Source organism: Niastella soli (assembly GCF_017742245.1).
Classification (GTDB): domain Bacteria; phylum Bacteroidota; class Bacteroidia; order Chitinophagales; family Chitinophagaceae; genus Niastella; species Niastella soli.
Genome location: NZ_JAGHKO010000001.1, coordinates 1,558,819 through 1,616,489, shown reverse-complemented (window position 1 = coordinate 1,616,489; position 57,671 = coordinate 1,558,819). Strand labels below are relative to the sequence as shown.

Genomic DNA, 57,671 nt, shown 5'->3' with positions numbered 1-57,671 from the left:
AATGGCAGGCAGGGTGCTTAAGATGCCCTCTGGTTCAAAGGGTACCACCTCACCGTGGTTCATATGGGCAGGGCCCAACAGCCACAGGTCTAGTTTTGTTACCGCATTACCAATCATACTTAATTCATGACCGGGTTCGCCAAACCAGAACAAGATGCCCTGGTAGGCAACTAACAGGAATATAGAAACTATTATTGCGCCCTTAGGTTTTAGGTAATAGATCAATAAAGAAGCAATGCCATAACACAGCGCAATTCGCTGTAATACCCCCATTATTCTGGTCCCGGCAAAGGATTTAAAGACCATATGCCCCTGGGTATTGGTTTCAAAAAACGGGAACCAATACATCAGATAACCTAATATAAAAAGTACCAGCGTGCGCCTTCCTATTTTGGCCAGCACCTGGGTCTGCGTTATTGTTTTCCATTTCTGCATGGAAAAGAACATAGCATTACCAACGGCAAACAGGAAAGAGGGAAATACAAGGTCGGCCAGGGTAAAACCATTCCAGTTAGCATGTTCAAGCGGTGCAAAGGTAGCATCGTGACTACCAGGTGTGTTGACAAGGATCATTAAACAAATGATCAGGCCACGAAATACATCCAGGGAAATGAACCGGTTATTTGGGGTCATATACGCAATTAATAGGCAGGGGAAATCTGTTTGGGGCTTTTCTTTAGGAAGGAAAGTACAAAGAAATTAAAAATTTATCAACTATATATAACCATTGCCCGATTTTGTTCGGCCAGCTGGTTCTTAAATCGTATAACATACCGGTAGCAATTAACCGCTTCGTGTTTTACAGGAACCTGCGAATGATACTAAGCAGAACCGTTATAATAACACTGGCCACAATCATGGTGGTGATGGGAAAGTAAAAGCGAAAATTCTCCTTTTCTATTCGGATATCGCCCGGCAAATGACCGATCCAGTGAAGTTTGTCGTGGAAGAAATAGATGACCAGCCCTATTACCACCACCGCACCGCCAATTAGCATCAAATACTTGCCAGTATCTGAATTCATAAAAAAATGATTTTAATTATACCCCAATGCTTTTACAGTATATAAAAAGCCGTTAATTTCAGCACCAAATTTACGATATGCGCGTAATAAAATGGATCCTGCTGGTTGTAGTAATACTAGCCATTGCCTACCTGTTAGGACCCCACCCTTCTACCCCGGTTTATTCCAATGCTATGCCGGCTGTTCCGGCCGAACCTGCAGCACTGGTGAATTATATTCAACAACAGGAAGCAGGTCATAAAATTAAACCCGATAACGAAGCACGGGTTGTTTGGGCCAATGATTCACTGAAGAACAAAACTGAATATGCGCTGGTATATCTGCATGGCTTTACCGCCTCGCAGGGCGAAGGTGATCCTGTTCACCGCGATCTGGCCAAAAAATTCGGTTGCAACTTATATCTATCCCGTTTGGCTGAACATGGTATTGATACCACCGAACCCATGGTCAATTTAACAGCCGATAATTATTGGGAAACCGCCAAAGAGGCTCTGGCCATTGGCAAACAACTGGGTAATAAAGTTATTCTGGTCGGTACCTCAACCGGTGGCACGATGGCCCTGAAACTGGCCGCAGAATATCCCGATGTGTACGCCCTGATATTAATGTCGCCCAATATCGAGATCAATGATGGCACCGCCTGGATCCTTAACAACCCCTGGGGTTTACAGGTGGCCAGAATGGTAAAAGGTTCAAAATACCTCGACTCCGATGATCACCGCGAGGCGTATCGCAAATACTGGACATACCACTACCGTATAGAGGCGGCAGTAAACCTGGAAGAATTACTGGAAACAACCATGAAAAAAGAAACCTTTGAAAAGGTTAAGCAGCCTACCCTCACCCTTTATTACTATAAAGATGCTGTTCACCAGGACAGCACCGTGAAAGTAAGCGCCATTAAATCCATGTTTGCGCAACTGGGTACCCCCAGCGATAAAAAGCGGGAGGTAGCTATGCCTAATGCTGGCGACCACGTAATTGGTTCATGGATCAGATCGAACGATGTGCCGGGTGTTGAAAGAGAAACTGAACGCTTCATGACTGAAGTGCTGGGCATAAAGGCATTATAAAGATGATCAGTTGATCGGTTGACAAGGCAGAGGGCAAAGAACCCACCCCTACCTCCCGCAAAGCGGGAGAATTCCTTACAACAATCATTAACTAAACGACGTTGATTGCCGATTAACAACTATCCAAATAAAAAGAGGCTGTCCCACGGGACAGCCTCTTTTTATTGCTTATTCACCCTAATTAGTGTCTTCCGTAATTGTTGTTGTTATTTCTATTATCGTGGTCGTTGTATCCTTTGTTGTCATTATAATGATCGTTACGATCGTTTCTGTCGAATGGCGAGTTAACGTTGCTAGCAGTTTTAACTACTACCTGACCATTACGATTAATGTCGATATTGACCATTTGACCAGGAGCTACTGACATAGTGCTGTTGTAGATGGTCTTTTGTATTTTTCTAAACCCAAATTTTTCCAATTGAATAATACTGATGGTGTGGTTACCTGAACGAATGTTATCCATTACAAAAGTATTATTCAGGTTATAAGTCACGCCGTCAATCCTCACCTGGGTTTCAGTACGGTTACTGTTTGATATTGAAATTTTAGAAGTTTTAGGACCAGGAGCAGCAAAAGTGCTAATACTAAACAATACAGCGATAAAGGTAAAAATCTGTTTCATATACTGTTTCCTCCAATTGTTTGTTTGTATAATAGATGGTTTTGAATACCCGTCGTTTACAAAAGGAATGTTAAAGGGTTTACTGTTCTTTGTTCTCTGTTCTTACTTAGCGTTCACCGTTTGTTTACTATAAAAGAAAAAGCCCCCGACATGTCGGGGGCCGTTATATATCTGGTTATAGTGTTTAGTGTCTGTCGTGATCGTCGCGATCGTTATACACGTGACCACGGTCACGGCCATAATCTCTGTCATTGCCACGGCTGTCGTATCCACCACCATTATGTCCTCCCCGGTAGTCGTCGCGATCTAAACGGGTTTGAACATTTACACATTCATAACGATCGATGTTGATGTTCAGCATTTCCCAGGGTTTAACAAAGGTCACATTACTGTATACTCTTTGTGGACGTCTCCTGAATCGGCCGTAATTATCAATTTTATATACTTCTATCTGGTGACGACCAGACCTGATGTTATCAAAGGCAAACCCGTTTTGATTGACATTATATTGTCTACCGTCAATAAACACCTGTATATAAGCGTTGCTATTACTGCGGATGGCTACTTTGCTATCATTAGGACCAGGAGCTGCAAAGGTTGTAATGCTGAACAGGATGGCTGCGAGTGTAAAAATCTTTTTCATAATCTGTTTCCTCCATTTTGTTTTTATACTGTAATAGATGGAAAACAGAATACGTCGTTTACAAAGGGTATGTTAAAGCCCAAAACCTGTATTGAATCTGCATTAACAATGCTTTAGCAGTTGTACACGCTTATTTCCCTTTTTTAAATTCTTCCATTACTTCCATTTCGCCCTGACATAATCTTACTTTTTTCCATTCGGTATCGCCTTGCAGATTTACAATGTAAACATCAGGATGACCGGGGACCTCAATTTCCTGAATAACATAGATCTTGTAATCATAGTAAGTGCTTTTTACCTGAGCGCGTATATTGCGTGGCATGCGATTTTCCTCATAATACTTCATAATGTAACTTAAATCGCCGCGCTGCGTATATATAACGCGATGCTGTATACTATCGCTGGAAAACACCGCAACAAAACTATTATTACTTCTATGCCATGCAACATCAGTAACATCGCCAAACCGGTCTACAAAATGACGCATGGCACGCACATTAATATCATTCAGATAGTGGTCTTTCGACTTATAGTCATTTACGTTGGCGGCTGCCAATGAATGTGTTGTTTGTTGGGAGTATGCACACCCTGTTAGCGCCACAACAGCAAGGCTGGTGGCCATAATTAATTTTTTCATCGCTATACTTTATTTGGGTTAAACAATCCAATGCAATTTATTTGCTTACATAAGCAGTTGTTTTAAAATGGTATTGTTGCCCTGCACATGATAAGCTAGCTTTTTACCCTTGAATAGTTTAAATGTTAATACGACAAGGTTCATCGCCGGAGAACCGCTCCTGCACAGTATTTGCGAAATGTTTCACCGGGTTACTTATTTGCGGTTAAGGTTATGTTAATTGGGAATTATGGAAAAGCAATGGGCACCTATAAAATATGTAATCAAAACACTTACTACATTGAATGGCACCATTGATCATACTATTTGGCAATAGGACGCTGCAGCGAAGAAGTATGTTACAGCTTTCTTTCAAAAACATACATTATATCAAGGATTCTCTTCTCCTCGTCAAACATATGCTGTACCTCCGGCTATATTGGCTTGCTTTGATATAAGAAAATAAGGCAACAATTAATTAACCTAAAAATTTTCATCTTATGCTTCGCCAATTATTTAAACCCGCATGGGCAGTGGTTCTTATAATTATCATTTTATTGCTGCAGGCTTTCACTTCAAAAGCAGGCGGGGAAGTTTTCGAGATCTATCTCAATAACAAACTGATACTACAACAGGCAGTTTATAAACCGTTTACCTTACAAAGCTTACAACTCGATAAAAGCAACATCAATGATGAGCTGGTTATTTATTATCATCATTGCGGACAACCCGGGAAGGGAAGATCAATAGCTATTAAAGATGAGAAAGGAACTATAATAAGGGAATGGAAATTTGCCGATGGAGATGGCCGTGCGGGAATGCGGATACCAGTAAAGGAGTTATTACAACTGGATAAGAATTATGCCCATGCCAACCTCAGCATTTTTTATATGTCGCAACAATTACCGAAAGGGCGTGCGCTGTCTGCATTACAATTGAATGGTAGAAGCACTACCTGGAATTCAGAACGGGACTACTGGCCAGCCTGGGCGGTAAGATTTAGTTAAGTGAGGACACAAAACAAGAAGCCCCTACGGTTCCGTTGGGGCTTCTGCCTATAGATAACTGATCCCTACACTCTTCTGCCTATTCGATCAGAGCGTGCTTTTTATATATTCTGCCATTATTTCCATTTCCTTTTCACTTACGCGAACGTTCATAAAGGTAGTGGCATCTTCCAGGTGCACCACATACACAAGCGGTTTTCGTGTTTCCTCAATTTGTTCTACCAGGGTAATGGCATAGTCATAATACACGCTTTTTACCATTCCCCTGATGTCACGCGGCAGTTTATTTTCATAATACTGCCTGATTGTATAAACAAAATCCCCTCTGTTGTTGTATACTGTTCTGCAATTACTATTGTTCGCATCGGTATACTTTGCTACATAGCCGGTCTCAACAATCATCCAATCAACATTAGCAACTGTTTTATCGCGTTTTAAGAAATCGCGCATGGCCCGTACATGCACTTTGCTGACGTTACGGGTATTCATTTGCAACGATTGCATCCCTTCTGCTACTATAGGGCGATTTACTTGTTGGGCGGTTGCAGACCCGATTATCAGGACCACCGCGATGCTGGTTGTTACAAGAACATTTTTCATGACTATATTATTTGTTATAAGATTGGCGTTCTACATAACAAAGCAACTTATTTATTGACCATGTATTTTTTAAATTAGATGAACCTGGCAGCTTTTCGGCAAGCGTTTGAAAAAAGGCAATTGCGGCGTTTGGCTGGTAAAACGGCTGTTTGTCGAAAATGGAGGTTTGTCAGCAAAAAGAAGAAAGTTAACCTATCATGAACATCAGGGCTATTATCTTTGCCCTTTGTAACCCGATAACATGCAGCGAAAGATCATATATCTTATTAACCCAATTTCCGGTACCAAAGGAAAATCTTCTTTAAAAGAGTTGATTGCCCGAGAAACCCAAAAACGTCAGATACCATTTGAAATACTGCCCACAACGGCCGATGCCAACTATGATTTTGTGCAACAAAAAATAGAAAAGGAGCAGGTTACTGATGTGGTTATTTGTGGGGGCGATGGAACAGTGAACCAGGTAGTGAAAGCATTGGCGCACACCAATGTACAGTTTGGTATTATTCCCATGGGCTCAGGCAATGGGCTGGCCCTGGCGGCTGGCATTCCCAAGGCCAGCGCAAAAGCCCTGGAGATCGTTTTTACCGGTAAGGCTATTTTAACCGATGGGTTTATGGTAAACGAGCATTTCGCCTGTATGCTGTGCGGTCTGGGGTTTGATGCCCAGGTAGCGCACGAATTTGCCGACCAGCCTAAAAGAGGTTTGGGCACTTATGTATTATTAACTACCCGCCATTTTTTCAGCGCCAAGCCATATCCCTTCCGGATAAATGTCAATAAACTGGAATTCAGTACAGAAGCCTTCTTTCTGAGTATTGCCAACAGCAATCAGTTTGGCAATAACTTCACTATAGCACCTCAGGCTGTTTTGAGCGATGGTTTGCTGGATGTAGTGATAGTAAAGAAAATAGCCAAGCCTTTTTTGTTGTTAGCAGTTATGCGGCAGGTACTTACAGGCCGGATAAGACGGATAGAAAACTCCATGAACTCGCCTGTGATCTATTTTCAAACCGATGAATTGGTTATCAGCAACCCGGCGGAAGCCCCCATACATATTGACGGGGAACCGTGGGAATGCCAGCGGCATTTGCATATAAAAGTGTTACCGCGCTTTTTTAAATTGATACACGCGGCTACTGTATAGTAAGCGAATGGGCTGTTTGTAGCAGCTGGTTGAACCGGATGAAGGCCTGTTGGTTGCCGGGACTGCTTAACGCGCTGGCGATGTCCTTTTTTTCACTTTTGGTAAGATGGAAATTCAAAGCGGCCCGTGCTTCACTTTTTTCAGGCACGTAAACAAAAGTGACATTGTAAAAATAATTCCCCATCATTGACTGGGCCAGTCCCATTAGATCATTCTGGCTATACTCCTGCATTTTGTACCAGTTGTATTCCAGCAACAACATGGGTTTGGTGGCCAGTTCTGTAATATTGGTGGCTTCATACGGATGCTCCCAGCCCCCGGTTTGGCGGTCACGAATATGAATGAGCACCACACCAGACGTATTTTCCCGTATCCATTGCTGAAATACGTGAATAAAGCGCAGGGCAGTTTCCTGGCCATAATTATCGCGAATGCCGGCATCCATTACATCCACTACCGGGTCGCTGGGCAACCAGACATTGGGCAGTACATAAGGGAATGTGGCATTCATGCGCAGGGCGGTGAGCATGCGCAGGTTCAATGGGTCCTGCTTGGCAAATAACGCCTGATAGTCTACCGCATCGGGGTCTGCATCTGTCATATGGCTGGTGTCATACGCCGGGCGCATTAAAAAGCTCATGGGCTGGGTGCTAATGATCATTTTACGACCATCGCGCGTAACCACCGAGTTAAACAACATCAATGGTATCCGGGCATTCTTTTCATCTTCGTACCAGTCCACCAATTGCTTGTTCAGCATGCCCCTTGTATTGGCATTCAGCTTTTGCTCAAAAGCGTAACCCCGGTCTTTAATATACTCATACGGACCAACCTTGAAACGCTGTGCAGGCGCCGCCAGGTCGCGGGCCACGAAAGAAGTGAATAACGGGTTCAGCAGGTCGTTTGAAATATCGTTGAGGTACATTTTATTCTGCACATTGATGGGCTTTCCGGCTGCCCTGGCCCTGCATAACTCACGGAAATAAGTAGCGCCCAGCATACCACCTGATGCACCGGTAATGAGTACGGTCTTATTCATCAATTGCCCATGGGTCATGCTGTCCAGGTGCTGCAACACGTTCATGGTATAGGTGGCACTGCGATTTCCACCACCACTGGTGGTGATCACAAACATCAGGGGTTTTGCTTCCGGTTGTTTCTTTTTCCAGTTCTCCAGGATAGAGATAAACTGCTGTTTATCCTGCTGCATCTTTTGCGGTGTGCACAGCGACAACAGGTTCTCGGAATTGTATAAGGGCCGCTGGTCCTTGTTTTTATAATTCAACCCATAGGCCTTATTACTGGGGTCAATTATTTCGTAACGGTATAATACGTTCGTTATAATAAACAGCATTACTAAAAAAGGAATGCTCCAGCTTTGCAAAAAATAAGAGAAGGCGCCAGACACCGCTATCAAAATGGCAAAGAAAAGGGTAATGCCTGAGGCTGCGGGTAATTGGAACAAGGGACTGTCGAGCCAAAAGCCCAGGATAATAAGACCGATAAAAGCGATGAAAATGGATACTACCGCCGCAAAGTGGTGCCGGCTGAAGATGGTTTCAATAAATTCCCGGCTATAGTGTGATACGTCGCGCACTTTTTTGGGCCTGAGCATGGCATTCAGGTAGGTTTCCACTTTGATCAACCGGCTTTTGTTGAGCTTCATTTCGTCCTTCTTGAACTGGGCTTTGAATAACTGGGGATTACTGATCACCGGGGTAAGCCGCCGGATGATGTTTTTATCGGCCCTGAAAAAATAGAAGAGAGAAATAACCACTATCAGGATCAAACCGCTTAAAAATCCCAGTACGAGCAACGTAATTTCCCCATACGTCATTAACTCTTTGTTTCGCTCGAAGGCTACTGCCCTGAAAAAATAAAAAAGCAGAAATACCAGGGGTATGATCACGTTGTTGATGCAATACTTTAAAAAGGGATTGCTGGTGGTGGCCAGAAACCGGAAATGACGGCTGAACAAAATAAAAGTGGTAATATTCCAGCTCATTATAAATACGCCAATGGCGAGCCCAACAAACAGCGCAGCCAGCATGCTCACATTTCCCAGGTACTCGGGCGCCAGGTACAGGGAATCGGCGCCGAATGATTTCATAAAAGTACCATTCACCGTACTGAATAAAACGAACCAGAAGATCAGCAACACCTGAAATTTCTTAAAGTGCAGCATCACCAGCTGTACAGGAAAAGAGTGATATATCCCTTTCAAAAAAAGTTTCATACTAACCCGAGCATTAAATTAGTCTTAAACGTAAGCGGCCGGGTTAAACCGGCTGCATTCCCAATATACTATTAAAACGAAAAGACAGTGCCAAGATTATGAAGGTTGCTTAAAGAATGATTGCCGGGTGAGAAATAACAGGGCAACCATGCTCAGCAGTAATAACATTCCCGTAATCTGGTGTAACTGTGCCAGCCACTCAAACGTTCCCCAGTGATTGGGTATTATGCGGGTACTGGTTAACAGGGACAGAATACCTAATAATACCTGTAGTGTTACCAGTATCAGGGGTATACGACGCGCCCGGGTGAAAATTTCACTGTTGGATTGTATACGGAAAACTTTTGCAGAATAAATTATGATCAAAATTAATAACGCGTATGCCAGCCCCCGGTGCACAAAATGGATGGTGATCTTGTTCTCAAAAAAATTAAGGGCTACCGGCTCTTCTTTAAACATACCGGAAGGCACCCAGCTGCCGTTGATGGTTGGCCAGGTAGGCGCTGCGGTGGCGGCTTTATGACCTGCCATTAAGGCACCAAAGATCAATTGCACGAATAATATAATTATCAGCGCCCACGACCATTTGCGCATAGCAGGCAAATTGGTGCGTTTACTGGCCGGGACCTTTAACTGCAGACCCTGCCAGAATGCGTAACAAATTAAGGCAAGGGCAAAAATAAAGTGCATGGCCAGTTTTGTTGGGCGTACATACACCGCATCGCCGGTCAATCCGCTGGCCACCATGATCCAGCCTATTGCGCCCTGAAAAGCGCCAAATACAAAAAGGATCAACAACGGCTTCACCATATCCTTTGTTATGTACTTTTTTGCCAGCAGGTATACAAAACCCACTACAAATGCCACGGCTATCAGCCGGGCCCAAAGCCGGTGGAACCATTCCCAGAAAAAGATGAATTTGAAATCGGAGAGGGTAAAATCGGAGTTTAATAACCGGTATTGCGGGGATTGCTGGTATTTGGCAAACTTTTCCAGCCATTGGGGTTCATTCAGCGGAGGCAGGGCGCCGGTAACTACGTCCCATTCGGTAATTGATAAACCTGAACCGGTCAGGCGGGTAACGCCCCCCAAAACTACCTGCACCAATAACATGATCACCCCTAAAAATATCCAGTTGGATACTGCCCGGTTGGCCCGTTGTTCATTAGATATGGTATTCATTGCGGCGCAAAAATAAGGCAGAACCGGTTAACCGGTATCAGTTACCGGTTACGAGCTGCCTTTTGCTATGCCAGGTGCGGTTTCAGGTTGCCCCGCCTCAGCGGGGTTGCCGGCCGCCGGATATCAGTTACCACGATTTTTGCTTTGTAAGGGACGGTTACAGGTTTTATGGCATGCAAGGGTTTTCCGGGTAACTTGTAACCGGCAACCTGTAACTAAATTACAACTGCCTCTTAACCATCAATAACCAGCTATCTGTTTATTGAGCTACTTTTATATACCCCCACCCTTCATGCTGTTTGGTAACAATTTCATAAATGGCATCAGGCACTACATCCACTCCGGGTAACAACTGGCTTTTATCAATGTTGTTCCGTTTCATGGTAGCGGCACAAACTTTAAAACTTGCTTTTTTATTACTGGTCAATTCCTGAACGGCATCGGCAATGATCGATTTGTCTTTCATGGCCATTCCCAGCGCATCGCCATAAATGGCCACTTCCAGTTGGGCGTCTGGCCGCGATTGTGATATACCGCGCATTTGCCTGATCACTGCTTTTTGAGCAGCCGAATCGCTACTCGTAATATCAAATATCACTTTGTAAGGTACCGTCTGCGCCATGGTAAGTGCAGGCACCAGTGCCAGTACAACAACCAACAATTTATTGCTAAACATACAGGTTGATTTATAGAATTAATAAGAAGGCTTACTTTTTACTGACAGCCCGTTGAATAGGATCGAACGGACCATACTTATGTTGATGCATTGAAAAAGTATCTGTATATGGACCAAAGGGATAATCAACTGGCTTGGTATTGTTCTGTGGCCAGTCTTTCGACAGGTCTTTATGCGGATGCGGCTGTGAATTAATAAACGCCGCCACATCCCATGCCTGTTCATCCGTTAACTGCCCATTGCCGTGTGAGGCCCCAAACGGCATATTGTCTTTTACATAACCCGCCATTCGTGATAAGCGATATAAACCGGCCCCAATATTATAACTTCCGGGCCCCCATAAAGGTGGGTACACATAACCGGTACCCAATGTGGTATCGCGTATACCTGCACCATTGGCCCCATGGCAAAGCTGGCATTTTTCAATAAACACCAGTTTCCCTTTTTCAGGGTCTGCCGGACGGTCTAAATTTTTTAAAGAATTAATACCCGAACCCAATGGCTTTTTGCCTTTTGCCACGCCTGCACCCAACCAGTGCATATAAGCCACTATGGCGCGCATTTCCCGGCTGTTGCTGTCAAGCGCCTTACCATTAAGACTTCTTTCCAAACAGTCGTTCACTCTTTTTTCAATAGATTCCATGGAACCGCTGCGTTCGCGGTATTTGGGATAGGTGGATGCTACGGCGCTATAATTATTCCCCCATGGTTTGGTGCCGGCTGACAGGTGACAATTCTGACAGTTCATTCCATTGGAGATATGCGCCACCCTTCCTTTGGGGCCCAGGTACCAGGATGTATGGACAATTAAATCGCGGCCATAACGTATCTGATCACCTGCTTCTGAATTGGGAATGGTATTACTATCAGGTGATCGCCAGGGCAATTCCGGCGCATCAGAAGCCAACAGGATCGCTTTGGGTTTTACGCCATCTGGAGTGCGGTATTTAACATTCAACCAAACGGCAACAGGCAATCCTATCACCAAAATTCCAATTAACAAATTCCGATTCATTGATATAGCAGGCAGATCGTACTAACAGGCGGTGTTGCATACCGGATATTGACCCGGCATGCAACTTATAACCTGTATAATAAACGGGGTTAAGAAAAGGGGACATTCAATTCATTCTAACAAATACCTAACCGGCAAAGCAATAGGTGCAACCATGCTCCTGTGCCCGGCCTAATGCCCATACGCCTGACGGCACTATCTGGATATTTGGCAACACAGCACCCAGCCATTCCTTTTTCACGGCTGTAACATCTGCTTTCATCATATCTGCTGCTACAGCGCTATATACGGTTATAGCCATTTCGCAAGCGCAGAACATAACCCCACTATCCTGAAGTTCATTAATACCAATAGCTACATTGCCAAGACCGGGCACTTTAAAATCACCTTCTTTTGGTTTCCAGAATGGATTCCGCGTAGCAGGTGCTTTTGTGAGCGGATCATTGGCTTTGAACAGTTCGCCCAGTTTGTACTTTTCCCACATTTCGTTTTGCAAAGCATAGCCAACTGCATCGTGGCGCAGTACAACTACCACACTGCAATCCTTTTCAGGTGTACCGGTAGCTGCATTTGTTAATAAAAAAACTTTTGGCCAGGCAAATGGCATCATTTCATGCGGTTGTGTAGCATCAAACACAATGCGGTGTTTTCCTTTTATTTTATTAAACCATTCTTCAGCACCGGAATATTCATGCTCGTCATGATCAGTTAACCCAGGCAGGGCTTGTGCCTGAAAGGGAGCCAGGGAAACTGTTCCCAGCGCAGCTGCGCCCGCAGCGAGTTTTCCTAAGAAGTCGCGGCGTGATTCAGCATTCGAATTGTTGGTTTGCATATACAGTAGAATTTTATTGTTGATAAGGAGGACTGAAATACATATGTTAAACCCGCCCTGATCACTGTAGTATATACAGATAAAACAGGTACAGGCCAGTTAAAGGCCGGCGGGTCAACTCATTCATGGAGTAGGCACAATGCTTCGCAACTTCCTGGTTGGTACAATTAATTCCACGGTGTTATTAATCCCTTCAGTGGTTATTCAGAAGAATGGTGACGGCTGGGTTCTAAAGGGAATGCTTATTATTTAAAATAATAGAGAGGATGAGGTTCACCAAAGAAGACCGGTGTAAGAAAGGAATCTCCGTTCAAATAGTTTGGAAAATCAGTCACATTAAATCCATATTAAAGATACTCATATTACATATTAGCCACCAAATTAATGTGGCAATTTTTCGCGCATGCGGCCGTACACCCAAGTACCGGCAATGGCACTTAATAAGGTAACAATGATCACGGTAGCACCTGTGCCGATCAATGCGTACAATGGGCCAGGACAAGCACCTGTTAATGCCCAGCCAGCGCCAAATAAAAGACCGCCATATATCTGCCCTTTATTGAATTGCTTGGGATGCAGTTCAATAGGTTCGCCATATATTGTTTTAACCTTGAATTTTTTAATGATCCATATTGAAATGATGCCCGTTACTACAGCAGCTCCAATTACTCCATACATATGAAAACTTTGCAGACGGAACATTTCCTGAATCCGGAACCAGGAGATCACTTCTGCTTTAACCAGCAGAATACCAAACAATAACCCGGCAATTAAATATTTTATCGAATGCCACCATGAGTGTTCCATACGCGACTCGTTGACGCAAATGGTATCGAGCGAGCGCACCTCAAAATCAGTATTGGTTTCTTTTGCTATAACAGGCTGTGCAATTATATCTTTCGTTTCCATAGTCAATGCTTTACAGGTTTAAGATCACAGGTAAGATCAGATTGGCGGTAATAAACCCTCCGATCATAAAACAACAAGTTGCTACCAACGAAGGCCATTGCAGGTTCGAAAGCCCCATAATGGCATGGCCCGACGTACAACCGCCGGCATACCGGGTACCAAACCCTACTAAAAAGCCCCCTACAACCAGTAAGATAAATCCACGCGCTGTTAACAAAGAAGGCCAGTTAAACAGCTCCACAGGAACTATTGAAGAATAATTATGAATATTATACTGCTGCAAGTCGTTCGCCAGTTTTGGATTGACCGCAATGGGCTGGCCGTTATTTAACCACTGGGTGGCAATGAAGGCTCCAAGCAAAATACCAGCCACAAAAAACAGGTTCCAGGTTTCTTTTCGCCAGTTGTATTTGAAAAATGGGATATCAGCCGGTATACAAGCTGCACAAATGTGCCGCAAGGAAGAAGATACACCGAATGATTTATTACCCATGATCAACAGCAGCGGCACTACCAGCCCAATCAACGGACCTGCCACATACCAGGGCCAGGGCTGCTTAATCCATTCCAGGAATTGCATGATGACTAATTTTTTGTAAATATGGTGGATTCATAAAAAAAGCTGTGCGACATAAATCACACAGCTATAAGTTAATGAAATTTTGCGAGATGCGGTTACAACATAGTGTTTGGACAAACAAAATCCGTTATCGCAAATTTTCCTGTTTCTTTAAGTGCTTTGAATCCACCTTTTATATCTATCAGGTTATCGAAACCTCGGGCTTTTAAGATTGAAATAAAGATCATTGACCGGTAGCCGCCGGCACAATGCACATACCATGTGTTGTTTTTATCAACCTGCTGCATACTGTCATTAATATAATCAAGACTGGCATTTACTGCCCCTTTTATATGCTCGGCTTCATATTCGCTTTGCTTACGTACATCCAACACGTTTATATTGGCATCAGCTTCCTGTATAGCGGCCAGTTCGGTTGCTGTTATGGATTTAATAGTATCAATTTCCTTACCTGCTTTTTTCCAGGCGTCAATACCGCCTTTCAAATATCCGATGGCGTAATCGTACCCCACCCTGGCCAGGCGGGTAACCACTTCTTCCTGGCGACCTTCTTCTGCCACAATCAGGATGGTTTGTTTAATGTCAGGAATAAGCGCTCCAACCCAGGGTGCAAAATTGCCATCGATGCCAATATTGATGGAATTGGGAATAAACCCTTTTGCAAATGTTTGCGGGTCTCTGGTATCGAGTATAAGCGCATCGGTTTCATTAGCGGCTGCTTCAAAAGCTTCAACACCCAACGGATGCGTGCCTTTCTTCAACACTTCATTGATGCTTTCATAACCTTGTTTGTTCAATTGCACATTCAGCGGAAAGTATTGTGGGGGAGCAGTTAAACCTTCCGTAACTTCTTTTATAAATTCCTGCTTGCTCATATCGGCACGCAAAGCATAGTTTGTTTGTTTCTGATGACCAAAGGTATCAGTTGTTTCTTTACTCATGTTCTTGCCACAGGCACTGCCAGCGCCGTGAGCGGGATAAACTATCAAAGTATCGGGCAAAGGCATGATCTTGCTGCGAAGGGAATCGTATAATAATCCAGCCAGATCTTCCTGTGTTATATGATCTGCTTTTTGCGCCAGGTCGGGCCGGCCAACATCACCAATAAATAAAGTATCACCGCTGAATAAACCAAGTTCCTTGCCCTGTTCATCTTTTAACAGGTAACAGGTGCTTTCCAAAGTATGGCCTGGCGTGTGCAAGGCTGTAATAGTTACCTTACCTATTTTAAATATTTCCCCATCGGTAGCAATGTGTGCCTCGAACGATGGCGCAGCAGTAGGGCCATACACAATGGTAGCGCCTGTTGCTTTTGCCAGATCGAGATGCCCCGAAACAAAATCAGCATGAAAATGCGTTTCAAAAACATATTTTATAATGGCGCCATTACGGGCAGCTTTCTGAACATATGGATCTATTTCACGCAGCGGGTCAATAACAACCGCTTCTCCTTCGCTTTCGATGTAATATGCTCCCTGTGCCAGGCAACCGGTATAAATTTGTTCTATCTTCATAACAATGCTGTTTAAATAATCAACGCAATTTGAGTAATATGGTTTTAATAGAATATGACTTTTATCACAGAGCCGTTTAATGGCCATCAGTTAGCTAAAAAAGCACAACTCCCGCACCAGGATAAACAGGCCGATTGCCAATACAAACCATCCAAATCCTTTTTTTAATGCCTGACCGGGTATTTTATCAGAAAAAGCGGTCCCTACAAAAATTCCGAGTACGGCGATGGCGGTAAATAACAATAACTGCGACCAGTTTATTGTATAATGCGCCAGAGTGCTGAAAAAACCAAAAAAAGAACTAATGGCCATAATGGTGAGCGAGGTTCCTACTGCTATTTTCATTGGCAACCGGCTTATCAGTACCAAAGAGGGGATGATCAAAAAACCACCACCCGCCCCCAGTAAACCGGTAACTGCGCCCACTAATAACCCCTGTACCAACAACCCGCTTTTTCTCTTTTTATGAACAACAGATGAATTTGACTGGCGGCCTGCGTTTATCATAGAAATGGCCGCCGCAAGCATCAATAAAGCAAACAGCACCATTAGAAAAACACCTTTATCAACTACCAGTTCGCCAAGAGTAAACAAATGATCGGGGATCTCCGGCAATAAAAACCGCCGCACAACAAATACCGATAACAGCGAAGGCAGGCCGAAATACAGCACTACCTGAAAATCGATCAGTTTCTTATAATAGGAACGTACACTGCCTACCAGGCTACAACTGCCAACCACAAAAAGCGAATACGTGGTGGCCAATACCGGATGCACATGCAACAGGTACACAAACACTGGCACTGTAAGGATAGACCCTCCACCACCAATCAAACCTAATGATACGCCAATTAATACGGCTGCTAAATAACCGGCTATTTCCATTTAAATAAATAATTCGGTAAAACAACAACAGACAGGTTTTAAATGATCATGGAACAGTGTACCGGGCATTGGTATACTGAGCGCATGCAATCATTGGGTGAAGATGCGGGAAATTAAAAGCCCGATAAGTGACGAAGGTCACAATAAGGATGATGTTTGTCAAATATGTTATTGCTTTATAAAGAAGGCTTTTTACAAAAACAGATTTATAGAAAATGTTTTCTAATGAATGAAGGCAAACGTTTAAAGCTCTTTAATATATTCTAATTACAATTGAATAATTTCAATAGCATTACGATGCAGCTTTACCTTGCCAAACTGTTCCATTTTTTTCAGCAGCCGTGAAATAACTTCCCGGGATGAATTGACCTCGTTGGCAATTTCCTGGTGATTGAGCGGAATGATGTTGGTACCCAGGGTTTCCTGGTGCTTTTTTAAATAGAATTCCAGGCGTTCATCCATGCCCCGAAAGGCAATATGATCAATAGTGCTTAATAATTCTTCAAAGCGTGAGCGATATGTAGTGATCACAAATTGGCTCCAGCCTTTGTATTTTCCCATCCACTCCTCCATATACTCTAAAGGGATGGCAATAATTTCTGTATCCTTCACCGCTTTTGCCATAATGGCGCTCTTTTTATGCTCTGCCGCACAAACCATTGACAAAGCGCATGCCTGCCCTGGTTGTAGGTAGTACATAAAAAACTCATTTCCATCGTCATCTTCCCGGTAAATTTTCACCAGCCCGTTCAATATCAGCATGGTCGACCGGAAATACTGGCCGGTACGCATCAATTGTTCATCCGTTTTGAAAAAGCGGATCTCGCCCTGCTCCTGTATTTCCTGTTGCAATTCCTTTTCAAAAGCGGGGAACATCAGGGGTATTGTGCTTAATTCCATATTGGGAATGTGATGTGTAAAAAAACAAAGTTGATAAATAATATTTAAATAAAGGCATGCCTTATTTTTGGGCTCAAATAAATCACTTGCTAAAACTCTTCTACCAAACTGAACTCGTTGAAGCTGGCTGCGATGAAGCAGGCCGTGGATGTTTGGCAGGACCGGTATTTGCCGCCGCGGTTATTTTACCGGAAGGTTTTTACCACGAAAAGCTGAACGACAGCAAACAAGTGAACGAGGAAGACCGGTATGAATTGAGGGGTTTTATCGAAAAAAATGCCATCAGCTACCGGGTTGCCATGGTGGACCATGAAGAAATTGACCGCATAAATATTCTGAATGCTTCTTTTAAAGCCATGCACCTGGCCATTGAAAAATTAAGCAAGAAAGCCAAATTCCTGATCATCGACGGAAATCGGTTCACTAAATACAAACGCGTTCCCCACCAGTGTATTATAAAAGGAGATTCGGAGTATGCATCCATTGCGGCTGCCAGCATTCTGGCCAAAACCTACCGCGACGATTATATGCGTAAGCTGCATCCTGATTTTCCTCAGTATAAATGGATCACCAATAAAGGTTATGGCACTGCTGAACACCGCAAAGCCATTGAGGAATTTGGGCTCACTCCCTATCATCGCCGCTCCTTCTCTTTAACATCCAACCAGCTGGAGCTCGGCATGGATATCTAATGCTCCTATTTTTACGATAATTAAACTTTAGTCGCCCCTAAGAGTCTATTTGCTGCCCGACAAAAAAATAAGGCATTGCCGTCATGAACAAAAAGGCTGCCCTTGTCGTTTTTGTTTTTGACCTTCCCGCTTTTGTATATATAGCAGTTTTGAACAGTTAACAGATGATTTTAAATTGTGATGATATTAATCCCGTCCCGATTAGGGCGGGATTAATTTTTATAAACAGGTTTTGGCTTATAACATTTCCGGGAAAAAGCTCATCTTCCGTTCTTCCCATTCATTTCTGATGATGGAGAAATAAATGGAGTCCCGCCGGCGGTTATCGTGCATGAGCATATGGCTGCGTAAAATTCCTTCCGGCTTCATACCCACTTTTAACAGGGCTGCTTTGGCGCGTTCGTTCAGGTTATCGGTTTTTACTTCAACCCGCTCCATTTTCATTACGTCGAACGCGAAAGACAGAAGCGCAAACTTTGCCTGACGGTTTATACCTGTTCCCATAAACGAAGTACCCAGCCAGGTGCTGCCTATCTCCAGGCGTTTGTCATAAAAAGAAATATTTAAATAACTGGTACAGCCTACAATTTCGTTGGAATGTTTGTCAATAACGGTAAAAGGCATTCTAACACCTGCTTCTCTTTCGCTAAACAACTTCTGCATCCAGGTTGAGAGTTCCTTTTCATTGCTGAGGTCTTGTGGGAAATATCGCCAGATGTCTTTGTCTTTGATAAGGGGCAAAAATGCCTCATAATCGGCAGGCGTCATTAACCGTAATAACACCCGGGGTGTTTCGAGGGTAAAATGATCCGGGAAGAATTTTTGGTATTCAGTATTCATATTAATATAAGCATCGCTTTTTATAGAAGGATTATGCGGTAATGAAAATACGAAGTAGGAAGTACGACGCCCATGTCTTACTTCCTATTTCAGCATCAGTTTGCGTCGAAATCTGTTATTAAAAAAAAGCTTTACCCTACGTCTGCCGTATCCCACTCACCGGCGCCCTGGCGTATCAAGACCGGTTCATCGCCGGTGCAATCAATAACGGTGGAGGGTACCATGCCGCCGATTCCACCATCGGCCACTACATCAACCAGTTTTTCGAAATTATCGTGCATCAGTTCGGGATCGGTATATTCTTCCACCATAGTTCCGGGCAACGTAGTACTTAATATTGGATGCCCCAGCTCTTTTACAATGGTACGGGCGATCAGGTTATCGGGGATTCGCAACCCGATGGTATTCTTTTTGCTTTGCAGAATTTTAGGGACTTCCTTACTGGCTGGTAAAATAAACGTATATGGCCCCGGCAGATAATGCTTTAACAAGCGATACATGGGGGTGCTGATACTTTTTGTATACCGGCTCAAATCGCTCAGATCGTAACATACAAACGAAAGCTGCGCTTTTTGCGGGTCTATATTTTTGATACGACATATGCGATCAATAGCTTTGTGCTGAAAGATATCACAGCCCAATCCGTAGATCGTGTCGGTTGGATATATAATAATCCCTCCTTCCGATAAAACTTTCACGATAGTGGAAATGTTACGCGGTTGTGGGTTTTCTGGATGAAGATGTAATAACATAACGGCAAATTATACTTTTTAACTAAAGTCTCATAATGATACAGGCAAATTATGCGCCCCGGTTACACATGTCATTATTTATGTAAATGTTAAAGCCGTACATGTTTTCAGCACCACTTCATGCGCCGAAAATGAATTTAATATTAAATTTGAGCAAACTTATTTCATGCAATTACAACCTGTTGACCGCGTTGATACCATCAGCGCCGACGACTTTCAGCAGCGTTACTATCTGCCATTGAAACCAGTTGTTATTACCAAACTGGCCAAAGACTGGCCCGCCTTAACGAAATGGAACTGGGCTTATTTTAAAGAAATAGTAGGTAGTAAAAGAGTTGGACTGTACAACAACATTAAGAGCGACGCTTTCACCCCCATTAACACAGCAGACGATTACAAAACTTTTGGCGAGTATGTGGATATGGTGAGTAAGGGACCCGCCGCCTGGCGTATTTTTCTCTTCAATATTTTTGATCATGCGCCCCAGTTAACGGAAGATTTTACCTGGCCGGAAGATTTAATGAAGGGATTTGTTAAAAAATACCCCATGCTATTTGTTGGCGGGGCCACCAGCATTACCCATATGCACTTCGACATTGACATGTCGCACATCCTGCATACCCAGTTCTCAGGCCGTAAACGTGTGCTGTTATTCCCCTTCGAGGAGCAACATAAGTTATACCGCAAACCTTTTGAGGTATTGAGCCTGGCCGATTTTTCGAACTATTATGAAAATGGCAATCCTGATTATACCCAGTTTCCCGCATTGAAGCTGGCCAGGGGGTATGAGGTGATCCTGAATCATGGCGATACCCTGTTCATGCCCGCCGGTTACTGGCATCATATGGAATACCTAGACAGCGGTTTTGCAATGAGTTTGAGAGCTTTACAATCTTCTATCAGTGGCAAACTCAGAGGCGCCTGGAACTTGATCGGTATGCGCAATATTGATACATTGATGAAAAAAACCGCCCCCAAATGGTGGTATTCTTATAAAAAAACAAGCCTGTTAAAGGCCGCTGAAAAGGAATTGGAAGCTTCAGATGTGAGATACTAAAATTGCTCGTTTTTTTAAATCCAATTTGATCCAACTTAAGAAAGTAAGCTGGCCGAGCAGACATTAAAAAATTTTAAGAAAAATATTGATTTTATAGAAAACAGTCTTTATTTTTACCGGGCTATGTGCTGAATTAATATTCTCACCGGCAAACCACTCAACGAACTAATCCAATCTCCCGATTTTAACCCTCCAATTTCCATTTAATTTTTAAAACTATTTTATAAGTACGGATATTCACTTGTTCGTACCATAAATTGTCCGCCACCCTTTTTAATTATTATCTCTGTTTACCTGTATACGTGCTGCAGATCATTTGTGTTCCTGAAATTGCAAAAAAAAGATTGTACCAGTAACTGAAACTAACTGCTCTTACTCCTGTATTGGCAGCAAGCTTTTAATTTACTAACCGTAGAAGGGGGTTAATCCCTGACATGCAAACAGCATTTATGCCCGCATGTACCGATGCATCACCTTCTTTTTTTATATGCCCATTCTGTCCATCATCCATTGAACCCCACCTTCAATAAAATTATTGTATCACAACATATTGCTTAACTTCTTTCTTTTTGTGGTTTCAGAGGTAAGCACAGGCCGGCGATATCCATCGCTGGCTCCTTTTTTTATAATAGTCTATTAGGATTTCTTTGCGAGGAATTTCTTACTAACTGTTACCAATGGCCTTTCTATATATACGTAAATAATGTAGCCCGAGATTGCCGTAACCACAAATAATATGAGAGCAAACAAATAGGGATTCGAAGTCAAATGCAACCACTTTAAGCTAAGAGCCGTTGCACTCAGGCTAAAAGGATGAAACAGGTATAATGAATAGGAAGAATTGCCCGCCTGGAGCAACAATTTCTTTAACCGGGAAGCGCTTCCCTTTATAAATCCTTCCAAACACAAAAACCCGGTAAATACCATCAGCATGGGTATGCCCCATAACCAACCGCGGCCATCTTCCTGATTGGGCACTTTTCCAATTGCTTCGGCAGCCAGCAACAACACGCCTAACGAACATAAACACATGCCCAATGTTGTATTGGGTTTGATGATCTTCTTATTGAACAGATAAAAGCATCCCATACCATAAATAAACTCCAGATACAGGTTACTGGTAGTAAAACCAAAAATATCGCTGTTACCAGAAAATAATAACACCACCCCTACCATTGCCAGTAATACGACCGAAGATAATTGCATGGCCCTGTAGGTGCCTTTATGGATAAGCATGCCAAACAGGATATAAAACAGGAACTCAAAGCTGAGCGTCCATCCATTGGAGTTAAGGTACCTTTGCCCCGTAGGTATTAGTGTGTAAGAAGCCCAGATTCCCGTTTCACCACCTGAAGTATTTACAATTTCAGGTTTAACCAAAAATATTATCAATCCAATTGTGGTGCTAAGCCAGTAAAGAGGAATTATTCTTCTTATGCGGTGTAGCATGAACTGGCTAAAATTCAGATCGCGGTTAATAGTGGATACACACATGATGTAACCGGAAATGATAAAGAAGAGGTCTACCCCTGCCCCGCCAATAGTAAATCCGTGAAGCGCATTGTTTCCATACTGCTCGCCTTTGATAGAAATATGCAACAATACCACCAGTATGGCAGCAATACCCCGCATTATCTGAATTGATTCAATATTGGTATCGTTCTTCTGTAAAGGCAATAGTACTGGATTTTCCATAGAAAGGAAGGATAGGAAAAAATAAGCCCGCTTGGTTTAAAACGGGCTTATAAAAAGTTAATGTATCTGGGAGAAATGATCGTTGTACGTTATGGATTAAGCAATAGACCAGGTTTCTTTACCCCGTAACAATTTATCGAGGTTGGCCGGACCTTTTGCCATTACTTCTTCGAGCTGCATTTGCATTACATCTTCGTAACAGGGGCGGTCTGTTTCATAAAATACGCCGAACGGACGAGGTAAATGACCTTCAATACGAGGGTCATCGAACATCCTTACCAGTATTTGTGCTTTATAGAAATCGCCTTCGTCATGTACCCACAGATCATCGGCAGACGCACCCTCATTCAGGTCGACTATTATGGGTTTAAAACCATCGAGCTTTATCCCTTTATTGCATTGAGCGCCAAAAATAAGCGGCTTGCCTTGCTCCAGGAACAGGGTATTATCGAGCTTGGTCGATTTCTCGGTAAACATTTCAAAAGCGCCATCATTGAAGATGTTACAGTTTTGATAGATCTCGAGGAAAGAAGCTCCTTTATGTTTATGACTTCTTACCAGTAACTCCTGTAAGTGCTTGGGGTCACGGTCCATTGAACGGGCAATAAATGTCGCATCGGCACCCATTGCTAAAGCCAGCGGGTTGAACGGATGATCGATACTGCCGTATGGGGTTGACTTGGTTACCTTATTTTTTTCTGATGTAGGTGAATACTGTCCTTTTGTTAACCCATAGATCTGGTTATTGAAAAGCATCACATTTACATCGAAATTTCGGCGCAGCAAGTGAATGGTGTGGTTACCACCAATACTCAATCCATCTCCATCACCGGTAACGATCCAAACACTTAATTCGGGCCGGGCAGCTTTCAATCCACTGGCAATGGCGGTAGCCCGGCCATGGATCGAGTGCATACCATAGGTATTCATATAATAAGGGAACCGGCTGCTGCAGCCGATGCCGGAAATGATCACAATGTTCTCTTTTGGAACTCCTAAACCCGGCATGATCTTCTGCACTTGTGCCAAAATGGAGTAGTCTCCACATCCAGGACACCAACGTACCTCCTGATCGGTGGCAAAGTCTTTTGGTGTCAGAGCAGGCGTTGTAGTTTCACTCATAGATATATAATTACGACAAAATTATCGCAATATGCGACAATGAACAAGCTTAATTCATTGCTCATATTGTTAATATATAAACGGTAGCGCCAAATATTCATGAATTGCTACTTTCAGCCCTCAAACTCCTTATCATGCAAAGACTTATGATGTGCGTCTGCCTGCTCATTTCCGTAAAAATGCTGGCTCAAAACAAACAAAACGTTGCTGTTACAGATATGCTCAAAATACAATCCATCAGCGATGTAACCCTTTCACCCGATGGTAGTAAGGCGGCTTTTGTTGTAACCGCTATTGAAAATGATGGCACCACCAAGCTGGAGTATAAGTATGTAAACCAGATCTGGATAGTGAATACCGATGGGCTCGACACACCCCGGCAGTTAACGGCTAAAGAAAACGCCAGTCAACCCGCCTGGAGCCCCGATGGCAAACAGCTGGCCTTTGTTAGAACAGTGGACAGTAAACCTCAGATCTTTTTGCTTTCATTCAATGGTGGCGAAGCCATTCAGTTAACGAAGTTTAAATACGGCGCCACTACTCCTAAATGGCGCCCTGACGGCAAACAAATCCTTTTTACGGCTAATATTCCACTTACAGATCTGTTGAAAGACTCAGTTCTGAACGCCGATAATGCAATTCCTGCCTGGTCGTTGGAAAAACCAGGCTTCACTCATAATGAACAATTAAAGGCTTCCCACGCCAAAGCCGATCCCGATGGCACCCTGGAAGAAGTAAGGGCCTACCTCGATAACAATGTTACCGATAAAAAAGCCCGGGTGATGAATAAACTCAATTTCCAGGACGAACGCAACATAAACGGCGATATGGGGTTCAATCATTATTTTGTTACCGGTACATCCCCAGACGACGTTGCCACTGCGGTAACACATGGCTTTTTTTCGTTTTCCAGGGTTGATTTCACCCCAGACGGAAAACAGCTTATTCTGGCAGGCGATGTCGATTCCATTCAACACCCCAACCGGTCACAGGAGAATGAGATCTTTTTAGCAAATGCTGACGGAAGTCAGCTTCATAAAATTCTGGGCGAAGAAGGAAAACAATTTACCACGCCCACCCTCTCCCCTTCCGGTAAATGGCTTGCCTTTCAGTTTTCAGGCATAAACCAGGTTAAAATTCCGCAGCTTGCCATAATGCCCATAAATGGTACCGCAAAAGATATGGTCCTGCTTCCCTTTGATCGAACAAAGGAAGACCTGCTATGGAGCGACGATGAAAAATACCTGTACTTCACTTCGCCCAGCAATGGTGGCTTTCCATTGTACCAGTTAAATATTAACACCAAAAAAGTTGAGCAGCTAACCGATTATAATAGCGGCATCAGCAGTTTTGATCTGATCAATAATAAGCTGGTATTTGTAAAAACCGAAGTAACCAATCCCTTTGAATTGTACCTGGCAGATGCCAATGGGAAACAATCACAACGCATCAGTAATTTTAATGCAGCCTGGTTACAGGGCAAACAGCTTTCCCTCCCCGAAAAGAAAACCTTTACCAATAATAAGGGAATGACCATAGAATATTGGGTAATGAAACCGGCCAATTATGAACCGGGGAAAAAATACCCCTTATTGCTGGAAATACACGGCGGCCCCACTGCTATGTGGGGACCGGGAGAAAATACCATGTGGCACGAATACCAGTTCTTTTGCAGCAAAGGCTATGGCGTTGTATACTGCAACCCACGGGGCAGTGGTGGCTATGGTGAAAACTTTCTTCGGGCTAATATCAACGACTGGGGCAAAGGACCATCCAGCGATGTGTTGACTGCTTTAGATAAAACCATTAGTGAAGGCTGGGCCGACACGTCCAAACTGGTAGTTACCGGCGGGTCATATGCAGGCTATCTGGTGGCATGGATCATTGCCCACGATCATCGATTTAAAGCGGCCTGTTCGCAACGGGGCGTATACGATCTGGGTACGTTCTTTGGCGAAGGAAATGCCTGGCGGCTGGTACCCCTCTATTTCGGTGGTTATCCCTGGGAAACAACTGCCAAAGCAAATCTGCAACGGGAATCACCTATTACTTATATACAGAACATTACTACCCCTTATATTATTTTTCATGGTGATAATGATCGCCGCACCGGTTTTGTTGAAAGCGAAATGATGTACCGAAGTCTAAAGGTATTGGGCCGCCCGGTTGAATATATACGGCATCCTAATGCTACACATGAAATAACCCGCAGCGGCGATAACCGGCAACGTATTGATCAAATGTTACGCACCTGGGAGTTTTTTGAACGCTGGATCAATTAAGGAAATTAAAAAAGGGAGCCTTATGAATGATTACTTCATAAAGCTCCCTTTCTTTATAAATTTACTTCAGCTTAATAGCAATGCCTAACTCACCTACACGGTTGTAATGGTCGCGGTTACCTAAAAGCGCGTTGTTGTTTTTCGAAATATCAGCAATACCGGCATTGTACCGGGCATAGAAACCCAACATGGACGTAGCCTGAATACCTGCACCAAAGCAAATAGCCCCATCTACTTTTTTAAACCATTCATCAATTTCAGCTTTATCATCATTGTTCTTACTATTTGCAGATAATAAGAATCCTATTTGCGGGCCAAACTCCACATAAAACTGCCTTACAGGATAAAACTGGAACATGAGTGGGACCTGGATATAACTAAGCGCGAGGGTCGCATCGTCTCTTAGGCTCACAGGAAATTGCTGTCCCTGCCCCGAATACAATATTTCAGGTTGAAAGCTCCACCTGGCGTTTATGCGGCTATTTAAAAAAAGGCCCACATGGCCACTCAATCTATTGTCACCATTGAATCCGGTAACATCTGTAATATTAAGACCGCCTTTTATACCGGGTGTCATTTTTTGAGCTTGAGAACTGTACGCAAGAAGGCAAAACAAAACCAGTGGAAAAAAATACTTATTCATGTTTGAAGGTGTTTGCCCACACAGTTTCCAAAGCGTATGCCAGTTTGCAGACTATTGATCAACCAGCCTGTTAATCAATTCTATAAATTAATTCATGGAAAGACTTTGCACGGCACCAACGTTTACAGTATTCAGTTGTTGCTGTTGCTTCAATACATATTCACCAAAGCGGGTCATTACTGAATCTGGTAATGGCACTGAAGGCGGGAAGGTCTGTTGTAGTGGGTTCACCTGTTTTCCACTCTTCCAGAAACGATAGCAAACGTGTGGGCCTGTAGCAAGCCCTGTGCTGCCTACATAACCAATAACCTGCCCCTGGCGTACACTTTGTCCGGCGCGCACTGCCTGCTTGGTCATATGCAAGTACTGGGTAGTGTAAGTATCGTCGTGTTTTATTTTTACAAAGTTGCCGTTGTTATTGTTGTACTCAGATTCTATTACAACGCCATCCCCGGTGGCAATGATGGGTGTGCCTTCCGGTGCCGCATAATCAGTGCCCAGGTGCGTCTTCCATCTTTTTTGTACCGGATGAAAACGCCTTAATGAATACCCTGAGGTGATGTGGCTGAATTTAAGGGGTGCCTTTAAAAATAATGTCCGTAAACTTTTACCTTTCTCGTCATAATAGTCACCGGCATCTGTTGAATCGGATCTATAATAGAAAGCATAAAACTTCTCGCCGTTATGGGAGAACACAGCAGATTGAATGGCGCCTGTTTCAACAGGTTCATCTTTTATGTAGCGCTGCTCATACAACACCTTAAAATAATCGCCATCATGAATGGAATAAAAATCTACTGTATAAGCATACAGGTCAGCCAGTTTCATAGCCAGTGCGGGATCCGTGCCTGATTTCTGAAAGGTTTCATACAACGACCCATTGATGATGCCCGAAGCAGTTTCTAACCGCGCAGTAACCTGTCTTTTACCAGTTACTACTTTTACTGAATCGGTAAGATCATACAGAACGTAATCAATGGCGTTAGGCTGGTAAACAAAATAACAAACCTTATGTAAAGTATCTTTTGTAGAGAACACCGTGTACTGCGAACCAGCTTTCATCTTACGTACATCATATACGTACTTGGATTTTGATTGCAGGCTCTTGATAGTATTACTGTCAACGTTATACAATTCCAGGATGGAATTCAGGTATTCATTTTTTTGAATAATGCTTTCTGTTACATTAAATGAATCGAGGGCCAAACCAAACCGGCGAGGAACTATAATTACAGTAGTATCCTTTTTTGCCTGGGGTGCTTTTTCGCCGGGTAAAGAAAGGTTTAAACTGCTTAATACAATTACCGCCACAATTAATATGGCCATAAGTGAAAAAGCAATACCCCAATCTCTGTGTGTAAACATATATGTTTATTTGCCGGTTTTCCAGGCGGCCATTTTTAGCGCAAAAACAGTGCCCGGCCCTATTTAGTCGTATGACTTTTTTGTTTCATCTTAAAGTCAGACAGTTATAAACACTAATTAAGCACGATATATGACTGAATAGTAAAAATACGTAACCCTGAATGCGGCCCATTCCTTACATGAAAAACGAAATGTGGACTCGTTTGATTACAGATCAATGGTTATTTAGAAATGAATTAACACGGAAACTAACTAACTACATCCCTGCTAAATGGCAACAGGGATAGTTCCATTAACTTCAAATGCTGACGGCCAAAAGGAATTCCAATGATGGTGATATAAAAAATTGCGGCAAAAACCAGGTGTACCAATGCCGTATACAAGCCACCGCATAAAAGCCAGATAATATTACACAAAAGTGCTAAGCAACCGGTGGAGCCCTGCTTGGGCACAATCCTTTTTCCAAAGGGCCATAACACCACGCCGGCCAGTTTAAAACATTGCAAGCCCCAGGGTATGCCGATTATTGAAATACATAATGCGAAACCGCCTAAGATATACCCCAGTGCAGCGGCCAGGCCGCCAAACACCAGCCAGATAATGTTACCAAGAATATTCATGATGATGCCGGTATTATATGTTTTTCTTTATATAAAAAACGATACGCCATAATTGCGCTTACTAACATCAACACAGCCCCCAGGAAAAAAGAGGACCCCGGAAAATGGAATGGCGCCGAATCCTCTGTAAAATAATTAAAAAGATTGTTCATTATCAAGGGGCCAAAAAAAGACGTAACACTTTGTAAACCGCCCAGTATTCCCTGCAACTCACCCTGCGCATTGGCCGGCACATGACCGGCAATGATAGATTGCAACGCCGGCCCTGCAATTCCACCCAAACAATAAGGCACCAGAAAGGCAAACATCATCCAGCTTTGATTGGCAAATGCAAACAGGAACATGCCCAGCGAATACAAGGCTAAACCAATATATATACTGCGCTCGTTTCCCAATACCGGATTCAATTTACGCATTATCACGGTTTGTACCAACGCAACCAGTACGCCAACAAGCGCCAATGAATAACCGATGGTTGATTCACTCCATTTAAAGCGATATGCTGTAAAATAACTCCAGTTGCTTTGTACGGCATGGGCTGCCAAATAAACTATTGTCAATGCCATCACTAACCCGCCAATTGCGGGATATTTCTTTAACTGCATCAATGAGCCAAAGGGATTGGCGCGTTTCCAATCAAATGCACGGCGATGCTCTTTATCGAGCGACTCTGGTAAAATAAAATATCCATATAACCAGTTCAACAAACACAAGATGGCAGCAGCATAAAAAGGCGCTCGTAAACCCAACTTACTCAATGGCCCCCCAATAGCAGGACCAATTATAAATCCTAACCCAAAGGCGGCGCCTACCATGCCAAAATTCTTTGCCCTGTTTTCGTTGGTACTAATGTCTGCTATATAGGCGTAAGCGGTACTAAAACTTGCGCCTGTAATACCCGATACAACACGGCCCAGGAATAGCCAGCCGTAATTGGGCGCCATTGCCATGAATAAATAATCTATGCCAAAACCAAATAAAGAAAATAACAAGACTGGTCTACGACCGTATTTATCACTCAGGCTTCCCAGTATTGGCCCGCAGATAAATTGCATTAATGCATATACCCCCACCAGCCAGCTACCATATTTACTTGCTTCGTTTACCTGTATATGTTTTAACCCCGCAATCAATGTTGGCATCACCGGTATTATCAATCCCCAGCCAATTACATCAATAAGAACGGTAATGAAAATGAATTTTATAGCAGCAGAGCGAACTGGTTTCATACTTAAAAAGTTGATGCAAAGTACTGGGTTTTTTGAACCTTGTGGTATAAAATTTTAAGTATTATGAAAACAAGACCGTACAGGTTGTAAGGGTTTAACGGCAAGTTGACCATTTTCCCTGAAACCTGAAACATGTATCAAATGTCTTTCCCGCAATGGCATATAGGTTGTTCAGGCTTTCATTATAAAGAATGGAAGGAGCTTTTTTACCCTAAAGGGTTGCCGCAACGTTTATGTGCAGTATCAGTCATCCTGATCTACCAAACGAAGTAATTACGAACACCAACATGGTGTATTATCGCTTTCACGGTGTGCCGCACTTGTATTATTCTGCCTATGACCAACTGTTCCTGGAACAGACTGCAACTGCTATAAAAAATGCTAAACATATTAATAAGGCATTTTTATACTTCAATAATACAGCACAAACAGCAGCCATACAAAATGCACAATACATACAGCAGTTTATAGAAAAATAGGATTGCAGTTATTTGCTTGTGGTATAGGTAAATCATTCTCCCCAATACTCGATAAAACAGTAAAAATCAGCATTACATGAAACCATGTATGTTGTTCCTTGATTTATGCTAAGAATTTCCGAAGAAGATATCCTCAAATGTCTTTTTCACATTTTTAGTTCGTTAATTTGCTGCGCATTTTTTTATACGAAGTCCTGGTTAAGGCTCTGAAAACTTATGATCCGTACTCTTATTATCACTTTTTATTGTACCCTGTGGAGAATTTTAAAGATCAACTAAAGTCCCTTTGTATGAAAAACCCTGTTCACTACACATATCCTGTACCACCTACTCAAACTGTGGCAACCGAGCCAGTTCCTCTTCATAGACTGATAGATCAAATTATGGTAGGCCTTTTACCATTGGTCACTGGTAAAAAAAGTTTTGTGATCAACGATGTTGATCACACATTCCACCTTCAGGCAGATGAGAATTTGCTGGCCTATGTACTGGGCAATCTGTTAAGCGGCGCAATTAATGGTTCTGAGAATGTGTGTATAAGGGTTGAAGCCGTTTGTAATAAGGATGGAGTGCATGTTCGTGTTCGTAACAATGGCACTTATTTCTACAGTACTGTGTCAAACGGTTTTTCCAATGTGGTTCAGGCTGCCAGGCAATTAGGCGGCAATATCAGCATCTACAATCAACACAACGAAGGGACCACACTCACCTTCTCTATGGCAGCGCCCGTTCAAACTATTTGTTAAATAAAGAATATTTCAATCCCTACACCCTGTTAAACAAGCTACCACTGTTAAATAAAAAACCCCGACGATAACGTCGGGGTTACATATTTTAACCTAACAGGATTAATAACGATTGTTATAGCTGTTGTTACGGCTAAATGAACGTCTTTCACCGCCACCGCCGCCGCCATTGTTGCTACGCTCTTCACGAGGACGAGCTTCTGCAACTTTGATCTCTCTGCCTTCTACGCGACCACCATCCAATTCAGTGATTGCTTTTCTGGCAGCTTCATCATTTGGCATTTCAACAAATCCAAATCCACGGCTTTTGCCTGTGAATTTATCAGTAATTACACGAGCAGAAGCTACTTCACCATATTCAGCAAAGAAACCTTCCAAATCATCATCTGTTACGTTGAAACTTAAATTAGAAACATAAATGTTCATACTACTAACTAAAATTGGTTAAAAATTATTAATGGATCTGAGGTAAAGCAGGGAGTAAAGGAAGACTAACAACTATTAGCAGAAATGCGTAGCGAGATATATCGTTCACTTACCGAATGCTATTATCACTCAAAACTCACCACAAAGATACTTTATTCGCATTGAATAACAATGATTCTGATCGTTGTCGGCAAGTTAATTTATCTTAATACAGATTAAATTTAAGTATTGTCATCAAAATGAAAATTGCATTAAAATAAAACAGATCATTTGCACCTTATTAACAATAACCATGATAAAAAGTTTACCGGTTATCACAATAATTTCAAGCCGTGAAACATGTTTCTTGTCTTGTGACATGAATCCTGTATCTTGTATCTCAAGTTTTTAACCCATTTCAATAGCTAAAACTCAACCTGCTATGTTTTTTAAAAAGAAAATTACGGTTGCCGGAACTTTAGTTGCATTGGTAGTATTGGGCATTGCCGCCAGCGCTCCTGCCGATCCCATATTCAAAAACCTGAAGGTGCTGCCAAAAAACACCACACATGAACAACTGGACAGTGTTATGCATATGTTCAATAGTTCATTGGGGGTAAAATGTGGTTTCTGTCATGCCGCTCAAAAAGACAATCCCAAAAAACTGGATTTCGCCAGCGATGAAAAGGGGGAAAAAAATGCAGCCCGCGATATGATGCGGATGACGGAACGCATTAATAAGAAGTTTTTCCATTATAAAAAGGATGAAGGGCACCCCATTCCACCGGTAGGCTGTTTTAGCTGTCACCATGGCAACCCACACCCTGAAGCCAGCGCACCTAAAGAAGAAAAAAAGGCGCCCCCACCACCGCCTACGCAGCCAGCTCAATCAGCCCAACCACCAGCTAATAACTAAGAATTTTATTCCACATTTATACGGATTTGAGGAAATTGACCTGTCAGTAGCACCTTAACAAAGGCACACCTGACAGGTCTGTTCTTTTGTAGACTATTTATTTTTACGGAAACGATTCCGTTAGATAATGCCAAAGGATTATCGCCCTAATGCTTTTCACTTACGTCACCGCCTACCGTGAGTCGCCAATAATTTGAAAATTTTCAATTTTACCAATCCCATGCCGCCTATTTGCAATTTGCCTACTTTTGCACTCTTATCTATTAGCAATGAGTGCACAACAATTTGATTTCGGTATGATTGGCCTCGGCGTTATGGGCAGAAACTTCCTGCTTAACATGGCTGATCACGGTTTTAAAGTTATCGGGTTCGATAAAGACAATCAGAAAACTTCAGCGCTGGAATCAGCCGCTACAGCAGGTACTACTGTTAAAGGAGTAAGCTCGCTGCAAGACATGGTGAACCAGCTGGCAGTTCCCCGAAAGATCATGATGCTTGTTCCTGCCGGTAAACCGGTAGATGATGTAATTGAAAGCCTGCTGCCCCTGGTGCAAAAAGGCGATATCATCATCGACGGTGGCAATAGCCACTTTACCGATACATTAAGACGTGTTACCTATTTACAGGCTAAGGGCATTCATTTTATGGGTATGGGTGTTTCGGGTGGCGAACAAGGCGCCCGTACAGGCCCCAGCATTATGCCTGGTGGCGATCAGGAAGCCTACCCTCATGTACGCCCCATGCTGGAAGCCGTAGCGGCAAAAGTAGATGGCGTTCCCTGTGTAGCCCACCTGGGTAAAGGCGCTGCCGGCCACTACGTTAAAATGGTGCACAATGGCATTGAATATGCCATCATGCAATTGATATGTGAGGCATATGATCTGCTGCATCGCGGCGCCGGTCTCACCAACGACGAATTACATACCGTTTTTGATATCTGGAACAAAGGTGATCTGCGATCTTTTCTTATTGAAATTACTGCCGACATCTTTTTACAACCCGACGATAAAACGCCTAACCGCCTTGTTGACATGATCCTCGACAAAGCCGGCGCAAAAGGCACCGGTAAATGGACCTCACAGGACGCTATGGACCTGGGCGTTCCCATTCCCACCATAGATATGGCCGTGGCCATGCGTAACTTATCGGCTTTAAAAGCCGAACGGGTACAGGCTTCCGCATTATATCCTCAAACTACCAGTTTAGTTGGCACCCCCAAAGAACAATTCATTCAACAGGTACACGATGCCCTGTTGTTTGCTACCATTATATGTTATGCCCAGGGGTTGGCACAATTACACCGGGCCGGTATTGACCTCGACATGCAAATTCCCATGCCGCAGGTAGTAAGTGTTTGGCGCGGTGGCTGTATCATTCGCTCAGTATTGCTGCCCACGTTCGCTAATGCCTTTAAAGCGAACCCTGAGCTGTCGAATTTGTTATTAGATGCTGAGGTAGCCAAAATATTAAATGCAAACGCTACCGGCACCCGTGCAGTTGCTGCCATGGCCATACAGCACGGAATACCAGCCGCAGCCTTATTGAGCAGCCTGAGCTATTTCGACACCTATCGCAACAAGCAATTACCTATTAACCTGTTGCAGGCACAACGCGATTATTTTGGCGCTCATACCTATCAACGCATCGATCAGGAAGGAACTTTCCATACTGAATGGGCTAAGAAATAATTATAATTGATACTTCAAATAAGAATATGACAAATCATACATGTCCGCCAGCTACTGTGCTATTTATTTTTGGTGGTAGTGGCGATTTAAACCAGCGTAAACTTTCTCCCGCTTTATATAATCTGTTTATCGATGGGTGGATGCCTGAAAAGTTCAGCATTGTAGGAATTGGCAGAACCGCTTATACCGATGAAAAGTTCAGGAAACACCTGTACGATGGCATTCAACAGTTCTCCCGCCGTAAAGATGATAAGAACGGTAAATGGGAAACGTTCTCAAAATATATTACATACCTGCAAATGGATGCCGGCAATGATGCCGATTATCAGAAAATTGCCGAGATCGTAAAACAAAAAGAACAGGAGTTTGGCGAGCACCCCAACGTTATTTTCTACATGTCGGTAGCTCCGCACCTGGTACCTCAAATTGCCAGCAAACTGGGCCCGCTGAACATTTGCCACGATACTAAATGCACCCGTATAGTGGTGGAAAAACCATTCGGTCATGACCTTAAAAGCGCGCATGAACTGAATGAGCTGTTAAGGTCCATGTTCGATGAGACCCAGATCTACCGCATAGATCACTACCTGGGTAAAGAGACCGTTCAAAACATTCTGGCCTTGCGCTTTGCCAATGCCCTGTTTGAACCGATCTGGAACAGAAATTACATCGACCATATTCAGATCACCGCTGCAGAAACCGTTGGTTTGGAAAATCGCGGCGATTATTATGAACGCTCTGGCGCCCTGCGCGATATGGTGCAGAACCATATTCTGCAATTGTTGTGTATGGTGGCTATGGAAGCCCCCGTATCTTTCGATGCCAATGAGATCCGTAATAAAAAGGTAGATGTATTAAACGCCCTGCGCAAATACAACAAAGAAGAAGTGCACAAGTACGCCGTTAGAGGCCAGTACTCCGATGGCTGGTTGCAGGGTAAAAAAGTACCAGGTTATCGCAATGAAGATAAAATAAATCCCACGTCACCTACCGATACTTTTGCAGCGGTAAAATTCTATATTGATAACTGGCGCTGGCAGGATGTGCCATTTTATGTTCGTACCGGTAAACGGTTACATGAAAAATCAACCATCATCACCATTCAATTCAAACAGGCGCCTCATTTTGCATTTCCTCCCGAAGCAGCATTAACCTGGCGTCCAAACAGACTTACCATCAGCATTCAGCCGCAAATGGATATCCGGTTACGCTTCCAGGCTAAACGCCCGGGACAAACCGTTTCGTTGAACCCGGTTGATATGACCTTTAATTATAAAGATGCTTATGGCGATAATGATCCTGAAGCATATGAAACCCTGTTGCTCGACGTAATGGAAGGCAATGCCACCCTGTTTATGCGCAGCGACCAGGTTGAAGCTGCCTGGAAAGTGGTAATGCCAATTCAGGAAGCATGGGAAACCAGACCACCAGTTGATTTTCCCAACTATGCACCCGATAGCTGGGGCCCCGAAGATGCAGAAGCGCTCATTGCCCGCGATGGCCGCAACTGGATCACCCTGCCCCAATCGCACCAGGGTGTGCAAACAGGCAGTTAAAACTAATTAATAAATGACCTGTAAGATTCGTCATTGGATTGAGTATTATCAGTGTAATGAATGGAATCTGACAGGTCATTTTTCAAACAGCCAATCGGTAAAGATCAGCTAACTCTATAAAAAAAGCTCCATGTTACACATTTACAAAACACCCGACGAAGTAAGCCACGCCCTGGCTGAATGGATCACTTCCAACATAGAAACGACCCTGCAAAAACAGGAGCGGTTTACCTGGGTGGTAACAGGCGGCAATTCGCCCAAACAGCTGTATGAACTGCTGGCTGCTCCACCCTATCGGGACCGTATTGACTGGAGCAAACTGCATATTTTCTGGGGCGATGAGCGTGCAGTACCTTATGCTGACAGCCGCAACAATGCAAAAATGACGGTTGAGCATTTGCTTGATAAAGTGCCCGTTGTTAGGGAACAGGTCCATATAATGGACACCTCTTTATCGCCCGAAGATTCTGCCAAAGCCTATGAAGCCATTCTGCACCAGTATTTTAACAATGAAGGCTTCTCCTTCGACCTGGTACTTAATGGAATGGGCGATGATGGCCATACCCTCTCCCTTTTCCCCCATACCCCCGTTATTCATGAGCAAAAAGCCTGGGTAACCTCTTTTTACCTTGATGCCCAGCAAATGTACCGGATCACCTTAACGGCCCCCATTGTAAACCGGGCCAGCAAAGTAGCTTTTCTAACCTTTGGCGCTAATAAAGCCAACGCGCTGTATGAGGTATTGAAAGGGGAACCCAATATAGATCAATATCCCTCGCAGATCATTCAACCCCTCAGTGGCCAGTTACACTGGTTTGTGGATGAAGCCGCCGCCAGCAAGTTAAAGTCCTAATATTCAAGTCAAAATATCCTGCTGATTTTCAACATTTCAGGAATTAGTAATATTTTTCACAGATTTGGATAAGTTTTTGTCATTGGGTATAGGGGAAACAGCAAAAATGCTGTTTTCCCTGTAGTTATTTAGATGTTAACACCCAATCGAAAAGCACCAGACAATTGCCCGAACGAAAACTTGCCAGAACCATTCTTGCAAGTCAATGCTGCTATTGCATCTCAAGGTACTCACTGGAACCATGTCTCCTCTCTTCCAACAAGTTGGTTTTCAATCGCAAACCTGATTATTTACCATAAAAAAACAATGACAGTATGACTAAACTGGTATCTATCATTGTTCCGGTACATAATGAAAGGGAAAATGTGACTGCAATGGCGAAAGCCATCAAACGCACATTTGCCGATCTGCCTTACCGCTATAACCTACTGTTTGTTGATGATGGCAGCAGTGACCTGACTTTACATGAAATAAAAAAACTCGCCCTCCAGGACGAGCACATCCGGTACCTCTCCTTTTCCCGCAATTTTGGCCACCAGGCTGCAATAAAAGCCGGTTTGGATAAAGCCGATGGCGATTGTGTGATCACCATGGATGGTGATATGCAGCACCCGCCACAGCTGATACCCTCCTTGCTCGAAAAATGGGAAGAAGGCTATGATGTGGTATACACTGTTCGTAAAGAAGATAAAAAGCTGCCCTTATTAAAAAGGATCACCTCCAACCTATTTTACAAGGTCTTAAACTGGCTGAGTGATATCAAAATTGAAAAGGGTACAGCCGATTTCCGTTTAATGAACCGTAATGTGGTAGATGTATTACGCGGATTGGCTGAATTTGAACCTTTCTTCAGAGGGCTGGTAAAATGGGCCGGCTTTAAGCAGGTCCCTGTAGAATATGAACCTAACCAGCGTAAATCAGGCACGACAAAATATACTTCCAAAAAAATGATCAGGTTCGCCTTACAGGGCATAACCTCATTTAGTATCAGGCCATTATATGCAGCCACATATATTGGTTTCACTTTTGCTGCCTTATCAACGCTTTATATACCTTATGCCTTATATAGTTACTATTTCGGATATACCATTTCCGGTTGGAGTTCATTAATTGTGACCGTTGTATTTTTTGGCGGATTGCAATTAATGATACTTGGTATCATTGGTATTTATCTGGGAAAACTATTCATGCAAAACAAACACCGACCTGTTTACATTGTAAAAGAATCTAACATCCATGAGTCGTCAGCAATACATATTGATGAGTTTTGATGTAGAAGAGTTTGACATGCCCCTGGAATATAAACAACAGCTTTCCATTGAAGAACAAATGGAAACCGGTTACAGGGGTCTGCAAGCCACCATATCGATCATAAATGGCACCGATGCTGCCTGTACTTTTTTTACTACCGCCAATTTTGCCAATTGGCATCCCGACAGCATTCGCCAGATAGCGCGAAAACATGAAATTGCTTCGCATACCTATTATCATACCGGGTATAAAACTGAAGACCTTTTACGAAGCCGGCTCGAACTGGAAGATATTTCCAATCAGCCCGTATATGGGTTAAGGATGCCACGACTGAAAAAAGTACCTATGGCCGATGTTATTGCCGCGGGTTATAGTTACGACTCCTCAGTAAACCCTACCTGGATCCCCGGCCGGTACAATGATCTTCACCTGCCCCGTACCATATACACCGATCAAAATATGCTGCGAGTTCCGGCATCTGTGAGTCCGCGCCTGCGCATACCTCTGTTTTGGCTTGCCTTTAAAAACATGCCTTACAATGTTTTTAAAAACCTGGCTATTAAAACATTACGCAATGACGGCTACCTGTGTTTATATTTTCATCCCTGGGAGTTTACCGACATCTGGGAGTTTGAAATGCCGGGTTATGCTAAAAGATGGTCTGGTGAAAAACTGCAACAACGCCTGTACCGTCTAATCAAAGACCTGAAAGCAGAAGGTGATTTCACCACAATGTGGCAAATGCTTTCCACCACCAGGTCACTGGAATCCCGACAACTTAATAGACCAGCAGCAGATCCCCTGAGGGCCCCGCTGGTGGCGTCATTGGCAAATAAAGCCTAACCATTTACTTATTTAAACAGGGCCGCTACCATTTCATTGGTGAGCGCTCTTTCTCCTTTTGTCCAGAAATCATTGGGGGGTGGAAATTCATTCCGGCAGTACCCGCCCTGATTTTTGAAATCGAATATGGCGTGACAATAATTGTTGATCACCAGCGCACAACATTGCCAGTCTTTCGACCATATGATCCTGATAATGCCCTTTCGCTGTTCCACCGGCACCTCCTCGATATTGTAAATATGCAACGCATCTAATACCAATTGCCTTCCTTCAGCATCCAGTGCATACGCATAAAAATACCCTGTGTCGGTATCGTCCTCAAACACGACGGCAAACTTGTTTATATCGTTGGTACAATCAATAAAGGTTGCTTCACCCGCAATATAGACCTGCTCCCTCAGTAAGTATCCGTTCATGGGTGCCTGTTATTTAGCATCTACAGAATCATATACAGTAACCTTGCTCCATAAGTGTGAATAGTCTTCAACGAATTTCAGGTGAATCGGATCTACCTGGTAGCTTGCCTGGTCAGCTGCATTATCAAACATAGTAAACCACGAAATGGCATAGGACCGGTCAATTACATCGCGGTTGGTATCAGCAGGCTGGCCAATATGAAAGGTCTTTATCGTTTTCACTTTCGACAGCTTTTGAAGCCCTTCAATGAGTTTGGCGCGATCTTCCTTACTGCCGGCATTCTTTAACCAGAAATAAACGTGATGGATGAATTTGTTTTCTATCATAACGGGATCCCCATTTTCTGCTAAGGTAACCAATCCACCGGCAATCATCGCTTTTCCGGTATTTCCAATAAATTCACGGCGTGTTGACATGTTTTAAGCTTTTAGTAAAGCTATGAAAAGGCCCTTAGCCTGTATAAGTTTTATTTAATTAATTATTGAATTCTGCAAGAATATTATACTTTTGGTTCATACCTGGACTAACGCCCATGAAACCCTTCAACGCTGTTATCTGCCTGATTTTATGCTTTTGCATTAGTAACGCTTTTTCCCAAAGTCTTACTTATTATAATTCCCCCCAAGACGATGCCAATAAATATAAAGAATGGATAGACGCTACTGACAAAAGGTATAAAAGCGATGTGTTGGCCCATAGCGGAAAGAACAAAAAATACTTCGAAGATATATTTAAGAGCCGTTATGAGAACATTAAGAAGATGTACGACAGAAAAGAGCTCATAACGGAAACTGTCGCCAATGGCTATCTGCAGGGTCTGCTACAGGAAATTATAAAATCCAACCAAACACTTGGTTCTTTGGAAACACGGGTAGCATTTTCACGCGCCTGGTGGCCAAATGCAAGCAGTTTGGGCGAAGGCACCATCCTGTTCAATATAGGCCTTTTTTATAAGCTACAGAATGAAAGCCAGGCAGCATTTGTATTGTGTCATGAGCTGGCACATTTGTATTTGAACCACGGTAACAATGCTATTGACCGGTATGTAAATACAGTGTATTCCGACGAATTTCAGAAAGAACTTAAAAAGATCAATGAAAGTCAATATCAAAAAAACCAACAACTGGAAAAACTGGCCAGAACAATAACGTTTGACAGCCGCCAGCATAGCCGCGAACATGAAGCGCAGGCCGATTCCATGGCGGTTGAATGGCTGAAAAATACCTCTTTTGATATCCGGGAATCACTTACCTGTCTGGCATTATTAGACAGCATTGACGTTGATAAATACAATATAACACCTGCCCTGAACCGTATATTCAATTTTCAGGAATACCCCTTCCAGGCAAGATGGACACAAGAGGAAAGATCATTGTTCAATACTCTGGCAGCCAGCACTGAACAGGAAAGCCAAAAAGAACGGGACTCCTTAAAAACGCACCCCGATTGCAGCAAACGCATCAGTTTGTTAAAGGATAAAGTAGGGCAATATTACAAACCCAATAGCCGGGTGTTTGTAGTGAATGAAAAAGAGTTCAAACAACTGAGGCGTGATTTCGACTATGAGATCATAGACTACCTGTACAGGTCAGAAGACATCACCCGCAGCCTGCATTTTACTTTACAAATGCTGGAAACCCAGCCCGCCAATCCTTATCTGATCATCAATACAGGCAGGTGCATCAATAAACTATTTACCGCACAAAAGAACCATACGCTCAACAAGGTGGCAGATATGCCTTCGCCTTTTAACGATAAAGATTATAATGCTTTACTGGAGTTTTTACAACGGGTGCGATTGACCGACCTGGGGGCGTTTAGCTATTATTTTTTGCTGCATAATCAAAACACGCTCATGTCGAATGAAGATTTTATGGCGGCACTAATTGATAGCAAAGCGAATTTCAATAAGCCAGATGAAAAACAGGCTTTGATCGACATGTACAAAAAACAATTCCCTTCCGGAAAATATCATTTCTAATTTGTTTCCAAAACCTTTAAATCACATTTCTAATAATCATGAAAAAACAAGTAATCCTTGCGCTGCTGATTGCACTATCGTTGCTTCAGCAAATCAGTTATGGCCAATCCAAACTAAGTATTGATAACATTAAATCGGTATTCCTACGTAATTCCGGCCCCATTATCGCTGCCGAAGAAATTAAAGGGTATTTTTTATTTTATCAATCAGACAAGATCGATAAAAACACCAATGAATATACCCTGCAGATCATGGATGAAAATGTGAATAAGGTGAAAAGCATCAAATTCACCGATTCAAAGAACATTCAGTTGATTGAATCCTCGTACAATGGGTCTGAGATCATGTTCATGTTCTATGACTCAGATCAGAAGCTGCTCGATTACCGCACTTATGGTGTTGATGGTAAACAAAAGAACAGCTATCAACAACCAATCGATAAAAAGTCAAGGAACTACATCGATAAGGTGCTTCAAACCAATACGGAGGAAACACAAAACAAAAGCATCTATGGTATAGGCGACAAAGGTTTTGTAACCTATATACCGCTCCGCGAAGGAAAACAATATACGTATGAAGTGCACTATTATGAATCAGAGAAAAAGAAACAATGGACGTACAATCCTGAAGATCCCGAGAGAATGGCCTCGCCACAATTCCTGGGTTACACCGACAGTGTAGTGGTATTCCAGGTTATGAAAAAAGACAGATTGCTGTCGAATAAAATGGAAGCCTGGCTGTTAGGCATTTACCTGCACAATGGCAAAAAAGCCTTTGAATTCGAAACCAACATCGAAAAGTATAATTTCTTCCCCATGAATGTTGCTTCTTTGCGCAACACAGACAATTTTATGCTCATGGGGCCTTATTTCGACAAAGAAGACAATGTAATAAAGGATAAAAGCAAGGGCTTGGGTGTATGGGTTTTGAATAACCAGGGTAAGATCACCAATGCCAAGTACAACTCATGGGAAGGTGATATCAGCAAACATTTAAAGATAGACTCCCGCGGCCGCGTAGATGACCTGGGATACATCTACTTCCATAGAATTATACAAACAAATGATGGTAAAATATTTGCCATCGGCGAAGGCTATAAAAGAGTAGCCAGCGCATTGGGTATTGGCCTTACGGTATTACAAGCAGCGGCAGGCGGATACAACAGCGCCAATAGCACCACCAAAATCAAAGTAACCGACATGGTGATGATGCAGTTCGACAATAAGTTTGATATAACGAACGCTCAGATCTTTGATAAGAACAGTAACAGTATTGAAATGATGAGCGCTGATTTCTACAGTGCACAATTACTGGCCTATCAGATCAAATATGTATACAACGGTTTTGATTACGCCTTTTCACAAACCGATAAAGCACACAGTACGTTTGTGGTAGGTTATACTGACTATGTTCGCTCAAAAGATTACAAAGGGTTGACCTTTAACTCAATCAGCTATTATAACAACAACCTTACTACAGATAAGATAAATCTTAAAACGTCTTCAAGCAACATGCGCATTTTACCAGCCAAAACCGGCTCTGTAATGCTCCTTGAATATTTCAAAAAGGACAAGCGCATAGATATGCACCTTGAAAAAGTAAACTAACTGGAAACTACTATTAACAAAGGGGCTGTCATGTTTTTGACAGCCCCTTTGTTTTAAACTTTATGATGTAAGAGGTAAGAAGTATGAAATTCGCGAAATTCGTATCAGCTACTTCTTACTTCCTACCTCCCTATCTTATCTGAGGGAATGCAATCCCGGTTATCTTCCGGTATACGTCTACAGCAAACAGATCCGTCATGCCGGCAATAAAGTCAACCACCGCCTGAATATCGTTGTAAAGTTTGTCGCGTTCGCCGGTAATTACAAATTGTTGCGAGATCAGTTGAAGCAACTTCTGTGATTTGGCCGATTTGGGATTAATTACCGCACCAAACAATTCTTTTAGCAACCCACCTATTACATTATAACCGGCAATCTCAATTTCCACAACGGACCGGTGGTTATAAATGTGTTCAATGGAAAATTTGTCGATGGTCTTGATCAGTTGCAATTCAGCTTCGGGCAAATAATCGATCAATGATTTTTGTAAGGTCCCTTCCAGCAGTTCGGTTTCCTTCTCCATAAACACGGTAGTAACCCGGTTGATGAGCAGGTTAATGAGTTTGGCGCGTAAAAACTGCACACGCTGGTTGTGGTCGTTAATGTCGTTGAATATTTGTTCAACCCGGTCACGGGCATCGTACCCTGATTCGTTTTCAAAAAACTGCAGGAATAGATCTTTAATGGTGTCGATGGAAATAATATTCAGTCGATGTGCATCCTCAAAATCAATGATGCGGTAACAGATATCATCCGCCGCCTCTACCAGGTAAACAAAGGGATGGCGGGCATATATGTTCTTTGACTCATAGAGCCGGGGTATGCCCAGCTCTTTGGCAATGTATGTATAGGTCTCAATTTCTGAATCGAAGAAACCTGATTTTTTTGTTACCAGCTGATGTTTATTAAAACCGCTGAGTGAATCGGAAGGATATTTTACAATAGAGGCCAACGTAGCATAAGTTAGCCGGAAACCACCAGCTGATTTTTCGTTAAAACTATGCGTAAGGGTTCTAAAGGCATTGGCGTTCCCTTCAAAAAAAAGAAAATCGCGTTGCTGGTTCTCGCTTAACAGGTCTGAGAACTGGCTCTTTTCCGCCCCGGCCAAATCCCGGAAAAAAGTACGGATAGCTTCTTCACCCGAATGCCCAAACGGCGGGTTGCCTATATCATGTGCCAGACAACCTGCTGCAATTACCGAGGGCAGCTCGTATTTATAGAACTCACGGAAGTAGTCATTTTCCTGGGGATATTTTTGCGCTATGGCGTCGCCCACCGCTTTACCCAGCGACCGGCCTACGGAGGCTACCTCCAGGCTATGTGTTAACCTGTTATGCACAAACACCCCGGGCCCGGGTAAGGGGAATACCTGGGTTTTGTTTTGCAGCCGTCTGAAGGCGCTCGAAAATATAAGGCGATCATAATCCCGTACAAAGGAAGTACGCACCGCATCGGTGTACGCCGTTCTGTTTTCAGACCCACTCCGTTTGCTGCTATTGAGTTGTTGCCAGTTCATGGCGACAAAAATAACCGAAAAACAGTGAGAGAGTAAAATACCGGTCAGCTTTCGCAAAACCTTGTGCCTGAGCAGGTACCTGTTACATTTTAGATTGGGAAATTGCGATCTCACAGGTGCAAACCCCTAGAATTTGAGCAAAACCCAATTGATTTTTGCCAAAAGTTAGAATAATTGCAAGTCAGATATTATATTCAAACTGAATTTCGTGCTTCAAAACCCTAACCGTATGCGTATCGTACCCTTTGTCAATAGCTTATTAGTAGTTTGTTTTCTGGCTGTAATAGCATCCATGACCATTATGCTCACCAGTACAGGTTACAATGATAAAGTCTCACATTCCTGTTTTATTCTTCATGCCGCAGCCGGCTTTTTATTGCTGGCCCGTGCTGCATTTAAACAAGATGAGGAGGGGGAAAGTGAAGAAGGAGAACAAGTGCAATAAAAAAGCCCTTTTGCGTTACAAAAGGGCTGTGAATTACCGTCCTGATATAAAAAGTTTATAATGGATACCTGTTATCGGCAATCAGCTTCGCTGCAATGCGGCGTTTGGCTTCTTTGCTATTAAAAGGTTCTGTTTTGGTAAAGCGTTTTAATCCCAATAACATCATCCGTTGTTCGTCGCCATCGGCAAATGCATTAATGGCATCTTTGCCATGTTTGTTAATGAGGTCGGCGGCGTCGTATAAATAAGTTCTTGTAATATCCAGCTCATAAGAAGCTGCGGCTTCGCCTTTGCGGTCAACCAGCTTCATAGCCCGTAACAGGGCGCTTTCGGCGGCAAATGTGGCAACAGCCATATCCGCAATGTGCATCAGTATTTCCTGCTCCTGCTCGATCTTCATCATCAGTTTTTGCACTGCCGCACCGGCTGTTAACAGAATGGCCTTTTTAAAATTGGCGATCAGTTTTTTCTCTTTGGCAAATGCTTCCTCATCACTGCTGCCAAAGTCAGGAATGCTCATCAATTCCTTTTGCACATTCATGGCCGATGTCATCAGGTCCAAACGGCCTTTCATGGCGCGTTTCAATACCACATCAACCGTTAACAGGCGATTAATCTCATTGGTGCCTTCATAAATGCGGTTAATGCGGCTATCGCGATAGGCTTTGGAAATAACATATTCATCGCTGTAACCATTCCCCCCATGTATCTGTACGCCTTCATCCACTATAAAATCCAGCATTTCACTGCCAAATACTTTTAAGATGGCGCACTCGATCGCATACTCCTCTGCTCCACCCAGTACTGATTCGCTAAACGACTTACCGGCGGCCATCAACTCATGTTCCTTATCATCGATCCATTTGGCGGAACGGTACAGAGCGCTTTCGGTCACCCACATATAAATAGCCATTTCGGCCAGTTTATTTTTAATAGCACCAAATGTTGCGATCGGTGTTTTAAACTGTTCGCGGGTATTGGCATATTGAATGGTAGTGGTAGTGGCCCGTTTGGCACCGCCCAGTGCAGCCGCGCATAATTTCAAGCGGCCTATGTTCAGGATATTAAAAGCTATAACGTGACCTCTGCCAATTTCACCAAGCAAGTTTTCAACCGGTACTTTACAGTCCTGGAAAAACAACTGAACGGTAGAAGAGCCTTTGATCCCCATTTTATGTTCTTCAGCACCTTGTGTAAACCCTTCAAAACCTCTTTCTACAATAAAGGCTGAAAACTTGTCGCCATCTATTTTTGCGAAAACGGTGTATACATCAGCAAAACCACCATTGGTGATCCAGCATTTCTGGCCGTTTAACAGGTAATGTTTTCCATCGGCACTTAAGGTAGCCGTAGTTTTGGCACCTAATGCGTCACTGCCGCTATTAGGTTCTGTAAGGCCATAAGCGCCCTTCCATTCGCCGGTAGCCAGCTTGGGAATATATTTCTCTTTTTGTTTGTCGGTGCCAAAATAAAGGATCGGAAGCGTTCCGATACCCATGTGGGCCGATACAGCCACTGAAAATGAAAAACCACCACCCAGTCCTTCACCTACCAGGTTGGAGGTAATAAAATCTTTCCCCAACCCACCATACTGTTCAGGAATGGAAGCTCCCAGCAATCCCTGCTCACCGGCTTTGGTAACCAGTGATGGCATTAGCCCCGGTTCCAGTTTATCGATCCGTTCGAGAATAGGTAAAACTTCCGCATCAAGGAACGAGGCGCACATGTCCTTTACCATTTGCTGTTCTTCGGTAAAATCTTCCGGAATGAAGGTATCAAAGGGGGAACTTTCCTTTATTAGCCATTCCCCGCCTTTGAGCATGTTTTGTTGTGTGGTGGTGCTCATATGTAAGAATGTTTATGTTGGGTATATGATGTTGTATACTGTTCTTTTGAGTCGCCAGTCGTGAAACGGCAATCGGCAATGGGCTTGCGAAATTCGGGCTCGCGAAATCGTGAAACGTGAAATAAAACCAGGGCATCTCACTGCGTTCGATGAAAACCCATTTTCCCTTGCGTCAACTTACTTCAAATTATCATACACGATCTGCAAAACCTCGCGACACAACTCAATGTTATCGGGCGACACGCCTTCCAGTGCTTCATTCAGGGTCTCATTGGCCAGTTCCATGGTTTGCTCTTGCAGCTTGTGGGCCTGCTTGGTTAAATAGATCAGGTTCATTCTACGGTCCGACTCGGATGAAACCCGTTTTACCAACTGTAATTTTTCCAGGTTGTCTACCAACCGGGTAATGCTGGGTTTATCACGGTATGATGCGTTGCATAATTCCTGCTGACTGATACCATCCTGTTTCCACAAATGGTACAATACGCTCCATTGCTCAATGGTTAAATTCAAATTCGCTGAATTGAATTTCTTCTGCAGCCGCCGGGCAATGGCTGTGGATGCCTTTCCAGTGATAAAACTGTATAATTCGCCTCTCTTGAATTGGTTGTTTGTCATATAGTTGTTTATACAACTAACCAAATCTAGCATTTTCCCTTCATTTCAACAAGTTTTAGCTTGCAAATTTTTGTTAGGGTGTAATTTCACTGGCTGTTGGCGATAAAAGGGAAGGGTTGTTTGTCCTTTGCCATATCCTTTTTGAACAAACGATCTGTCCAAAATCGGGTATGCAGCTTAATACTTACCTTGTAGCGAATTTCCGCATCATGCAAACTGCTTTTCTTCCATACCGGTCATCACAAGTGCATTATTGCTGGTTTGGGACCGGGCAAAAATTGATCCTTTGTTTGCACGGCTATGGCGAATCCGCCGAATCATTTCAATTTCTGGGAAAATACATTGGCGCGGACTACACACTCATTGCCATCGACTTTCCGTTTCATGGTAAAACAGAATGGAATGAAGGCTTGCAGTTTTCTGTTGCCGACCTGATAGCTATAGTACAGGCACTACATTTGAAACATTGCGATGGTACACAACGAATAACTTTATTGGGCTATAGCATGGGTGGCCGGGTTGCCTTACAATTATTACAATCGCTTTCAACCAAAATTGAAAAAACGGTGCTGCTGGCACCAGACGGCTTGAAAGTAAATTTCTGGTACTGGCTGGCCACGCAAACCTATATAGGTAACCGCCTGTTCGCCTTCACTATGAAACATCCGGGCTGGTTCTTCTATCTGTTGCAGACAGGCAGTAAATTAAAACTGATCAACCAAAGTATTTTAAAATTCACCCGTTATTATATAAATGATACCACCGTACGCAGGTTATTATACGAACGCTGGACATGCATGCGCGCCATAAGACCCAATTTAACATCCATAAAAAAGCTAATTCGAGCACATGCACTGCCCATTCGATTATTATATGGTAAATATGACCGCATAATCCGGCACGAACGGGGAGAAATATTTCGAAAGGGTATTGAATCTTTCTGTACGTTGCATATAATTCAGACAGGCCACCAGGTATTACAGGAAAAACAAGTGAATGAGATAATACAATTAATAGAATCGTAAAATATTTTCCAAATCCAATTGAATGATGGCACTTTTCTTTTTCCTGTTCTTTCTGTTTATGGTGGTTTATGCAGTGCTGATAAATTATTATCACAATGCCTGGAACCAGTTGCCGGAATTTGTATTACCCGAAAAACAGGCTTCCGTATTTATCTCGGTTATTATTGCCGCCCGTAATGAAGAACAAAATATTCCCACCCTCTTACAATCGTTGCATGACCAGCAATATCCCAAACACCTTTATGAAGTAATTATCATCGACGACCATTCAACCGACAACACCTGGTCATTATTACAGGAGCTGAATTATGATGGACTACAGGTAAAAGCATTGGCGTTAAAAGATTATGTGGAAGAAAGAAGTTCAATAGGTTCTTATAAAAAGAAGGCCATTGAAACCGGTATTAACGCAGCCGCCGGACAATTGATAGTAACTACAGACGCCGATTGCCGGTTCAACACCCGCTGGTTGCAATCCATCGCCGCATTCTATGAAGCCAACGATGCCAAATTCATAGCTGCACCCGTTACTTTTTATAATCAATCGACTTTATTATCTGTTTTTCAAACCCTGGATTTTCTGACCCTGCAAGGCATTACCGCCGCATCGGTTTATAAACGGTTCCACTCCATGTGCAATGGCGCTAACCTGGCTTATGAAAGATCAGCATTTTATGAAGTGGATGGGTTTAATAACATCGATTCCATTGCCTCAGGTGATGATATGCTGTTGATGCATAAAATATTTAAACAATATCCCAATAAGGTATTTTACCTGAAGAACCGCTGGGCCATTGTTACAACAGAGCCTGCTGCCAATTGGAAACAATTTTTTAACCAGCGTATTCGCTGGGCCAGTAAGGCCGATAGCTATGACGACAAACGTATCTTCTGGGTATTGTTATTGGTGTACCTGTTGAATGTATGTTTCCTGGCAGGCGCTGTTGCCTCGTTCTGGAACAATACCTGGATGCTGATGGTACTTCTATTATTACTTGCCAAAGTATTGATAGAATTTCCATTTGTAAATTCCGTAGCCATCTTTTTTGGCCAACAAAAGTTAATGAAGTACTTTCCTTTTCTACAACCCCTGCATATTGGTTATACCATCATTGCTGGCTGGTTGGGAAAATTTGGGCATTACGAATGGAAGGGCAGACGAATTAAGAAGTAGATATAATTTTTATAGCAAATTCTTTTCAAAAAGATCAGGTAAGGTTGTCAATTTCAAGGCACCCTGTAACCTGTAACCTGTAACTTGTAACCTGTAACTATATGGCCACAGCCACCACTAGAACAACCTGGCGGCGACTTAAAAAAAACAAAGGAGCACTTATTGGTATCGCCATCATTGCATTGGCCATACTGGTAGCTGTATTTGCATATTGGTTAGCACCGGATGGTTCACCCAATGCCAACAGGATGGTGGTAGAAATTGGTGGTCAGCGGCCTGGGTATTCCCAGCAGTTCCTGCAATTGCCCCGGGGAAGAAAAATACAATCTACGTCTTTTTTCGACCGCCTTTTTTCTGGCGATGAAGATAAATACCAATACATTCCAATTACCAGTTATCAGCAAATTGGCGATAGTTTAATTTTTCAGAAATACATAGATGAAGGCTTAACAGAAAGAATGGCGCTGCCAATTTCCCAAACCCGTTGGCAGGAAGGATCGACCGAAGGCGAATTTAAGGTCATTACCAAAAAGTTCCGCCTGGGTACCGATAAGTATGGCCGCGATATTTTGAGTCGCCTGCTGGTAGGCGTTCGCGTAAGCCTGGGTGTAGGCCTGGTTACCGTACTTATTTCTTTAAGCATTGGTGTATTGCTGGGTGCAATGGCAGGTTATTTCAGAGGCCGTACTGACGAAATAATTATGTGGTTCATCAATGTGATCTGGAGCATCCCTACCCTGTTACTTGTTTTTGCCATTACACTGATACTGGGCAAAGGCTTCTGGCAGGTTTTTATAGCTATTGGTTTAACCATGTGGGTGAGTGTGGCCCGTATTATCCGCGGTCAGGTATTAAGCGTGCGAGAGCTGGAGTATGTAGAAGCAGCCAAAGCATTGGGTTATTCACATACGCGCATTGTTTTACGGCATGTGCTGCCCAATGTACTGGGACCGGTGATGGTAGTAGCGGCCTCCAATTTTGCCTCGGCAATAGTAATTGAAGCCGGACTAAGCTTTTTGGGAGTGGGTGTTCAACCGCCGCAACCAAGCTGGGGTTTAATGATCAAAGAAAACTACAACTTTATAATTACCCACAATCCCATGCTGGCATTGGCGCCTGGTTTTGCCATTATGTTACTGGTACTGGCTTTTAATATGCTGGGCAATGGTTTACGCGATGCACTGCAGGTAAAAGAATAAAAAAGCCTGCCCTGAGCTTTCGCCGGGCAGGCATTCAATTTATAATTATTGTTATTTAGCCGTATATCTATAAGAGCCAGACCAGGTGTTGGTGTTGCAGGTTTTTGAAGTTACAGTGACTGTAACAATACAACTAACACCAGTAGGCGTATTATTGATGGTAAAACTATTTGAAGCTAACGCGTTATCGCGGGTTTCAGTAAAATAAGGCGCTCCTCCAGATTCTGCTTTGGCACTTACTATAACAGTAGCGCCGGAAGGTGGCATAGTTTCAATATTCACAATTAAGGGAAAACTGGTTCCGGGGGCCGGAGGATCAACTGTATTGATGGCAGGCATGGTTGCTACTTTTATTGCCTGTTCGCCACAACCACCTTCATTACCATCTTTTTTCTTTTTACAACTTTCAGAAACTGCAAATACCAATAGTACGGCCAACCCAAGGATTATTTTTTTCATAATAGGTAAGAGATAAAGAATTTATGGAAAATTATATTTCTAAAACGAAAAAAACAACTGGTTCTGCATATTTGCAATACCGAAAGTTTTTACTGAGTAAAAACCTGCACATTACGGCTAAAACTTTCCTCCAGCGAAATAAACGTTTCAGTGCGCTCAATTCCCTTTATCTTCTGTAATTCATCGTGCAATACAAACCGTAATTGGTTAATATCTTTGCAAACTATCTCGGCAAACATGCTGTAATTACCAGTGGTATAGTTCAGGCGTACGATTTCGGGGATGCGCTGCAGTTCTTTAGCTACTGAATCGTACAGGGAGCTTTTCTCAAGATATATGCCAATAAATGCAATGACGTCATATCCGAGCGCTTTTAGGTCCACATTTAATTTTGTACCTTTGACAATACCTGCTTCCTGTAGTTTTTTTATACGTACATGAATTGTACCTCCGGAAACGAATAGCTTCTTACCCAGATCTGCATAGGAAATTTCTGCATTATCCATCATCTCGTGGATTATCTGCAGGTCAAGTTTATCCAAATTCAATTTAGCTGCCATTTTTGCAATCGTTTTTTTACAAAATTCAAGCAATAGTGCAAATATTTATACAATATCGAAACTTTCCAAATTTCTCTTGAAAAATTTACAACGATACTGCCTATTTCTTTAATTTTGTGTTGTAATAGTTCTTTAAGCATAGAAAATATACTGTGGGGTGATGGAACTTTGGCAGACATGCCCTCTCGTCTCGAGGGTGGGGACAAAGGAAAAATTACGCTTTCGGGCGTGGCTAACAACCCCGTGGAGGTTCGAATCCTCCTCCTACAGCAGCTTTTTACACGTTTTTATCTTGTGGAGTGATGGAACTTGGCAGACATGCCCTCTTGTCTCGAGGGTGGGGAGTTCGGGATAAACGTGGTGTAATGCCGATCAAGCAATTGGTCGACTGGGGTTGACCACCACAGATTTGCACCATGGCTAACTGCCCCGTGGAGGTTCGAATCCTCCCTCTACAGCTCCGAATGCCGTCATTATATTGGCTATCAGTATATTGGCGGCATTTTTGTTTTTAGCTACGACCCTTTGTTGTGATCTCAATTTGCAGGGCTTCAGCCCACCACCCAGCCTAAACAATTTATCGTTTTGGCCATAATTGAGAAATTTAGTAGATTAAATAATCACGGCTACTATGCATATCTGCAAGGGAAATTTCAAAAAAACGCTTTCAAAACACCCATTTTATCGCCCACCTTATAGCGGCCTTACAGCGACAGGATTTTGATTTGATAGCTCTTATTCGCATGGACCTAATCCGCCAAAATCTGGATATTGAACTTCCACCCAAAGCTCTCCACTTTTTTCATTTATAGTGAATACCCAGGAATTAGCTCCCTGGCAGTTACTAATATATTTTAGGTGTAACAAGTCAGATAATGGAATGTGATCTTCTTTACTAATGGTGTTGAAAAGAGATCGATACTGTTCATCTACAGGATGAAAAGAGTTTTCAGCCAGAAATGCTTTTATGTATTCCTCTTTTATCAGGTATTTGCCTCCGGCGATCCATTCCCCATTGTCAAATTCTGAGATCGTTGTGATATGACCGGGAATGTCAACTTTTGTAACTTCCCGTATATAGGATAAGTTGGAACCCTGAAAGAACTGGCAGCCCGCCAGGATCACCCATGCGACGGCGGTTACAAGATGATTTCTAAATTGGAATGTCTTCATTGGTGATAAGATGGATTGAGCCGCTGATTCCATAGTTTTCCTTCCTTTCGCCTATTTTTGCCGCTTCATGGGCCAAAAAAAATTACAACGCTTCGCTGAAGTGCTCACATTTCCTAATGTGCTGCAATACCCCGAAAATACCGCGGGTACCTGGAATAACTTTTTTCACAACGATAACCCCATTACGCTCGAACTGGCTTGCGGCAAAGGGGAATATGCCGTGGGGTTAGGCCGGTTATTTCCCGACCGGAACTTTCTGGGGGTTGATGTGAAGGGGAACCGCATTTGGGTAGGCGCCAAAAAGGCCCTGCAGGAAAACCTGACCAATGTAGGCTTCCTACGCACTCAGATCGATCGTATCGGCACTTATTTCGCCCCTGGTGAAGTGTCGGAAATCTGGCTTACGTTCCCTGATCCCCAATTAAGGACTTCCAAGGCCCGTAAAAGACTTACCCACCCCAAGTTCTTGCGGTTGTACCAACAAATCATGCTGCCGGGTGGTTATATTAACCTGAAAACCGATTCACCCAGCCTGTACCGCTTTACCAAATGGGTGATCGATCTATACGATCTTCCAGTGATTCAGGACATTGACGATGTTTATGCCGGCGAAGTGAGCGATGTGCTAAAAATTAAAACGCATTACGAAGGTCTCGACATTGCGCAAAGCAAAAAAGTGCATTATTTGCAATTCATGCTGCCGGCCACTCCTTTACCTGATAAAGAAAGTGCATTAAAAATTTTATTGCTTGAAGAAGAATCTGACAGAAGGAGTTGATTTTTATTATAATGAACAGGGGTATATGGTGCTTACGGCACAATATCACCTCGAAAGGGGTCATTGTTGTGGAAACGGATGCCGGCATTGTCCGTTTGATTATGTAAATGTTCCGGAGCCCAGAAAAAGCCAGTTGCTCAATCAACATAAACAAGATGGCACCACGCAAAAAAAACAATAAATCCGCCAGGGAAAAACTGGCCACCGTAAATCCTTCAGGCAAAAAAGAGGACTCATTCTTTGAACTCGTTTTTGAAGTAACCCGCCAGATCCCCAAAGGACGCGTTACTTCTTACGGCGCTATTGCGTCCTGTTTAGGTACCAAACTATCGGCGCGAATGGTAGGCTGGGCCATGCACGCCGCCCATTCTGCCAAGCCTAAAGTACCTGCTCATCGCGTTGTGAACCGCAATGGTATGTTAACCGGTAAACATCATTTTAACCCACCCTCAAAAATGGAGGAGCTGCTGAAAAAAGAAGGCATTACCGTTAAAAAAGATACGATTGTAGATTTCAAGAACCGGTTCTGGGACCCGTCAACGGAACTGATTTAGTGACTGGTGGGTGAAAAAAAAAGCACCTCGATTTACCGAGATGCCCCTAATTATTTGCATTTACTTTTCCCCCAACATGTCGGGGCAGGCTGTCAATGTGTTAACATGCCAACATTTATCCCAACTCAACCATAGCCTTAATAACTCCCGTCTCAGGTTTCAGCCAGCTGGCAAATTCATCTTTTACCTTATCGAAGGCTATGCGATGCGTAATATAGGTAGCAGGATTTACCAGTTTCTTTTTCATGCTTTGCATCACCAGGTCAAAATCTTCTCTGGTCGCATTTCGACTGCTCATCAAAGTAGCTTCGCGTTTATGAAACTCGGGATGTGAAAAGCTGATCTCATTCTTTTGCAAACCAACCAACACATAGCGGGCGCCATGTGCCATATATTGAAATGCATTATTGATAGCCTTTAAACTACCAGTAGCATCTATCACAACAGTTGGCATGTCGTTATTCGTGATCTCCTGCAGGCGTTGCATTGCATTGTCTGTAGCAGCGTTAATAGTATGCGCAACCTGTAATTTTTCGCGGCAGAATTGTAAACGCTGTTCATTGATGTCCATTGCAATAACATGACCACCGGCAATACGGGCAAATTCCATAATACCCAATCCTATTGGTCCGGCGCCAATTACCAGTACGTACTCACCGGGTTGAACACCTGCGCGACGAACGCCATGCGCACCAATGGCCAACGGTTCTACCAGTGCCAGTTCATCAAAGCTCAACCCTTCGCCATGCAACAACGAATAAGACGGCACCACCAGGTATTCGCGCATACCACCATCTACATGCACACCACATACCTGAATGCTGGTGCAGCAATTGGGTTTACCACTGCGGCACGCAATACATTTACCACAATTGAAATAGGGAATGATGGTAACAGACTCACCCGCTTTAAAACCAGGCGCATCTCCAGCTACATATTCAGCTGCCAATTCATGGCCTAATATGCGTGGATAATTAAAAAAAGGCTGAGTGCCTTCATAGGCATGCAGATCGGTTCCGCAAATACCTATACGTTTTATTTTAAGTAACGATTGACCTTCTTTAACCTCCGGTTGCTGCCCTTCCTGATATTCAAGCTGCCCCGGTGTAATGCACACTAATTGCTTCATATGTAGAATTCTTTTCGTCAAGCTTCAATGGGCAATGGCAATCGTGAAACGGGAAACGTATCCCTTATCAACCCTATCAACACTGTCAACCTTATCAACTTGTTAACTGGTTAACTGGTCAACTACTTCTTCCCTTCCAGTTTGGCAATTTCAGCCGGCGTTAGATTCAACAACACTATAATATTCGCTTTGCGTGGGCTGAAAACAAACAAGCATGATAAATGAAACAGCGCCAGGGCAAAAAATGCATAATTGTGTGTAAGGATATACCCTACTGTCGCCAATAAACCAGGCCCTTCTATCATTGCCCACCACAAGATACAGGCAGCGCGATATAAGTCCATCCTTTGCTCACCCGGTCCGGCATTATTACGGGCAGCCAGCATTCTTTTTTTAAAAATATTGAACCCTGCTATCAACATAGCACCTGAAACCAGTATGCAAACAACCTGAAAGGTGCGTTGAAACGATTCATCGGCCTTAGGAGAAATGTTTTGTTGTACTAATACAATGCCTACAATGTTGAACAAGGCCATACCTATCAATAATGCAGTATGTACTAATCTCAATACTTTAAATGCGTTGGGTTGTTGCATGGAAAGCTATTAATAATATGGACTGATCATTAAATATACCACTACGCCGGTTACAGAAACATATAACCAAACAGGCCAGGTATAACGGGCGAGTTTTTTATGTTTGGAATATTCACCAATTAACGCGCGGTAAGCTGTATAAAGTACAAAAGGCAGTACCAGCCCAGCGAGCGGAATATGTGTGGAAAGGATAATAAAATACAGCATTCTTTTAGGACCAGCCAGGGCAATTTCCTGTTCACTCATTTGACCATCGTGGTTTAGATCGCCAAACCTGGTTTCGCCGGCAAATAAATGATGGCAGATGTAGGATACCAGGAAGATCACTGATAAGATCAATGCTGTTATCATGATCTTTTTGTGCAGCTCGTATTTGCCTTGTTTTACAACTGCTAACCCGGCCAGCAGCAATAAGCTTACAACTGAATTGATAATTGCATTGAGCTGGGCAAAAATATGTACATCAAAGCCGAGGTCTACATCGAGCTTTATGCGGCTTAATGCCGTAACCGCTGCAAATACTATGAAGGAAAATACAAGAATAAGCCAGTGGGCTTTTTTATCATTTTTTGCCAGTACAGGAGGTAGCATACTATTAAAATTTGGGTTCTTTAGCTGGTCGGCGGGTGATCCATACAAACAGCACAACGGCAATGATCACCGCAATATAAATTGGCCAAATGCTTATGAGCTGGGCCAATACTGGTGAAGGTTCGTTTCTATCTTTTTCCAACATCAGCAAGGTTATGTCCTCTGCCAGTTTGGATAAGGCCGTTGAATCCAGTCCATCGTAATAGCCACGTACAACGCCTTTTTTATCGATCACCACAAATTTTTGGGTGTGTATAAAGTTAGAGTCAACCCCTTCCCCATCCTGCAGTCCGAGTTTTACTTCGTTCAACGCAAAATCATAGATGGTCTTTTTAGGACCGGTAAGCATCCACCACACATCGGGATTCACGCCAAAACGATCAGCGTATTTTTTCAGTTGTTCTACGGAATCCCTTTTGGGGTCTACAGTGAACGATACAAATTGAACAAAGGAGGTGTCTACCCTTTTGGCAACATCCTTCATTTTAAGGGCATCCTGCAGCCCTTTCATGTTTTTAGTAAGGAATGGACAAATAGAAGGACAGTGGGTGAAGAAGTAATCAGCTACAATGATTTTACCACGTAAGCTGCTTAACGACACAGAGTCGCCCAGCTGATTTCTCAGTTTAATATCGGCTACCTGATGCCAGATGGTATCGGTAATCTGTTTGCCATTCTTTACGGTCTCAACAACATCATCGGCATAGTAATGTGGTGGCATATGTATGGCATCACGGCTTACTCCCTTTACAATAAAGTAGCTGATAACCGGTAAAAAAACGGCAATACACAGGGCTAATAATGCTTTCTGACTCACGGGTTTTTCTTTTGCTGCGCAAAGTTACCGCAAGGCACGTTGCCATGCAGCATTTTATTTGAATAAAACACATTTATGTATTTCCTATGGGACAGATTTTCATAACTGCTTGTTCATTAACCGCTTCTGCCATAAAAAAAGAACCACCGCTAAGCAGCGATGGTTCTTTTTTATATCACATTTAGCAGTAAAGTCGATTAATGTATTTTACCGGGCTCTTCAGCTTCACCAGCTTTAGCGGGTTCTTTATGCTCTACTTTTTCAGCTGCATGATCCTTATAATGTCTGTCGTAGGTATTACGCAGGTTCTTATAAGAATTACCATCCCACAGGAAAGCGGTAATAAACCAGATGAACAATAAGGCCGGAATAGATATGGTAAGGATCATATTCCTGATCTCATGACGTAAGTGCATGAATTCAGCAATGATGAAGAAGGCCTTAGCCAGTGTGAGTACAACGAATACACCATTCAGTAAATGTTTTACCAGGTGTGGGTTCGAAAATTCAATTTCATAATATCCGATAGCCAGAAGCAATTCGAATACTGTGATGTATAAAAGGATCCGGAAGGTTCTCCAGATGGCTTTTCTGTCGAAAGTATGTGCCTCGTCAGTTGCGTGTGCGTGAGGTACTGCTGCTACATGTGCATTTTCCATAATCGCAATATTATATATAAATCAATTAACTGCCT

General features: G+C 43.0%; 61 protein-coding genes (1 of these 61 running past the window's edge). 23 read left to right on the top strand and 38 right to left on the bottom strand.

What is annotated here, in order from left to right; all coding sequences use genetic code 11:
* Together J7I42_RS06620 and J7I42_RS06615 are read right to left on the bottom strand one after the other, a co-directional pair.
* Nucleotides 1-633, bottom strand: the 5' portion of a protein-coding gene (locus J7I42_RS06620; RefSeq protein ID WP_209137983.1) for an acyltransferase family protein. The gene continues 474 nt to the left of window position 1, outside the view; the window shows 633 of its 1,107 coding nt (coding positions 1-633); the start codon lies at nt 631-633; its stop codon lies beyond the left edge, outside the window.
* A gap of 166 nt (nt 634-799) precedes the next feature.
* Nucleotides 800-1,024, bottom strand: coding sequence for a DUF2905 domain-containing protein (locus J7I42_RS06615; protein ID WP_209137982.1), 225 nt, complete (start codon nt 1,022-1,024; stop codon nt 800-802).
* Between the two features lie 77 nt (nt 1,025-1,101).
* Here J7I42_RS06615 and J7I42_RS06610 point away from each other — a divergent pair, with 77 nt between their 5' ends.
* On the top strand, nt 1,102-2,097 hold the full coding sequence (locus J7I42_RS06610) for an alpha/beta hydrolase (RefSeq protein WP_209137981.1): 996 nt from the start codon (nt 1,102-1,104) through the stop codon (nt 2,095-2,097).
* 181 nt (nt 2,098-2,278) lie between these two features.
* Here the strand turns inward: J7I42_RS06610 and J7I42_RS06605 are convergent, their stop codons facing one another.
* The 3 genes from J7I42_RS06605 to J7I42_RS06595 all read right to left on the bottom strand — a co-directional run bounded on the left by J7I42_RS06605 (nt 2,279) and on the right by J7I42_RS06595 (nt 3,999).
* Nucleotides 2,279-2,719: a hypothetical protein gene (locus J7I42_RS06605; RefSeq protein WP_209137980.1), complete on the bottom strand. Its 441-nt coding sequence runs from the start codon at nt 2,717-2,719 to the stop codon at nt 2,279-2,281.
* A 184-nt stretch (nt 2,720-2,903) separates the two neighbouring features.
* Nucleotides 2,904-3,362, bottom strand: a complete 459-nt coding sequence (locus J7I42_RS06600; protein ID WP_209137979.1) for a hypothetical protein — start codon at nt 3,360-3,362, stop codon at nt 2,904-2,906.
* A 130-nt stretch (nt 3,363-3,492) separates the two neighbouring features.
* A complete protein-coding gene (locus tag J7I42_RS06595; protein ID WP_209137978.1) occupies nt 3,493-3,999 on the bottom strand; it encodes a hypothetical protein in 507 nt (168 codons plus the stop codon).
* Between the two features lie 479 nt (nt 4,000-4,478).
* Between J7I42_RS06595 and J7I42_RS06590 the strand changes: the two genes are divergently transcribed.
* Nucleotides 4,479-4,985 (top strand): hypothetical protein, encoded by a 507-nt coding sequence (locus J7I42_RS06590; RefSeq protein ID WP_209137977.1) that lies wholly within the window; start codon nt 4,479-4,481, stop codon nt 4,983-4,985.
* Nucleotides 4,986-5,072: 87 nt separating this feature from the next.
* On the opposite strand, the gene J7I42_RS06585 is transcribed toward J7I42_RS06590, so the two are convergent.
* Entirely contained in the window at nt 5,073-5,585 is a 513-nt protein-coding gene (locus J7I42_RS06585) for a hypothetical protein (RefSeq protein ID WP_209137976.1), read from the bottom strand.
* A gap of 241 nt (nt 5,586-5,826) precedes the next feature.
* Between J7I42_RS06585 and J7I42_RS06580 the strand changes: the two genes are divergently transcribed.
* Nucleotides 5,827-6,729: a diacylglycerol/lipid kinase family protein gene (locus J7I42_RS06580; protein ID WP_209137975.1), complete on the top strand. Its 903-nt coding sequence runs from the start codon at nt 5,827-5,829 to the stop codon at nt 6,727-6,729.
* Here J7I42_RS06580 and J7I42_RS06575 read toward each other — a convergent pair.
* The 10 genes from J7I42_RS06575 to J7I42_RS06530 form a co-directional block, all read right to left on the bottom strand.
* Nucleotides 6,719-8,965: a hypothetical protein gene (locus J7I42_RS06575; RefSeq protein ID WP_209137974.1), complete on the bottom strand. Its 2,247-nt coding sequence runs from the start codon at nt 8,963-8,965 to the stop codon at nt 6,719-6,721. The genes J7I42_RS06580 and J7I42_RS06575 overlap by 11 nt on opposite strands.
* A gap of 96 nt (nt 8,966-9,061) precedes the next feature.
* Nucleotides 9,062-10,147, bottom strand: a complete 1,086-nt coding sequence (locus J7I42_RS06570; RefSeq protein ID WP_209137973.1) for a COX15/CtaA family protein — start codon at nt 10,145-10,147, stop codon at nt 9,062-9,064.
* Between the two features lie 259 nt (nt 10,148-10,406).
* On the bottom strand, nt 10,407-10,823 hold the full coding sequence (locus J7I42_RS06565; protein WP_209137972.1) for a DsrE family protein: 417 nt from the start codon (nt 10,821-10,823) through the stop codon (nt 10,407-10,409).
* A gap of 31 nt (nt 10,824-10,854) precedes the next feature.
* Nucleotides 10,855-11,826, bottom strand: a complete 972-nt coding sequence (locus J7I42_RS06560; protein WP_209137971.1) for a c-type cytochrome — start codon at nt 11,824-11,826, stop codon at nt 10,855-10,857.
* Nucleotides 11,827-11,965: 139 nt separating this feature from the next.
* Nucleotides 11,966-12,670 carry a twin-arginine translocation signal domain-containing protein gene (locus tag J7I42_RS06555; RefSeq protein ID WP_209137970.1) on the bottom strand — a complete coding sequence of 235 codons (705 nt, stop codon included), beginning with the start codon at nt 12,668-12,670 and terminating at the stop codon, nt 11,966-11,968.
* A 381-nt stretch (nt 12,671-13,051) separates the two neighbouring features.
* Entirely contained in the window at nt 13,052-13,579 is a 528-nt protein-coding gene (locus J7I42_RS06550; protein WP_209137969.1) for a DUF6691 family protein, read from the bottom strand.
* 10 nt (nt 13,580-13,589) lie between these two features.
* Nucleotides 13,590-14,159: a YeeE/YedE family protein gene (locus J7I42_RS06545; protein WP_209137968.1), complete on the bottom strand. Its 570-nt coding sequence runs from the start codon at nt 14,157-14,159 to the stop codon at nt 13,590-13,592.
* Nucleotides 14,160-14,254: 95 nt separating this feature from the next.
* Nucleotides 14,255-15,673 carry an MBL fold metallo-hydrolase gene (locus J7I42_RS06540; protein WP_209137967.1) on the bottom strand — a complete coding sequence of 473 codons (1,419 nt, stop codon included), beginning with the start codon at nt 15,671-15,673 and terminating at the stop codon, nt 14,255-14,257.
* A 90-nt stretch (nt 15,674-15,763) separates the two neighbouring features.
* Nucleotides 15,764-16,558: a sulfite exporter TauE/SafE family protein gene (locus J7I42_RS06535; protein WP_209137966.1), complete on the bottom strand. Its 795-nt coding sequence runs from the start codon at nt 16,556-16,558 to the stop codon at nt 15,764-15,766.
* Nucleotides 16,559-16,825: 267 nt separating this feature from the next.
* Nucleotides 16,826-17,458: a Crp/Fnr family transcriptional regulator gene (locus J7I42_RS06530; protein ID WP_209137965.1), complete on the bottom strand. Its 633-nt coding sequence runs from the start codon at nt 17,456-17,458 to the stop codon at nt 16,826-16,828.
* An 86-nt stretch (nt 17,459-17,544) separates the two neighbouring features.
* On the opposite strand from J7I42_RS06530, the gene J7I42_RS06525 reads away from it, so the two are divergent.
* A complete protein-coding gene (locus tag J7I42_RS06525) occupies nt 17,545-18,150 on the top strand; it encodes a ribonuclease HII (protein ID WP_209137964.1) in 606 nt (201 codons plus the stop codon).
* Between the two features lie 237 nt (nt 18,151-18,387).
* On the opposite strand, the gene J7I42_RS06520 is transcribed toward J7I42_RS06525, so the two are convergent.
* On the bottom strand, nt 18,388-18,990 hold the full coding sequence (locus J7I42_RS06520; RefSeq protein WP_209137963.1) for a GNAT family N-acetyltransferase: 603 nt from the start codon (nt 18,988-18,990) through the stop codon (nt 18,388-18,390).
* A gap of 131 nt (nt 18,991-19,121) precedes the next feature.
* Nucleotides 19,122-19,742 (bottom strand): L-threonylcarbamoyladenylate synthase, encoded by a 621-nt coding sequence (locus tag J7I42_RS06515; protein ID WP_209137962.1) that lies wholly within the window; start codon nt 19,740-19,742, stop codon nt 19,122-19,124.
* Between the two features lie 166 nt (nt 19,743-19,908).
* Here J7I42_RS06515 and J7I42_RS06510 point away from each other — a divergent pair, with 166 nt between their 5' ends.
* The gene (locus tag J7I42_RS06510; protein WP_209137961.1) at nt 19,909-20,799 is read left to right on the top strand and encodes a cupin-like domain-containing protein; all 891 of its coding nucleotides are present in this window, start codon (nt 19,909-19,911) and stop codon (nt 20,797-20,799) included.
* Nucleotides 20,800-21,435: 636 nt separating this feature from the next.
* Here the strand turns inward: J7I42_RS06510 and J7I42_RS06505 are convergent.
* Nucleotides 21,436-22,494 carry an acyltransferase family protein gene (locus tag J7I42_RS06505; protein ID WP_209137960.1) on the bottom strand — a complete coding sequence of 353 codons (1,059 nt, stop codon included), beginning with the start codon at nt 22,492-22,494 and terminating at the stop codon, nt 21,436-21,438.
* Between the two features lie 96 nt (nt 22,495-22,590).
* Nucleotides 22,591-23,616, bottom strand: coding sequence for a 2-oxoacid:ferredoxin oxidoreductase subunit beta (locus J7I42_RS06500; protein WP_209137959.1), 1,026 nt, complete (start codon nt 23,614-23,616; stop codon nt 22,591-22,593).
* Between the two features lie 134 nt (nt 23,617-23,750).
* On the opposite strand from J7I42_RS06500, the gene J7I42_RS06495 reads away from it, so the two are divergent.
* Nucleotides 23,751-25,898: a S9 family peptidase gene (locus J7I42_RS06495; RefSeq protein ID WP_209137958.1), complete on the top strand. Its 2,148-nt coding sequence runs from the start codon at nt 23,751-23,753 to the stop codon at nt 25,896-25,898.
* A gap of 61 nt (nt 25,899-25,959) precedes the next feature.
* On the opposite strand, the gene J7I42_RS06490 is transcribed toward J7I42_RS06495, so the two are convergent.
* From J7I42_RS06490 to J7I42_RS06475, 4 genes are all read right to left on the bottom strand, one after another.
* Nucleotides 25,960-26,541 carry a porin family protein gene (locus J7I42_RS06490; protein WP_209137957.1) on the bottom strand — a complete coding sequence of 194 codons (582 nt, stop codon included), beginning with the start codon at nt 26,539-26,541 and terminating at the stop codon, nt 25,960-25,962.
* Between the two features lie 87 nt (nt 26,542-26,628).
* Nucleotides 26,629-27,906, bottom strand: a complete 1,278-nt coding sequence (locus J7I42_RS06485; protein ID WP_209137956.1) for a M23 family metallopeptidase — start codon at nt 27,904-27,906, stop codon at nt 26,629-26,631.
* Nucleotides 27,907-28,154: 248 nt separating this feature from the next.
* Nucleotides 28,155-28,526 carry a YccF domain-containing protein gene (locus J7I42_RS06480; RefSeq protein WP_209137955.1) on the bottom strand — a complete coding sequence of 124 codons (372 nt, stop codon included), beginning with the start codon at nt 28,524-28,526 and terminating at the stop codon, nt 28,155-28,157.
* Nucleotides 28,523-29,755, bottom strand: a complete 1,233-nt coding sequence (locus J7I42_RS06475) for a TCR/Tet family MFS transporter (protein ID WP_209137954.1) — start codon at nt 29,753-29,755, stop codon at nt 28,523-28,525. Before J7I42_RS06475 ends, J7I42_RS06480 begins: the two co-directional genes overlap by 4 nt.
* 233 nt (nt 29,756-29,988) lie before the next feature.
* On the opposite strand from J7I42_RS06475, the gene J7I42_RS06470 reads away from it, so the two are divergent.
* Nucleotides 29,989-30,234, top strand: coding sequence for a DUF72 domain-containing protein (locus tag J7I42_RS06470; RefSeq protein ID WP_209137953.1), 246 nt, complete (start codon nt 29,989-29,991; stop codon nt 30,232-30,234).
* Between the two features lie 290 nt (nt 30,235-30,524).
* Complete coding sequence (locus tag J7I42_RS06465) at nt 30,525-30,980, top strand: sensor histidine kinase (RefSeq protein WP_209137952.1); 456 nt, start codon at nt 30,525-30,527, stop codon at nt 30,978-30,980.
* A gap of 102 nt (nt 30,981-31,082) precedes the next feature.
* Here the strand turns inward: J7I42_RS06465 and J7I42_RS06460 are convergent, their stop codons facing one another.
* On the bottom strand, nt 31,083-31,406 hold the full coding sequence (locus J7I42_RS06460) for an RNA recognition motif domain-containing protein (RefSeq protein ID WP_209137951.1): 324 nt from the start codon (nt 31,404-31,406) through the stop codon (nt 31,083-31,085).
* 421 nt (nt 31,407-31,827) lie between these two features.
* On the opposite strand from J7I42_RS06460, the gene J7I42_RS06455 reads away from it, so the two are divergent.
* From J7I42_RS06455 to J7I42_RS06430, 6 genes are all read left to right on the top strand, one after another.
* On the top strand, nt 31,828-32,301 hold the full coding sequence (locus J7I42_RS06455; RefSeq protein WP_209137950.1) for a c-type cytochrome: 474 nt from the start codon (nt 31,828-31,830) through the stop codon (nt 32,299-32,301).
* 269 nt (nt 32,302-32,570) lie between these two features.
* The gene (gndA, locus tag J7I42_RS06450; protein ID WP_209137949.1) at nt 32,571-33,989 is read left to right on the top strand and encodes an NADP-dependent phosphogluconate dehydrogenase; all 1,419 of its coding nucleotides are present in this window, start codon (nt 32,571-32,573) and stop codon (nt 33,987-33,989) included.
* Nucleotides 33,990-34,015: 26 nt separating this feature from the next.
* Complete coding sequence (gene zwf / locus J7I42_RS06445) at nt 34,016-35,545, top strand: glucose-6-phosphate dehydrogenase (RefSeq protein WP_209137948.1); 1,530 nt, start codon at nt 34,016-34,018, stop codon at nt 35,543-35,545.
* 130 nt (nt 35,546-35,675) lie between these two features.
* Nucleotides 35,676-36,398 (top strand): 6-phosphogluconolactonase, encoded by a 723-nt coding sequence (gene pgl, locus J7I42_RS06440; RefSeq protein WP_209137947.1) that lies wholly within the window; start codon nt 35,676-35,678, stop codon nt 36,396-36,398.
* A gap of 314 nt (nt 36,399-36,712) precedes the next feature.
* A complete protein-coding gene (locus J7I42_RS06435) occupies nt 36,713-37,669 on the top strand; it encodes a glycosyltransferase family 2 protein (RefSeq protein WP_209137946.1) in 957 nt (318 codons plus the stop codon).
* Complete coding sequence (locus tag J7I42_RS06430) at nt 37,635-38,492, top strand: polysaccharide deacetylase family protein (RefSeq protein WP_209137945.1); 858 nt, start codon at nt 37,635-37,637, stop codon at nt 38,490-38,492. The genes J7I42_RS06435 and J7I42_RS06430 overlap by 35 nt, the downstream gene beginning before the upstream one ends.
* A gap of 8 nt (nt 38,493-38,500) precedes the next feature.
* On the opposite strand, the gene J7I42_RS06425 is transcribed toward J7I42_RS06430, so the two are convergent.
* Both J7I42_RS06425 and J7I42_RS06420 read right to left on the bottom strand, forming a co-directional pair.
* Entirely contained in the window at nt 38,501-38,908 is a 408-nt protein-coding gene (locus tag J7I42_RS06425) for a DUF2251 domain-containing protein (protein ID WP_209137944.1), read from the bottom strand.
* 9 nt (nt 38,909-38,917) lie between these two features.
* Nucleotides 38,918-39,325, bottom strand: coding sequence for a Dabb family protein (locus J7I42_RS06420; RefSeq protein ID WP_209137943.1), 408 nt, complete (start codon nt 39,323-39,325; stop codon nt 38,918-38,920).
* A 116-nt stretch (nt 39,326-39,441) separates the two neighbouring features.
* Here J7I42_RS06420 and J7I42_RS06415 point away from each other — a divergent pair, with 116 nt between their 5' ends.
* Entirely contained in the window at nt 39,442-40,890 is a 1,449-nt protein-coding gene (locus tag J7I42_RS06415) for a M48 family metalloprotease (protein ID WP_209137942.1), read from the top strand.
* Nucleotides 40,891-40,928: 38 nt separating this feature from the next.
* A complete protein-coding gene (locus J7I42_RS06410; protein ID WP_209137941.1) occupies nt 40,929-42,497 on the top strand; it encodes a DUF6770 family protein in 1,569 nt (522 codons plus the stop codon).
* Between the two features lie 130 nt (nt 42,498-42,627).
* On the opposite strand, the gene J7I42_RS06405 is transcribed toward J7I42_RS06410, so the two are convergent.
* Entirely contained in the window at nt 42,628-44,013 is a 1,386-nt protein-coding gene (locus J7I42_RS06405; protein ID WP_209137940.1) for a deoxyguanosinetriphosphate triphosphohydrolase, read from the bottom strand.
* 229 nt (nt 44,014-44,242) lie between these two features.
* On the opposite strand from J7I42_RS06405, the gene J7I42_RS06400 reads away from it, so the two are divergent.
* Nucleotides 44,243-44,458 carry a hypothetical protein gene (locus J7I42_RS06400; protein WP_209137939.1) on the top strand — a complete coding sequence of 72 codons (216 nt, stop codon included), beginning with the start codon at nt 44,243-44,245 and terminating at the stop codon, nt 44,456-44,458.
* 55 nt (nt 44,459-44,513) lie between these two features.
* On the opposite strand, the gene J7I42_RS06395 is transcribed toward J7I42_RS06400, so the two are convergent.
* Complete coding sequence (locus tag J7I42_RS06395; protein WP_209137938.1) at nt 44,514-46,304, bottom strand: acyl-CoA dehydrogenase family protein; 1,791 nt, start codon at nt 46,302-46,304, stop codon at nt 44,514-44,516.
* 177 nt (nt 46,305-46,481) lie between these two features.
* Nucleotides 46,482-46,922, bottom strand: coding sequence for a MarR family winged helix-turn-helix transcriptional regulator (locus J7I42_RS06390; protein WP_209137937.1), 441 nt, complete (start codon nt 46,920-46,922; stop codon nt 46,482-46,484).
* Between the two features lie 170 nt (nt 46,923-47,092).
* Here J7I42_RS06390 and J7I42_RS06385 point away from each other — a divergent pair, with 170 nt between their 5' ends.
* The 3 genes from J7I42_RS06385 to J7I42_RS06375 all read left to right on the top strand — a co-directional run bounded on the left by J7I42_RS06385 (nt 47,093) and on the right by J7I42_RS06375 (nt 50,320).
* Complete coding sequence (locus J7I42_RS06385; protein WP_209137936.1) at nt 47,093-47,947, top strand: alpha/beta fold hydrolase; 855 nt, start codon at nt 47,093-47,095, stop codon at nt 47,945-47,947.
* Nucleotides 47,948-47,969: 22 nt separating this feature from the next.
* Nucleotides 47,970-49,121, top strand: a complete 1,152-nt coding sequence (locus tag J7I42_RS06380) for a glycosyltransferase (RefSeq protein ID WP_209137935.1) — start codon at nt 47,970-47,972, stop codon at nt 49,119-49,121.
* 101 nt (nt 49,122-49,222) lie between these two features.
* A complete protein-coding gene (locus tag J7I42_RS06375) occupies nt 49,223-50,320 on the top strand; it encodes an ABC transporter permease (protein ID WP_209137934.1) in 1,098 nt (365 codons plus the stop codon).
* A gap of 51 nt (nt 50,321-50,371) precedes the next feature.
* On the opposite strand, the gene J7I42_RS06370 is transcribed toward J7I42_RS06375, so the two are convergent.
* The 3 genes from J7I42_RS06370 to J7I42_RS06360 all read right to left on the bottom strand — a co-directional run bounded on the left by J7I42_RS06370 (nt 50,372) and on the right by J7I42_RS06360 (nt 52,512).
* Complete coding sequence (locus tag J7I42_RS06370; protein ID WP_209137933.1) at nt 50,372-50,779, bottom strand: hypothetical protein; 408 nt, start codon at nt 50,777-50,779, stop codon at nt 50,372-50,374.
* 89 nt (nt 50,780-50,868) lie between these two features.
* Nucleotides 50,869-51,339: an Lrp/AsnC ligand binding domain-containing protein gene (locus J7I42_RS06365; RefSeq protein WP_205508249.1), complete on the bottom strand. Its 471-nt coding sequence runs from the start codon at nt 51,337-51,339 to the stop codon at nt 50,869-50,871.
* 735 nt (nt 51,340-52,074) lie between these two features.
* On the bottom strand, nt 52,075-52,512 hold the full coding sequence (locus J7I42_RS06360; RefSeq protein ID WP_209137932.1) for a hypothetical protein: 438 nt from the start codon (nt 52,510-52,512) through the stop codon (nt 52,075-52,077).
* 67 nt (nt 52,513-52,579) lie between these two features.
* Between J7I42_RS06360 and trmB the strand changes: the two genes are divergently transcribed.
* From trmB to J7I42_RS06345, 3 genes are read left to right on the top strand one after another with little or no spacing between them, the layout of a single operon-like run.
* Complete coding sequence (trmB, locus tag J7I42_RS06355) at nt 52,580-53,290, top strand: tRNA (guanosine(46)-N7)-methyltransferase TrmB (protein ID WP_209137931.1); 711 nt, start codon at nt 52,580-52,582, stop codon at nt 53,288-53,290.
* Entirely contained in the window at nt 53,262-53,471 is a 210-nt protein-coding gene (locus J7I42_RS06350) for a DUF5522 domain-containing protein (RefSeq protein WP_209137930.1), read from the top strand. The genes trmB and J7I42_RS06350 overlap by 29 nt, the downstream gene beginning before the upstream one ends.
* A complete protein-coding gene (locus J7I42_RS06345; RefSeq protein ID WP_209137929.1) occupies nt 53,446-53,844 on the top strand; it encodes an MGMT family protein in 399 nt (132 codons plus the stop codon). Before J7I42_RS06350 ends, J7I42_RS06345 begins: the two co-directional genes overlap by 26 nt.
* A gap of 115 nt (nt 53,845-53,959) precedes the next feature.
* On the opposite strand, the gene J7I42_RS06340 is transcribed toward J7I42_RS06345, so the two are convergent.
* From J7I42_RS06340 to J7I42_RS06320, 5 genes are all read right to left on the bottom strand, one after another.
* Nucleotides 53,960-54,973 carry a zinc-binding alcohol dehydrogenase family protein gene (locus J7I42_RS06340; protein WP_209137928.1) on the bottom strand — a complete coding sequence of 338 codons (1,014 nt, stop codon included), beginning with the start codon at nt 54,971-54,973 and terminating at the stop codon, nt 53,960-53,962.
* 122 nt (nt 54,974-55,095) lie between these two features.
* Nucleotides 55,096-55,569, bottom strand: a complete 474-nt coding sequence (locus J7I42_RS06335; protein WP_209137927.1) for a hypothetical protein — start codon at nt 55,567-55,569, stop codon at nt 55,096-55,098.
* Nucleotides 55,570-55,578: 9 nt separating this feature from the next.
* Nucleotides 55,579-56,160, bottom strand: a complete 582-nt coding sequence (locus J7I42_RS06330; RefSeq protein ID WP_209137926.1) for a DUF420 domain-containing protein — start codon at nt 56,158-56,160, stop codon at nt 55,579-55,581.
* Between the two features lie 4 nt (nt 56,161-56,164).
* A complete protein-coding gene (locus tag J7I42_RS06325) occupies nt 56,165-56,977 on the bottom strand; it encodes an SCO family protein (RefSeq protein WP_209137925.1) in 813 nt (270 codons plus the stop codon).
* Between the two features lie 197 nt (nt 56,978-57,174).
* Nucleotides 57,175-57,636, bottom strand: coding sequence for a cytochrome C oxidase subunit IV family protein (locus tag J7I42_RS06320; RefSeq protein ID WP_209137924.1), 462 nt, complete (start codon nt 57,634-57,636; stop codon nt 57,175-57,177).
* Nucleotides 57,637-57,671 lie beyond the last annotated feature (35 nt).

Coding starts and splice junctions, on each gene's coding strand:
- J7I42_RS06580 (WP_209137975.1), top strand. CDS start 5,827: ATGCAGCGAAAGATCATATATCTTATTAACCCAATTTCCGGTACCAAA.
- J7I42_RS06585 (WP_209137976.1), bottom strand. CDS start 5,585: ATGAAAAATGTTCTTGTAACAACCAGCATCGCGGTGGTCCTGATAATC.
- J7I42_RS06455 (WP_209137950.1), top strand. CDS start 31,828: ATGTTTTTTAAAAAGAAAATTACGGTTGCCGGAACTTTAGTTGCATTG.
- J7I42_RS06370 (WP_209137933.1), bottom strand. CDS start 50,779: ATGAAAAAAATAATCCTTGGGTTGGCCGTACTATTGGTATTTGCAGTT.
- J7I42_RS06515 (WP_209137962.1), bottom strand. CDS start 19,742: ATGTTATTACATCTTCATCCAGAAAACCCACAACCGCGTAACATTTCC.
- J7I42_RS06600 (WP_209137979.1), bottom strand. CDS start 3,362: ATGAAAAAGATTTTTACACTCGCAGCCATCCTGTTCAGCATTACAACC.
- J7I42_RS06320 (WP_209137924.1), bottom strand. CDS start 57,636: ATGGAAAATGCACATGTAGCAGCAGTACCTCACGCACACGCAACTGAC.
- J7I42_RS06420 (WP_209137943.1), bottom strand. CDS start 39,325: ATGTCAACACGCCGTGAATTTATTGGAAATACCGGAAAAGCGATGATT.
- J7I42_RS06345 (WP_209137929.1), top strand. CDS start 53,446: ATGGCACCACGCAAAAAAAACAATAAATCCGCCAGGGAAAAACTGGCC.
- J7I42_RS06415 (WP_209137942.1), top strand. CDS start 39,442: ATGAAACCCTTCAACGCTGTTATCTGCCTGATTTTATGCTTTTGCATT.
- J7I42_RS06555 (WP_209137970.1), bottom strand. CDS start 12,670: ATGCAAACCAACAATTCGAATGCTGAATCACGCCGCGACTTCTTAGGA.
- J7I42_RS06395 (WP_209137938.1), bottom strand. CDS start 46,304: ATGAGCACCACCACACAACAAAACATGCTCAAAGGCGGGGAATGGCTA.
- zwf (WP_209137948.1), top strand. CDS start 34,016: ATGACAAATCATACATGTCCGCCAGCTACTGTGCTATTTATTTTTGGT.
- J7I42_RS06430 (WP_209137945.1), top strand. CDS start 37,635: ATGAGTCGTCAGCAATACATATTGATGAGTTTTGATGTAGAAGAGTTT.
- J7I42_RS06535 (WP_209137966.1), bottom strand. CDS start 16,558: ATGGAAATAGCCGGTTATTTAGCAGCCGTATTAATTGGCGTATCATTA.
- J7I42_RS06405 (WP_209137940.1), bottom strand. CDS start 44,013: ATGAACTGGCAACAACTCAATAGCAGCAAACGGAGTGGGTCTGAAAAC.
- J7I42_RS06500 (WP_209137959.1), bottom strand. CDS start 23,616: ATGAGTGAAACTACAACGCCTGCTCTGACACCAAAAGACTTTGCCACC.
- J7I42_RS06495 (WP_209137958.1), top strand. CDS start 23,751: ATGCAAAGACTTATGATGTGCGTCTGCCTGCTCATTTCCGTAAAAATG.
- J7I42_RS06460 (WP_209137951.1), bottom strand. CDS start 31,406: ATGAACATTTATGTTTCTAATTTAAGTTTCAACGTAACAGATGATGAT.
- J7I42_RS06400 (WP_209137939.1), top strand. CDS start 44,243: ATGCGTATCGTACCCTTTGTCAATAGCTTATTAGTAGTTTGTTTTCTG.
- J7I42_RS06390 (WP_209137937.1), bottom strand. CDS start 46,922: ATGACAAACAACCAATTCAAGAGAGGCGAATTATACAGTTTTATCACT.
- J7I42_RS06380 (WP_209137935.1), top strand. CDS start 47,970: ATGATGGCACTTTTCTTTTTCCTGTTCTTTCTGTTTATGGTGGTTTAT.
- J7I42_RS06570 (WP_209137973.1), bottom strand. CDS start 10,147: ATGAATACCATATCTAATGAACAACGGGCCAACCGGGCAGTATCCAAC.
- J7I42_RS06425 (WP_209137944.1), bottom strand. CDS start 38,908: ATGAACGGATACTTACTGAGGGAGCAGGTCTATATTGCGGGTGAAGCA.
- J7I42_RS06330 (WP_209137926.1), bottom strand. CDS start 56,160: ATGCTACCTCCTGTACTGGCAAAAAATGATAAAAAAGCCCACTGGCTT.
- J7I42_RS06385 (WP_209137936.1), top strand. CDS start 47,093: ATGCAGCTTAATACTTACCTTGTAGCGAATTTCCGCATCATGCAAACT.
- J7I42_RS06520 (WP_209137963.1), bottom strand. CDS start 18,990: ATGAATACTGAATACCAAAAATTCTTCCCGGATCATTTTACCCTCGAA.
- J7I42_RS06595 (WP_209137978.1), bottom strand. CDS start 3,999: ATGAAAAAATTAATTATGGCCACCAGCCTTGCTGTTGTGGCGCTAACA.
- gndA (WP_209137949.1), top strand. CDS start 32,571: ATGAGTGCACAACAATTTGATTTCGGTATGATTGGCCTCGGCGTTATG.
- J7I42_RS06550 (WP_209137969.1), bottom strand. CDS start 13,579: ATGGAAACGAAAGATATAATTGCACAGCCTGTTATAGCAAAAGAAACC.
- J7I42_RS06490 (WP_209137957.1), bottom strand. CDS start 26,541: ATGAATAAGTATTTTTTTCCACTGGTTTTGTTTTGCCTTCTTGCGTAC.
- J7I42_RS06610 (WP_209137981.1), top strand. CDS start 1,102: ATGCGCGTAATAAAATGGATCCTGCTGGTTGTAGTAATACTAGCCATT.
- J7I42_RS06510 (WP_209137961.1), top strand. CDS start 19,909: ATGCAATTACAACCTGTTGACCGCGTTGATACCATCAGCGCCGACGAC.
- J7I42_RS06465 (WP_209137952.1), top strand. CDS start 30,525: ATGAAAAACCCTGTTCACTACACATATCCTGTACCACCTACTCAAACT.
- J7I42_RS06505 (WP_209137960.1), bottom strand. CDS start 22,494: ATGGAAAATCCAGTACTATTGCCTTTACAGAAGAACGATACCAATATT.
- J7I42_RS06480 (WP_209137955.1), bottom strand. CDS start 28,526: ATGAATATTCTTGGTAACATTATCTGGCTGGTGTTTGGCGGCCTGGCC.
- J7I42_RS06565 (WP_209137972.1), bottom strand. CDS start 10,823: ATGTTTAGCAATAAATTGTTGGTTGTTGTACTGGCACTGGTGCCTGCA.
- J7I42_RS06410 (WP_209137941.1), top strand. CDS start 40,929: ATGAAAAAACAAGTAATCCTTGCGCTGCTGATTGCACTATCGTTGCTT.
- J7I42_RS06365 (WP_205508249.1), bottom strand. CDS start 51,339: ATGGCAGCTAAATTGAATTTGGATAAACTTGACCTGCAGATAATCCAC.
- J7I42_RS06615 (WP_209137982.1), bottom strand. CDS start 1,024: ATGAATTCAGATACTGGCAAGTATTTGATGCTAATTGGCGGTGCGGTG.
- J7I42_RS06575 (WP_209137974.1), bottom strand. CDS start 8,965: ATGAAACTTTTTTTGAAAGGGATATATCACTCTTTTCCTGTACAGCTG.
- J7I42_RS06605 (WP_209137980.1), bottom strand. CDS start 2,719: ATGAAACAGATTTTTACCTTTATCGCTGTATTGTTTAGTATTAGCACT.
- J7I42_RS06545 (WP_209137968.1), bottom strand. CDS start 14,159: ATGCAATTCCTGGAATGGATTAAGCAGCCCTGGCCCTGGTATGTGGCA.
- trmB (WP_209137931.1), top strand. CDS start 52,580: ATGGGCCAAAAAAAATTACAACGCTTCGCTGAAGTGCTCACATTTCCT.
- J7I42_RS06475 (WP_209137954.1), bottom strand. CDS start 29,755: ATGAAACCAGTTCGCTCTGCTGCTATAAAATTCATTTTCATTACCGTT.
- J7I42_RS06485 (WP_209137956.1), bottom strand. CDS start 27,906: ATGTTTACACACAGAGATTGGGGTATTGCTTTTTCACTTATGGCCATA.
- J7I42_RS06375 (WP_209137934.1), top strand. CDS start 49,223: ATGGCCACAGCCACCACTAGAACAACCTGGCGGCGACTTAAAAAAAAC.
- J7I42_RS06470 (WP_209137953.1), top strand. CDS start 29,989: ATGTGCAGTATCAGTCATCCTGATCTACCAAACGAAGTAATTACGAAC.
- J7I42_RS06435 (WP_209137946.1), top strand. CDS start 36,713: ATGACTAAACTGGTATCTATCATTGTTCCGGTACATAATGAAAGGGAA.
- J7I42_RS06530 (WP_209137965.1), bottom strand. CDS start 17,458: ATGGAATTAAGCACAATACCCCTGATGTTCCCCGCTTTTGAAAAGGAA.
- J7I42_RS06335 (WP_209137927.1), bottom strand. CDS start 55,569: ATGCAACAACCCAACGCATTTAAAGTATTGAGATTAGTACATACTGCA.
- J7I42_RS06540 (WP_209137967.1), bottom strand. CDS start 15,673: ATGAAGATAGAACAAATTTATACCGGTTGCCTGGCACAGGGAGCATAT.
- J7I42_RS06340 (WP_209137928.1), bottom strand. CDS start 54,973: ATGAAGCAATTAGTGTGCATTACACCGGGGCAGCTTGAATATCAGGAA.
- J7I42_RS06590 (WP_209137977.1), top strand. CDS start 4,479: ATGCTTCGCCAATTATTTAAACCCGCATGGGCAGTGGTTCTTATAATT.
- pgl (WP_209137947.1), top strand. CDS start 35,676: ATGTTACACATTTACAAAACACCCGACGAAGTAAGCCACGCCCTGGCT.
- J7I42_RS06360 (WP_209137932.1), bottom strand. CDS start 52,512: ATGAAGACATTCCAATTTAGAAATCATCTTGTAACCGCCGTCGCATGG.